This is a genomic window from Bacillus xiamenensis, from assembly GCF_000300535.1.
Lineage (GTDB): Bacteria > Bacillota > Bacilli > Bacillales > Bacillaceae > Bacillus > Bacillus xiamenensis.
This window is the reverse complement of the sequence record NZ_AMSH01000022.1, coordinates 1-49,286: the sequence shown is the minus strand read 5'-3', so window position 1 is coordinate 49,286 and position 49,286 is coordinate 1. Positions and strand designations below refer to the sequence as shown.

Annotated in this window: 40 protein-coding genes and 2 pseudogenes; 40 read left to right on the top strand and 2 right to left on the bottom strand. The window is 40.8% G+C overall.

The genetic code is table 11. The annotated features are described in order from the left end of the window. Window positions 1–201: 201 nt before the first annotated feature. The 35 genes from dpaA to mutL all read left to right on the top strand — a co-directional run bounded on the left by dpaA (window position 202) and on the right by mutL (window position 46,425). Window positions 202–1,104, top strand: a complete 903-nt coding sequence (gene dpaA / locus BA1_RS09165; RefSeq protein WP_008358070.1) for a dipicolinic acid synthetase subunit A — start codon at window positions 202–204, stop codon at window positions 1,102–1,104. After that, window positions 1,101–1,694 (top strand): dipicolinate synthase subunit B, encoded by a 594-nt coding sequence (dpaB, locus tag BA1_RS09160; RefSeq protein WP_008358068.1) that lies wholly within the window; start codon window positions 1,101–1,103, stop codon window positions 1,692–1,694. Before dpaA ends, dpaB begins: the two co-directional genes overlap by 4 nt. Window positions 1,695–1,833: 139 nt before the next feature. Continuing rightward, on the top strand, window positions 1,834–2,853 hold the full coding sequence (gene asd / locus BA1_RS09155; protein ID WP_008358065.1) for an aspartate-semialdehyde dehydrogenase: 1,020 nt from the start codon (window positions 1,834–1,836) through the stop codon (window positions 2,851–2,853). Between the two features lie 92 nt (window positions 2,854–2,945). Continuing rightward, entirely contained in the window at window positions 2,946–4,160 is a 1,215-nt protein-coding gene (dapG, locus tag BA1_RS09150) for an aspartate kinase (protein WP_008358064.1), read from the top strand. Between the two features lie 30 nt (window positions 4,161–4,190). After that, window positions 4,191–5,057 (top strand): 4-hydroxy-tetrahydrodipicolinate synthase, encoded by an 867-nt coding sequence (gene dapA / locus BA1_RS09145; protein ID WP_008358062.1) that lies wholly within the window; start codon window positions 4,191–4,193, stop codon window positions 5,055–5,057. A 171-nt stretch (window positions 5,058–5,228) separates the two neighbouring features. Then, window positions 5,229–6,896, top strand: coding sequence for a ribonuclease J2 (gene rnjB, locus BA1_RS09140; RefSeq protein WP_008358059.1), 1,668 nt, complete (start codon window positions 5,229–5,231; stop codon window positions 6,894–6,896). A 123-nt stretch (window positions 6,897–7,019) separates the two neighbouring features. Next, window positions 7,020–7,748 (top strand): ClpP family protease, encoded by a 729-nt coding sequence (locus BA1_RS09135; RefSeq protein WP_008358058.1) that lies wholly within the window; start codon window positions 7,020–7,022, stop codon window positions 7,746–7,748. Beyond that, entirely contained in the window at window positions 7,745–7,981 is a 237-nt protein-coding gene (locus BA1_RS09130; protein ID WP_008358055.1) for a YlzJ-like family protein, read from the top strand. The genes BA1_RS09135 and BA1_RS09130 overlap by 4 nt, the downstream gene beginning before the upstream one ends. Window positions 7,982–8,091: 110 nt before the next feature. Then, complete coding sequence (locus BA1_RS09125) at window positions 8,092–10,461, top strand: FtsK/SpoIIIE family DNA translocase (RefSeq protein ID WP_034738929.1); 2,370 nt, start codon at window positions 8,092–8,094, stop codon at window positions 10,459–10,461. Window positions 10,462–10,625: 164 nt separating this feature from the next. Continuing rightward, window positions 10,626–11,351 (top strand): GntR family transcriptional regulator, encoded by a 726-nt coding sequence (locus tag BA1_RS09120; RefSeq protein WP_008358051.1) that lies wholly within the window; start codon window positions 10,626–10,628, stop codon window positions 11,349–11,351. Window positions 11,352–11,454: 103 nt separating this feature from the next. Then, window positions 11,455–12,684, top strand: a complete 1,230-nt coding sequence (locus BA1_RS09115; RefSeq protein WP_232532160.1) for a bacillibactin exporter BcbE — start codon at window positions 11,455–11,457, stop codon at window positions 12,682–12,684. Window positions 12,685–13,000: 316 nt separating this feature from the next. Beyond that, window positions 13,001–16,117 (top strand): MMPL family transporter, encoded by a 3,117-nt coding sequence (locus BA1_RS09110; RefSeq protein ID WP_008358047.1) that lies wholly within the window; start codon window positions 13,001–13,003, stop codon window positions 16,115–16,117. Window positions 16,118–16,262: 145 nt separating this feature from the next. Then, complete coding sequence (yfmF, locus tag BA1_RS09105; protein WP_008358045.1) at window positions 16,263–17,543, top strand: EF-P 5-aminopentanol modification-associated protein YfmF; 1,281 nt, start codon at window positions 16,263–16,265, stop codon at window positions 17,541–17,543. Beyond that, window positions 17,540–18,832 carry an EF-P 5-aminopentanol modification-associated protein YfmH gene (yfmH, locus tag BA1_RS09100; protein WP_008358042.1) on the top strand — a complete coding sequence of 431 codons (1,293 nt, stop codon included), beginning with the start codon at window positions 17,540–17,542 and terminating at the stop codon, window positions 18,830–18,832. The genes yfmF and yfmH overlap by 4 nt, the downstream gene beginning before the upstream one ends. A 153-nt stretch (window positions 18,833–18,985) precedes the next feature. Continuing rightward, window positions 18,986–19,462: a MarR family winged helix-turn-helix transcriptional regulator gene (locus BA1_RS09095; protein ID WP_008358040.1), complete on the top strand. Its 477-nt coding sequence runs from the start codon at window positions 18,986–18,988 to the stop codon at window positions 19,460–19,462. Further along, window positions 19,440–22,559 (top strand): MMPL family transporter, encoded by a 3,120-nt coding sequence (locus tag BA1_RS09090; RefSeq protein WP_008358038.1) that lies wholly within the window; start codon window positions 19,440–19,442, stop codon window positions 22,557–22,559. Before BA1_RS09095 ends, BA1_RS09090 begins: the two co-directional genes overlap by 23 nt. Before the next feature lie 29 nt (window positions 22,560–22,588). Next, complete coding sequence (gene ymfI, locus BA1_RS09085) at window positions 22,589–23,317, top strand: elongation factor P 5-aminopentanone reductase (protein WP_008358036.1); 729 nt, start codon at window positions 22,589–22,591, stop codon at window positions 23,315–23,317. Window positions 23,318–23,390: 73 nt separating this feature from the next. Next, window positions 23,391–23,648: a DUF3243 domain-containing protein gene (locus tag BA1_RS09080; RefSeq protein WP_008358034.1), complete on the top strand. Its 258-nt coding sequence runs from the start codon at window positions 23,391–23,393 to the stop codon at window positions 23,646–23,648. Between the two features lie 130 nt (window positions 23,649–23,778). Continuing rightward, a complete protein-coding gene (locus tag BA1_RS09075; protein ID WP_003211480.1) occupies window positions 23,779–24,570 on the top strand; it encodes a DUF3388 domain-containing protein in 792 nt (263 codons plus the stop codon). A 23-nt stretch (window positions 24,571–24,593) separates the two neighbouring features. Further along, entirely contained in the window at window positions 24,594–25,508 is a 915-nt protein-coding gene (locus tag BA1_RS09070) for a helix-turn-helix domain-containing protein (protein WP_034738924.1), read from the top strand. Between the two features lie 72 nt (window positions 25,509–25,580). Continuing rightward, window positions 25,581–26,162, top strand: a complete 582-nt coding sequence (pgsA, locus tag BA1_RS09065; RefSeq protein ID WP_008358030.1) for a CDP-diacylglycerol--glycerol-3-phosphate 3-phosphatidyltransferase — start codon at window positions 25,581–25,583, stop codon at window positions 26,160–26,162. 16 nt (window positions 26,163–26,178) lie between these two features. Further along, entirely contained in the window at window positions 26,179–27,429 is a 1,251-nt protein-coding gene (locus BA1_RS09060; RefSeq protein WP_008358028.1) for a competence/damage-inducible protein A, read from the top strand. Window positions 27,430–27,607: 178 nt separating this feature from the next. Beyond that, window positions 27,608–28,651 (top strand): recombinase RecA, encoded by a 1,044-nt coding sequence (recA, locus tag BA1_RS09055; protein WP_008358025.1) that lies wholly within the window; start codon window positions 27,608–27,610, stop codon window positions 28,649–28,651. 300 nt (window positions 28,652–28,951) lie between these two features. Beyond that, complete coding sequence (gene rny / locus BA1_RS09050) at window positions 28,952–30,514, top strand: ribonuclease Y (protein WP_003211958.1); 1,563 nt, start codon at window positions 28,952–28,954, stop codon at window positions 30,512–30,514. Window positions 30,515–30,603: 89 nt separating this feature from the next. Further along, window positions 30,604–31,398 carry a TIGR00282 family metallophosphoesterase gene (locus BA1_RS09045; RefSeq protein ID WP_008358024.1) on the top strand — a complete coding sequence of 265 codons (795 nt, stop codon included), beginning with the start codon at window positions 30,604–30,606 and terminating at the stop codon, window positions 31,396–31,398. Between the two features lie 202 nt (window positions 31,399–31,600). After that, window positions 31,601–31,861, top strand: a complete 261-nt coding sequence (spoVS, locus tag BA1_RS09040; protein ID WP_003211281.1) for a stage V sporulation protein SpoVS — start codon at window positions 31,601–31,603, stop codon at window positions 31,859–31,861. A 204-nt stretch (window positions 31,862–32,065) separates the two neighbouring features. Next, window positions 32,066–35,110 carry an efflux RND transporter permease subunit gene (locus BA1_RS09035; protein WP_008358022.1) on the top strand — a complete coding sequence of 1,015 codons (3,045 nt, stop codon included), beginning with the start codon at window positions 32,066–32,068 and terminating at the stop codon, window positions 35,108–35,110. 176 nt (window positions 35,111–35,286) lie between these two features. Continuing rightward, window positions 35,287–36,351: an L-threonine 3-dehydrogenase gene (gene tdh, locus BA1_RS09030; RefSeq protein ID WP_008358020.1), complete on the top strand. Its 1,065-nt coding sequence runs from the start codon at window positions 35,287–35,289 to the stop codon at window positions 36,349–36,351. Continuing rightward, window positions 36,348–37,529, top strand: coding sequence for a glycine C-acetyltransferase (locus BA1_RS09025; protein ID WP_145939380.1), 1,182 nt, complete (start codon window positions 36,348–36,350; stop codon window positions 37,527–37,529). The genes tdh and BA1_RS09025 overlap by 4 nt, the downstream gene beginning before the upstream one ends. Window positions 37,530–37,632: 103 nt before the next feature. After that, window positions 37,633–38,748 (top strand): MrcB family domain-containing protein, encoded by a 1,116-nt coding sequence (locus BA1_RS09020; RefSeq protein ID WP_008358016.1) that lies wholly within the window; start codon window positions 37,633–37,635, stop codon window positions 38,746–38,748. Window positions 38,749–38,838: 90 nt separating this feature from the next. After that, entirely contained in the window at window positions 38,839–40,365 is a 1,527-nt protein-coding gene (gene miaB / locus BA1_RS09015; protein WP_008358015.1) for a tRNA (N6-isopentenyl adenosine(37)-C2)-methylthiotransferase MiaB, read from the top strand. Between the two features lies 1 nt (window position 40,366). Then, window positions 40,367–40,801 carry a regulatory iron-sulfur-containing complex subunit RicA gene (ricA, locus tag BA1_RS09010; protein ID WP_008358013.1) on the top strand — a complete coding sequence of 145 codons (435 nt, stop codon included), beginning with the start codon at window positions 40,367–40,369 and terminating at the stop codon, window positions 40,799–40,801. A 451-nt stretch (window positions 40,802–41,252) separates the two neighbouring features. Beyond that, window positions 41,253–41,798, top strand: a complete 546-nt coding sequence (gene cotE, locus BA1_RS09005) for an outer spore coat protein CotE (protein ID WP_007499466.1) — start codon at window positions 41,253–41,255, stop codon at window positions 41,796–41,798. A gap of 125 nt (window positions 41,799–41,923) precedes the next feature. Then, the gene (gene mutS, locus BA1_RS09000; protein WP_008358011.1) at window positions 41,924–44,500 is read left to right on the top strand and encodes a DNA mismatch repair protein MutS; all 2,577 of its coding nucleotides are present in this window, start codon (window positions 41,924–41,926) and stop codon (window positions 44,498–44,500) included. A 23-nt stretch (window positions 44,501–44,523) separates the two neighbouring features. Then, complete coding sequence (mutL, locus tag BA1_RS08995) at window positions 44,524–46,425, top strand: DNA mismatch repair endonuclease MutL (RefSeq protein ID WP_008358010.1); 1,902 nt, start codon at window positions 44,524–44,526, stop codon at window positions 46,423–46,425. On the opposite strand, the gene BA1_RS08990 is transcribed toward mutL, so the two are convergent. Next, entirely contained in the window at window positions 46,380–46,733 is a 354-nt protein-coding gene (locus BA1_RS08990) for a tyrosine-type recombinase/integrase (protein WP_008358008.1), read from the bottom strand. The two genes, mutL and BA1_RS08990, sit on opposite strands and share 46 nt — an antisense overlap. A gap of 106 nt (window positions 46,734–46,839) precedes the next feature. Here BA1_RS08990 and BA1_RS18680 point away from each other — a divergent pair. Then, window positions 46,840–47,095, top strand: a pseudogene (locus tag BA1_RS18680) (peptidoglycan-binding domain-containing protein); the annotation flags it as partial. 99 nt (window positions 47,096–47,194) lie between these two features. On the opposite strand, the gene BA1_RS08985 reads toward BA1_RS18680, so the two are convergent. Continuing rightward, window positions 47,195–47,557: a DUF1433 domain-containing protein gene (locus BA1_RS08985; RefSeq protein ID WP_008358007.1), complete on the bottom strand. Its 363-nt coding sequence runs from the start codon at window positions 47,555–47,557 to the stop codon at window positions 47,195–47,197. 50 nt (window positions 47,558–47,607) lie between these two features. Between BA1_RS08985 and BA1_RS08980 the strand changes: the two genes are divergently transcribed. From BA1_RS08980 to BA1_RS08970, 4 genes and pseudogenes are all read left to right on the top strand, one after another. After that, a complete protein-coding gene (locus BA1_RS08980; RefSeq protein WP_008358005.1) occupies window positions 47,608–47,835 on the top strand; it encodes a death domain-containing protein in 228 nt (75 codons plus the stop codon). A 140-nt stretch (window positions 47,836–47,975) separates the two neighbouring features. Beyond that, complete coding sequence (locus tag BA1_RS08975) at window positions 47,976–48,479, top strand: response regulator aspartate phosphatase (RefSeq protein WP_008358003.1); 504 nt, start codon at window positions 47,976–47,978, stop codon at window positions 48,477–48,479. Further along, window positions 48,440–48,604, top strand: a pseudogene (locus BA1_RS19775) (aspartate phosphatase); the annotation flags it as partial. The gene BA1_RS08975 and the pseudogene BA1_RS19775, both read left to right, overlap by 40 nt. A gap of 27 nt (window positions 48,605–48,631) precedes the next feature. Beyond that, the gene (locus BA1_RS08970; protein ID WP_474372818.1) at window positions 48,632–49,270 is read left to right on the top strand and encodes a tetratricopeptide repeat protein; all 639 of its coding nucleotides are present in this window, start codon (window positions 48,632–48,634) and stop codon (window positions 49,268–49,270) included. Window positions 49,271–49,286 lie beyond the last annotated feature (16 nt).

Here is a 49,286-nt window from a genome sequence, read left to right as displayed (position 1 = left end):
TCAATATTAGAAATATACAAATTGCTAAAATCAAGATCATTTTAGCCCTTTGTCAATAATCTGGAGCACCCATCATAAAAGGGTGCTCTTTTTCTTTTCTCATCCCGATTTGTTCACAGGCTGAATCCTCTCCTCATATGCTAAAAGGGAGATTCGGAAAATATTACAGACTTTTTTAAATAAAGAAGGTGAACGGTCAGTATGTTGAGCGGTTTAACGGTTGCGGTAATCGGGGGAGATGCAAGGCAGCTTGAAATCATTCGCAAGCTGTCACAGCAGCATGCCAAAGTATTTTTGGTCGGATTTGATCAGTTGGATCATGGGTTTATCGGAGCTGAAAAGTTGAAAATGTCAGAACTTCCTTTTGAACAGGTAGACAGTATGATCTTGCCAGTATCAGGTGCTACGGATGAAGGGGTCGTTGCCACCGTTTTCTCAAATGAGAAGGTCGTGCTAGAACCAGCATATTTAGAAAGAACCCCTGCACATTGTATCTTGTACTCAGGTATTTCTAATACGTACTTAGACAATCTGGCAAAGCAGGTGAACCGGAAGCTTGTGAAGCTGTTTGAGCGAGATGATATTGCCATTTATAACTCTATTCCAACAGTTGAAGGGATTATCATGATGGCCATTCAGCAAACGGACTATACGATTCATGGATCACATGTTGCTGTTCTCGGGCTTGGAAGAACAGGGCTCACAATTGCACGCACATTTCGGGCGCTGGGTGCGGATGTGAAAGTAGGTGCTGCCGATACAGCCCATTTAGCGCGAGCCTTTGAGATGGGACTTGACCCGTTTTCAATGGACCGTTTAAAAGATGAAGTAACAGATGTTGATATCATCATCAATACGATTCCAAGCCTTGTATTAGATTCATCTGTCATCGTCAGCATGACACCAAAGACACTCATTTTGGATATCGCCTCCCGCCCAGGCGGAACAGACTTTGATTTTGCACAAAAGCACGGAGTGAAGGCACTTCTTGCACCGGGACTTCCAGGAATTGTTGCACCAAAGACAGCCGGGCAGATCATTGCAAAGGTGCTTTCCGGACTCCTATGTGAACTTGCGGAAGAAAAGAGGGGGATGACATCATGACAACATTAAAGGGGAAAAGAATCGGCTTTGGCTTAACAGGTTCCCACTGTACGTATGAAGCCGTTTTTCCGCAAATCGAAGCACTTGTTAAAGAAGGGGCAGAGGTGCGTCCTGTCGTGTCGTATACGGTGCAAAACACGAATACGAGATTCGGAGAAGGAGCCGACTGGATTGATCGTATTGAGAAAGTGACGGGATTTCAAGCGATTGACTCAATCGTAAAGGCAGAGCCGCTCGGACCAAAGCTCCCACTCGATTGTATGGTCATTGCGCCTTTAACGGGCAATTCAATGGCGAAGTTTGCAAATGCGATGACAGACAGTCCAGTTTTAATGGCTGCAAAGGCCACCATTCGGAATCATCGTCCCGTCGTTTTAGGTATCTCAACAAACGATGCACTAGGCTTAAATGGTACAAATCTCATGAGGCTAATGTCGACAAAGAACATTTTCTTTATTCCGTTTGGCCAAGATGATCCATTCAAAAAGCCAACATCCATGGTGGCACATATGGATCTTCTGACGAAAACAGTAGAAGAGGCGCTCGAGCATAGACAAATTCAGCCGATTTTAATTGGATCAAACGAATAATAGATTCACTAGAAAATCATGAAAGATTCAAAAAAGGTACTTCAAGCCTTGCTTTTCTATGGTAAAATAAAATGTAAAAAGTCATAGGATGGCCATCCGAATGAAAAGAATCATGGATGGGTCGGAAGGAGTTTTACTGATGGGAAGAGGATTGCATGTAGCTGTAGTTGGAGCGACTGGAGCTGTCGGTCAACAAATGTTAAAAACACTAGCTGACAGGGATTTTGAAATGGATACACTCACTCTACTATCCTCAAAACGTTCTGCTGGAACAAAAGTGACATTCAGAGGTCAAGAGTATACCGTTCAAGAAGCAACACCTGAAAGCTTTGAAGGGGTCAACATTGCACTATTCAGTGCTGGCGGAAATGTTTCCAAGGCGCTAGCTCCTGAAGCGGTCAAACGAGGTGCGATTGTTGTTGATAATACAAGTGCTTTTCGTATGGACGAAAATACCCCTCTTGTCGTACCAGAGGTAAACGAAAAAGATTTGCATGACCATCAAGGGATCATTGCAAATCCTAACTGTTCAACGATTCAAATGGTGGCGGCACTAGAACCACTTCGTCAGGCATATGGCTTGAAAAAAGTCATTGTATCCACCTACCAAGCAGTATCAGGTGCAGGACATGAAGCCATTGACGAACTATACAGCCAGTCGCAAGCCATTTTAAATAAAGAAGATGTGACACCAGAAGTCATGCCTTATCAAATTGCCTTTAATGCGATCCCGCAAATTGATAAATTCCAAGACAATGGCTATACATTTGAAGAAATGAAAATGATCAACGAAACGAAAAAAATCATGCACTTGCCTGAGCTGGAAGTAGCGGCAACATGTGTGAGACTTCCAATTGAAACGGGTCATTCAGAATCTGTTTACGTTGAACTTGAATCAAATGACGCGACAGTTGATGACATCAAGTCCATCCTAAAAGATGCACCAGGGATTACGTTACAAGATGATCCGTCTCAGCAAATTTATCCAATGCCTGCAAATGCTGTTGGAAAAAATGACGTATTTGTCGGCCGCATTCGGAAAGATTTGGATCGTCCAAATGGGTTCCATTTGTGGATTGTATCTGATAACCTGCTGAAAGGCGCTGCATGGAACTCAGTTCAAATTGCAGAAAGCTTAAAAGCATTAAAATTAGTTTAACATTCAATGGATGATGAGGACGAACAGAAGAGAGTTAGGCATCTTTCGCCTGCTCTCTTCTGTTACGTCAGAATGAACTTGGAGTGAAAACAGTGAAAATAATTGTCCAAAAATTTGGCGGTACATCTGTCAAAGATGATCAAGGGAGAAAAAGGGCACTTGCACATATCTTATCTGCAAAAGAGAAAGGCTATAAATCGGTCGTTGTCGTTTCTGCAATGGGACGAAAAGGCGATCCTTATGCGACAGATACGCTGCTTGGACTGCTATATGGCAGCGCCCAGCACATGACCAATCGAGAAAAAGATTTACTCGTGTCTTGCGGAGAAAATATTTCTGCTGTCGTTTTTTCAAGTATGCTGAATGAAAACGGACTGAAGGCTGTTGCCATGACAGGATCTCAGGCAGGTTTTGTGACGGATCAAGAGCATACGAATGCGAAAATTATTGACATGAAGTGTGAACGTCTTGAGGCGGCACTTTCTGAACATGATGTGGTCGTCGTCGCTGGGTTCCAAGGAGCTGCGAAAAATGGAGACGTGACAACAATCGGACGAGGCGGAAGTGATACATCAGCTGCTGCATTAGGTGCTGCATTGCAGGCAGATTTCATCGATATTTTTACAGATGTAGAAGGTGTTATGACAGCAGATCCCCGCATCGTCGAAAATGCAAAACCACTAAGAGTCGTGACGTATACGGAAATTTGTAACCTTGCCTACCAAGGTGCAAAAGTCATTCACCCAAGAGCTGTTGAAATTGCCATGCAGGCAAAAGTACCAATGAGGGTCAGATCAACATACTCTGATGATGAGGGCACACTTGTAACGTCACACTACTCAGATCAAATGAGTCATGATGTATACGACCGCCTGATTACGGGGATTGCTCATGTCAACGATGTCACACAAATCAAAGTCCCGGCAAAAGAGGGGCAATATAGCGTACAAACAGAAGTCTTTAAAGCAATGGCAAACGCACAAATCAGTGTCGATTTCTTCAACATTACACCGAGTGAAATTGTGTATACAGTGACAGGTGCAATGACTGAAAAAGCAACGTCGATTCTAAAAGACCTTGGCTATACACCGGTTGTGACAACAAATTGTGCGAAGGTATCAGCTGTTGGTGCAGGCATTATGGGCGTACCAGGTGTCACATCTAAAATTGTATCGGCATTATCCGAGCAAAATATTCCGATTTTACAATCGGCTGACAGTCATACGACCATTTGGGTGCTCGTGCACGAAGAAAACATGAGAGCGGCTGTCAATGCCCTGCACGAAGTGTTTGAACTTTCAAGATAAATGTGATTGAATCATGATGAGGTGAAAAAAATGAATTTCGGAAATATCGCAACAGCTATGATTACACCTTTTGATAAAAAGGGCAACATCGATTTCCAAAAGCTATCAATTCTCATTGATTACTTGTTAAAAAACGGCAGTGACTCTTTGGTCGTTGCAGGTACAACAGGCGAATCGCCAACTTTATCGACGGAAGAAAAAGTCGCTCTTTTTCAGCAATCGGTGAAACTAGCAAATGGTCGTTGTAAAATCATTGCAGGAACGGGCAGTAATAACACAAATGCGTCTATCAAACTAACAAAAAAAGCAGAAGAAGCGGGCGTTGATGCAGTGATGCTTGTCGTACCTTACTACAACAAGCCATCACAGGAAGGCATGTATGCACACTTTAAAGCAATTGCCGAGTCTACATCTCTTCCTGTCATGCTTTACAATGTACCAGGAAGAACGGCTGCTTCATTAGCACCAGAAACAACGATTAAGCTTGCACAAATACCAAATATCGTTGCCATCAAAGAAGCAAGCGGCGATCTAGATGCCATGACAAAAATCATTGCAGAGACGCCAGAAGATTTTGATGTATATTCTGGTGACGACAGCCTAACACTTCCTGCTGTTGCGGTTGGTGCAAAAGGAGTCGTCTCTGTGGCCTCTCATATCGTAGGCCTTGATATGCAGCAGATGCTAAAAAGCTACGCTTCTGGTCAAACAGCCAACGCAGCATTGATCCATCAAAAGCTGCTGCCGATCATGAACCAGATGTTCTCAGCACCAAATCCGACGCCTGTCAAAACAGCCCTTCAGTTGAAAGGATTAGATGTCGGATCAGTTCGTCTCCCGCTTTTACCTTTGTCAGAAGAAGAGAGACTGAATTTAAGCAGCGTATTAAACAGCTGATCAAAACAAAAAATTTCGTAAGCGGTCATTCTCAGATGTCCCTGAGTATGACCGTTTTTTATACATAAACACTTTCTTAAAATGTGACTTCATCTTGTTTTCTAAAATTAGATTCAGTTATAATAGCATTAAGCGATGATGGACGGGCTTGAGACTAGGAGGATTAGAATTTTGAAAAAGAAAAATACAGAGAACGTAAGAATTATTGCACTGGGAGGCGTTGGAGAAATCGGGAAAAACTTATATGTCATTGAGATTGATTCCGACATATTTGTTGTAGATGCAGGACTCATGCATCCAGAAAACGAAATGCTTGGCATTGACGTCGTCATTCCTGATATCTCTTATTTAACTGAACGTGCTGATCGGGTTAAAGCAATTTTTCTTACCCACGGACATGATGAGGCAATCGGAGGCGTATTCCATTGCTTAAGCAAATTGTCTGTACCAGTCTACGGAACGAAGCTAACCCTTGCGTTACTTCGAGAAAAGTTAAAACAATACGGTTTCAATCAAAAAGCTGATTTGCGTGAGGTTCATGCAAAATCGGTGATTACATTTGATACAACAAAGGTATCATTCTTTAGAACGAATCACAGTATCCCTGATTCAGTCGGGATCAGCTTCAAAACATCTCTTGGTTCCATCGTATGCACAGGTGATTTTAAATTTGATCAAACCCCAGCGCTTAACCAAGCCTGTGACATCGGAGAGATTGCGAAAATTGGAAACAACGGCGTTCTAGCACTGCTTTCAGACAGTGTAAATGCTGAAAAACCAGGCTATACACCTTCTGAGGCGCTCGTCCAAGACGAAATCTCAAATGCGATGTATAATGCTGAAAATCGTGTCATTGTAGCTGTATCTTCATCTAATATTAACCGTGTACAGCAAATCATTAATGCGACGATTCAAAATGGCCGTAAGCTTGCAGTAGCAGGAAAGAACATGATGACGACTCTTCAGCTTGCGATCAAACTTGGGTATGTGACAGCAGACGAAGAACTATTTATGCCAGTGCAAGAAGTGAAAAAAATGGCGAAAAAAGATGTGGTCATCCTGACAGCAGGAAGCCACGGTGAGCCTTTAGCTGCTTTAACAAAAATGGCGAAACAAAATCACAAACAGCTTCATATCGAAAAAGATGATACCGTTGTGATTGCGTCAACACCTCTTCCTGGACAGGAACTCACATATTCGAAAACTGTGGATTTCCTGACAAGAAGCGGAGCACAGGTAATTTTTGCTCAAAAGCGTGTGCATGTATCTGGACATGGCTGCCAAGAAGAGTTAAAGCTGATGCTGAATTTACTCAAACCGAAGTATTTAATTCCAGTAAATGGCGAATATCGTATGCAAAAAGCACATTCTCGTATTGCTGAAGAAGTGGGAATGAAACGCAGTGACATTTTCTTGATTGATAAAGGAGATGTTGTTGAATTCAGAGGACAGAATGTAAAGATCGGTGAAAAAGTTCACCAAGGTAATATTTTGATCGATGGTCTTGGCGTTGGTGATATCGGAAATATTGTATTACGCGATAGACGTCTATTGTCTCAAGATGGCATTTTAATTGTCGTCATTACGCTCGATAAACAAAAGAAACAATTAATTTCTGGACCTGAAATCATCACAAGAGGATTTGTTTATGTAAGAGAATCCGAAGAATTGATTGAGAAAGCAACAGACATGGTAAAAGGAATTGTCAAAGAGCAAACGGAAAATTCGGTTGTTGAATGGTCAACACTGAAACAATCGATGCGCGATGTATTAAATCAATTCCTATATGAAAAAACAAAACGTAAGCCGATGATCATTCCAATTATTATGGAAGTGTGATCATAAAGCCCAAGGAGCATAAGGGGACTGACCCCATAAGCTCTTTGGGCTTTTTTAATGCGGATGGAATATGACCTTCTTGTTCATAATAGGAGGAGAGTTTTTAGGAAAGGATGGAGACAAATGGACGAACAGAATGAACAGCAGCCTGAGCGAAAACCAGAAGAAAAAGACAGCATTATGAGCAAGATACAACAGCTTGGTGAAACAGCAGTACCACAATTGTCACAAGATACAAATATACATTGCCTCACCATTATTGGACAAATTGAAGGTCACATGCAGCTTCCGCCACAAAATAAAACAACCAAATACGAACATGTCATTCCTCAAATCGTAGCAGTAGAACAAAACCCAAAAATTGAAGGACTTCTGATCATTTTAAATACAGTGGGCGGCGATGTGGAAGCGGGACTAGCCATTGCGGAAATGCTGGCTTCTTTATCCAAGCCGACAGTATCCATTGTACTTGGCGGCGGCCATTCCATTGGCGTCCCGATCGCTGTATCGTGCGATTATTCATACATTGCAGAAACAGCCACGATGACCATTCATCCTGTGCGCTTAACCGGTCTTGTGATTGGTGTTCCGCAGACCTTTGAATACCTAGATAAAATGCAGGAAAGAGTCATTAACTTTGTCACAAGCCACTCAGATATTACAGAAGAGAAGTTTAAAGAGCTCATGTTCTCAAAAGGCAATCTCACAAGAGACATTGGGACAAATGTCGTTGGTCATGAGGCGGCAGAATACGGACTGATGAATGAAGTAGGCGGTGTAGGACAAGCAATTAAAAAGTTGAACGAACTCATTGGAGACAGGGTAGCTCAAAACGAGGGGCTGATCCAATGATTTTATATACCCCGATGCCTTATGAAGCCATTTACGCCGAGGAACAAGAGGGTCGCAAACTGCAGCAGGTACACATTCAAGGTGTGCCAGTGATGGTTGAAGTGAAAGAAGATGAAGCGGAAATCGTTCAAGTAATGAGTACCAACCCAATGGATTTTTTGAATCAAGAGCTTGCACCAGGCAAGCGATTGAAGTTGCAATTAGGGACGAATCAAACCGACTCATATGAATGATTCTATGCTATAATAAAGGGAAAACTTACAACAAGATGCAGCCAAAACCAGGCTGCTTTCTTTCTGATCTTTCGGTAGGTTATATTTTCTTTCGTAGTAAGGTGATGAGTATGGCGAAAAAGAGAAAACGTAAAACAAGAAAAAAACAAAATAAACAGCTAAAACTGAAATATGAACTCAATGGGTTAGTCTGTATTGCCATAGCGATCATTGCCATTTTACAGCTGGGTGTTGTGGGACAAACCTTTGTACATCTATTCCGGTTCTTTGCAGGTGAATGGTTTATTCTCTGCCTGATCGGATTATTTCTTTTTGGTGTGACGATCTTCTGGAAAAAACAAATTCCTGATTTGCTGACAAGAAGAAAAGCAGGTCTATATTGCATCATTGCTAGTATCTTGCTTTTATCACATGTAAAGCTTTTTCAGCATCTTTCAGCTGCAGGCGTAATAGGCTCTCAAAGTGTGATCAGAAATACGTTTGAGCTGTTTTTAATGGACATAAAAGGGGAGACAGGGACGCCCGATTTAGGCGGCGGAATGATCGGTGCCATATTATTTGCGGCCTCGTATTTCTTGTTTGCACAAGCAGGCTCTCAAATCATGGCCATTGTTCTGATGCTGATTGGCGTTGTGCTGATCACAAACCGGTCCCTCCAAGAAATGGTCAAAAAAGTAACGCTGCCTGTCTCACAATTTATGGTGAAGCAGTGGAAGGCATTTGTCCAAGATATGAAAGGGATCAGGCAGGCAAAAAAGAAAGCACCCTCTCAGAAAACAAGTGAAAAGAAAAAACGTTCCCGCGTCCAAGATGAGGACGAAGATGATCATATCTTGATCGAGGAGGAACCGCCCGTTTCTGACAATAGCCAGCCCATTATTTCAAGTTTTGCAGATAGGGATGATATTCTCAAACCGCCTGTTCAAAAGCAGCAGGTGATAAAAGAGGCAGATCCTCTTCAAGAGAATGGACAAAGCGCCTCATCTCAAGGTGCGGTGGATGAAGTAAAAGAAGCCCCGCCTATGACGTTCACTGAGCTTGAAAACAAAGATTACGAATTACCGTCGCTTGATATTTTAGCTGAACCGCAGCATTCAGGTCAGCAAACAGATAAGAAAAATATATACGAAAATGCCAGAAAGCTTGAAAAAACGTTTCAAAGCTTTGGTGTAAAAGCAAAAGTCACACAGGTTCATTTAGGACCGGCCGTGACAAAATATGAAGTATATCCAGATGTCGGTGTGAAGGTAAGTAAGATCGTCAACTTAAGTGATGATTTAGCTCTTGCTTTAGCAGCAAAAGACATTCGAATCGAGGCCCCAATTCCAGGTAAATCAGCCATCGGAATTGAGGTTCCGAACGCAGAAATCGCGATGGTCTCTTTAAAAGAGGTTTTAGAATCGAAGCAAAATGACCGTCCAAATGCCAAGCTGCTCATAGGACTGGGCCGAAATATTTCTGGTGAAGCTGTGCTTGCTGAATTGAATAAGATGCCGCATTTACTTGTTGCCGGCTCGACTGGAAGCGGAAAAAGTGTATGTATCAATGGCATTATCACAAGTATTCTCATGAGAGCAAAACCTCATGAAGTGAAGATGATGATGATTGATCCGAAGATGGTGGAATTAAATGTCTATAACGGCATTCCGCATTTACTCGCTCCGGTTGTAACGGACCCAAAAAAAGCCTCCCAGGCACTCAAAAAAGTAGTGAGTGAAATGGAGCGACGCTATGAATTATTTTCTCATACGGGAACAAGAAATATAGAAGGATACAATGATTACATTAAACGAATGAATCAAACAGAAGAGGCCAAGCAGCCAGAGCTTCCTTATATTGTCGTCATTGTAGACGAGCTTGCAGATTTAATGATGGTCGCGTCCTCTGATGTGGAAGATTCCATTACAAGGCTTTCTCAAATGGCACGTGCCGCGGGGATTCATTTAATTATCGCGACACAAAGACCTTCTGTTGATGTCATTACAGGTGTCATTAAAGCAAACATCCCTTCCCGCATTGCATTTAGCGTATCCTCACAAACAGATTCAAGAACCATCCTCGATATGGGAGGCGCAGAAAAACTGCTGGGCAGAGGGGATATGCTGTTTTTACCAGTCGGTGCTAACAAACCAGTTCGTGTGCAAGGCGCCTTTTTATCAGATGAAGAAGTAGAACATGTCGTTGATCATGTTATCACACAGCAAAAAGCGCAATACCAAGAAGAAATGATTCCAACTGAAGAAACGCAGGATCAGCTTGCCGCTGTGGACGATGATTTATATGATGAAGCAGTTGAACTGATCATTGGCATGCAGACGGCTTCTGTCTCTATGCTGCAAAGGAGATTCCGCATCGGTTATACACGTGCGGCACGCCTGATTGACGCAATGGAAGAACGCGGTGTTGTCGGGCCGTATGAGGGAAGTAAACCGAGAGAAGTCCTGCTTTCAAAAGAACAATATGACGAGCTCTCTTCATAAATCGAAGAGAGCTTTCCTAAAATAAAGTTAACCATATATTGATTATGTTAACTGGATGTCAGACTATTTATTTATTTGCAAAAACATGATATAGTTATGTTCATCTTATCTCGGAATAGAGATTTCTCATCTTATCATTTGCATTGATTAGACGGAGGGAAAACATGTCGACCAAAACAGACAATCGCCATTTATATTTGAAAGTGATTGACCGTATCAAAGAAGATATCCAAACAGGCGTATATGCCGAAAAAGAAAAGCTGCCTTCTGAGTTTGAGCTCTCAAAGCTGTTAGGCGTGAGCAGAGCGACACTGCGTGAAGCCCTTCGTATATTAGAAGAAGAGAAATACTTAATTAGAAGGCATGGTGTGGGGACTTTCGTCAACTCAAGACCGCTCTTTTCTACAGGCATTGAACAGCTGACAAGTGTCACGAAAATGATTGAGCAGGTCAATATGACGCCAGGCACCATCTTTTTATCCTCTCAAGAAGGGGAGCCAACAGAGAATGATATCATCCGTTTTCAATGTGAGGAATCCGATAAGGTTTTTTCAATGGAACGCGTTCGAACGGCAGATGGACAGCCAGTCGTTTATTGTTTAGATAAAATTCCGGTCAAACACCTTCCCGCTTCTTTTACACATGAAGAAGAGTCGCTTTTTGAGCTGTTTGGACGAGAACCGCATAGCGGAATTAAATATGCAGTTGCTGACATCGAACCGATTGGTTATCATGATCAGGTCTCACCGATACTTGAATGTGACCCGGAAACAGCGTTATTATTATTGAAACAAATGCACTATGATCAGGATGATCAGCCGGTCTTATACTCGCTCAATTACTTTCGAGCGGATAAATTCAGCTTTCATGTCATACGTAAACGATTTTAACCAAGCAGTCGCTTTCATAGGCGGTTGCTTTTTGTTTGCCCATACATAAAACCCGCAAAACTTGCCACACTAATATGTAACAGTATATAGAATTGGGTGAATGATGTTGGGCGAGAAAACAGTCAGTAAAAAGAATATTATTGCATTATCATCAGTGCCTCTAATCATGACACTTGGGAACTCGATGTTAATACCCGTACTGCCAGAGATAGAAAAGAAACTCTCGATCACTTCCTTTCAAGTCTCACTCATTATTACGGTATACTCCGTTGTGGCGATTTTGTGTATTCCAATTGCCGGTTATTTATCTGATCGGATTGGGCGAAAAAAGGTGCTCCTGCCGTGCCTTTTAATTGCTGGACTTGGAGGAGCTGTGGCAGCGGCTGCCTCAACTATCATGAAAGAACCCTACATGTGGATTCTGTTTGGCAGGGTCCTTCAAGGTGTTGGCTCAGCCGGGGCGGCACCTGTCGTCATGCCGTTTATAGGCGATTTGTTTCATGATGATGAAGAGGTCAGTGCGGGACTTGGAGCGATTGAAACCTCTAATACAGCTGGAAAGGTACTAAGCCCTATTATCGGAGCACTGCTTGCCTCTTGGTTTTGGTTTGTGCCGTTTTGGTTCATTCCGTTCTTTTCGATCATCAGCTTTCTTATGGTGCTGTTCATGGTTGAGTCCGCGAAGAAAGAGGAAGACCCACCTACATTTAAAGAATTTTTAAAATCAACAAAATCGATTTTTAAGCATGAGGGACGCTGGCTTTATGCCATTTTTGCTATCGGCGGTTTTATTATGTTTCTTCTTTTTGGTGTGCTCTTTTATTTATCCGATAACTTAGAGGCCGCTTATCAAATTACGGGTGTCAAAAAAGGCTTGCTTCTGAGTATCCCGCTCCTTTTTTTATCCATCAGTTCTTACATTGCTGGGAAAACGATCGGCAAAGAAAAAGGAAAAATGAGAATCTTTCTAATCGTTGGCATGGCTCTTTTATCAATTTCCTATCTTTTTTTATGGTGGAATCACAGTTTTTACGTATTGTTTATCTGTTTAAGCATTGGGGGAGTGGGGATCGGTATTGTTCTTCCTGCACTTGATGCTCTCATTACAGAAGGAATTGAAAAAGAGCAGTGCGGAACCATTACCTCATTTTATAGCAGTATGCGGTTTATCGGTGTCGCTTTAGGTCCACCAATTTATGCCTTTCTCATGGATAAAGGAGACTCCATTGTGTTTATTTTATCGACCATTTGCAGTCTCATTTCATTATTTTTGGTCCTCTTTTTCATCCAGCCAGATGAAAAGGATGAAAGTGAACAATTGAAAACGGTTTAAGATAGAAAAAAAGACGGTATATTACCCTCTTTTTTCTTTTTTATAAATTGACATGTAAAATTTTGATAGTTAAACTAATGTATAGTAATATCTTTTAAATTATCCCAAATAGGAGGTGTTCAAAAACATTCATTTTCTGTCTTTGTTTAGGCAGAAATTGAGATCGTGGCTGATGATCAACATGTGTGTCTTCAACACGAAAGGACAATTGAATATGTCATCCTGCCATTGGCACGTTGAAGGAGACGCAGTCAGCACTTCAGCCCGCTCAAAAGCAGCAAATTGATTGAAGAACTAGAAGGAGCTTGAAGCAGCTATGTTGCAAATTATTAAAGCAAGATGGATTGTAGTAATGGTGTGGATGATCACAGCTGTAATTCTGTTTGTGACCGCACCAGATTTAGAGGAATTAACAAGAGAAAAAGGGCAGTTAAAGGTTCCGGAGGGGACACCAACAGCTGAGGCACTTCACTTATTGGATAAGCTTTCAGGTCAACATGGGAAAAAAGATACTGGTGTGATTGTATTCTCCGAACAACATTTGTTCCCTGCAAAAGAGCAGGAATTAAAAAAGGCTTTAGCTGCACTCATGACGCATGCCCCAGAACTCCACATTGACGGAATTACTTCGTATTTTCATGTAGATCCGGACATTCAAAAACAACTTTTATCAAAGGATAAAAGTACACTTCTTGTTCCATTCAAATTCGATCACTACGAAACAAAAGCTGTGAAGATTAAAGAGCAAATTGAGGAAGTTTTAAAGCCCTACAACGTCTCATATGAAATGACGGGTCAAAAATTTGTGGATTCAGATGTCATTAACAGCTCTCAACAAGGTCTGAAGAAAACTGAACTTATTACGATGATTTTTATTTTCTTTATTTTAATCATTGTATTCAGATCAATATTGGCACCTGTTGTTCCGCTCATTACGATCGGCATTTCCTATGCTGTCAGCCGTTGTATTGTCGCTTTTCTCGTAGAATATACACAATTTCCTCTATCTAATTTTACTCAGATTTTTATGGTAGCCATTATGTTCGGTATAGGAACGGATTATTGTATATTACTTTTAAGCCGTTTTAAAGAGGAGATCGGTCAGGGACGTGATGTCAAGGAGTCGATTATCATCACGTATCAATGTGCAGGGAAAACGGTCTTTTTCAGCGGTTTAGCCGTATTAGTCGGCTTCTCAAGTATTGGGTTTGCAAAATTCCAATTGTATCAATCAGCCGTCAGTGTTGCCGTAGGAGTTGGCATCCTATTAATTGCACTTATCACGATCGTTCCTTTTTTTATGTCCGTTTTCGGAAAGTCCCTTTTCTGGCCGTCTAAAAGAGAAAACATTCGTCATCCGCAAAGTAAGATATGGGAATTCGCAGGGCGTTTTTCATTTAAAAGACCGCTGATCAGCTTAGGTATTGTTGCACTCATCACTGTTCCTCCTATCCTGATGTATGATGGAACCCTTTCTTATAACAGCTTAAATGAAATTGGGACAAAGTATGAGTCAGTGTCTGCATTTAATACGATATCAGAGCAATTTGGCTTTGGTGAAGCGCTGCCGCTGAATGTGCTTGTCGAAAGCGACAGTGAGCTGGATAATCAAGAAAAGATTGTCGCGATTGAAAAGCTGACCCGTAAGTTAAATGACATTGAGGAAGTAAAAGCCGTTCGCAGTGTCACACGTCCAGTTGGAGATGGGTTGAGTCAGCTCTACGTGACTTCTCAAGCGAAAGAACTGGGCGGAGAGCTTGGTAAAGGTCATGAAGGCATCGGAAAAATTTCAGATGGATTGACCGAAACAAATCAAGCCCTTCTCAAACAAAAACCTAAAATTGAAAAATCCGCACAAGGCATTGACCAGTTGATTGATGGTACAAAAGCCATCAAAAGCGGTATCCGAGAAGTGAGAAAATCACTGATTGCTTTAGAAGATGGTGTCAAACGCAGTAAAGACGGAGTAGGAACCATTCGCACTAAAATCAAAGAAGCGAAAAAAGAATTAGAGCAAGAATATCGCAGCAGTGAAGCCATGATAAAAGAACTTGAACAAGTGGTAAGCACACTGGAACGTCACGCTGATTCGAATCAGCAGCTGATGACAACCATTAAGAAAGTAAAACAATCCTACGACAACCTATCATTTGAAGCACTAGAGAACGAGCTCCCAGAAATCAAAGACATGGATGAATATAAGGAAATCAAAAAAGTATTCAAAGACACAAAGGGAATGCTTGATCAAGCTGGAGAGCAAATGAGTGTTTACGAAGAAGAAGCATCTGCCTTTAAACAAAAGATCAAAAAAGCAGATCAAGTCATTCAAACCTTATCAAGCAGGCAAAAAGAAGTAAAACGTCAAGTAAAAGAGCTCATGACAGGTTTGGATCAAATTTATAATGGTCTGGATGAAACAAATGAAGGCCAAAAACAATTAATCAAAGAAATGCCTAAAATCGAAGATGGCGCAGATCAGCTGACAGATGGTCAAAAAGCCATGAAAAAAGGATTTACCCAGCTATCATCTAAACTGACCTTATTAACAAATGGATTAGATGAAAGTATTTCCGGGCTAGAGCAAGTCAAAAGTGGCTTTACAGAAGCGGACAGCTACTTAAAGCAGCTTCAGCAAGCGCCAGATGAAGAAATAACGGGCTGGTTTATACCAGAAGAAGTATTAAAACGCCATGAGTTTAAGAAAATATTTCATACGTACATGTCTCCAGATCGTAAATTAACAACTTTTGAAGTGATTTTAAATGTCAATCCATACAGCAATGAAGCGATGAAAGGTGTAGCAAAAATTGAGGACACCCTTGATCAATATTTACCTGTAAGTGGATTGAAAAATGCCAGCTACGGTGTATCTGGTATTTCAAGTTTAAATGTGGACTTAAAAGAAACATCTGACGGTGACTTTATTCGAACGGTTATTTTCATGTTAATTGGTATCTTCTTTATATTAATTTTATTATTACGGTCAATCGTCATGCCGATATACTTAACGCTTTCACTTATTTTAACGTATTTTACATCTATCGGTTTAACAGAATGGATTTTCAAAACATTCTTTGGCTACGATGGCGTCAGCTGGGCTGTCCCATTTTTCAGCTTTGTCATTCTTGTCACACTCGGCATTGATTATTCGATCTTCCTTATGGATCGTTTTAATGAATGGAAGGGTGAGCATGTTCAAGCATCCATGATGTCAGCAATGAGAAACATGGGATCTGTCATTATTTCAGCAGTTACCATTTTAGCGGGCACTTTTGCTGCGATGCTGCCATCAGGTGTATTATCTTTAGTTGAAATTGCAACCGTCGTACTCATTGGACTATTATTATATGCTTTTGTTGTTCTGCCGCTCTTTATTCCGGTCATGGTTCGTATTTTTGGTCAATGGAATTGGTGGCCGTTTAGAATGAAATAACAACTAGCGTCTCTGCTATAAGCAGAGGCGTTTTTATTTCCTATCCTTTCCTCTGATTGATATAATGACTATTAAATGGCTGTTTCACGTATATATCAGCCATGTTCTAATACATAATAAATAGGATGAACAAAGGAGGTTTCTCATGACGTACTTACAAGAGAAGACATTTGCTACACCTGGTCTTCATACTCATATTGTCAAAACAGAAAAATTTAAAACAGTGACAATCCTTTTTAAAATGCTTGCGCCTCTATCCAAAGATGACGTGACCATGCGGTCTCTTTTCCCGCATGTGCTGTTAAGAGGAACAGAAAAAATGCCGAAAACAGGAGAGTTGCGAGCTTATTTCGATGAGCTCTATGGGGCAACGGTTTCGGCAGACATGGCGAAAAAAGGTGAAAATCATATCATTACATTCCGTCTAGAGATGGCGAATGAAAAATATTTAAAGGATCAGACCCCGTTATTAGAAAAAGGAATGGCCTTACTGTCTGAGCTGTTATTCCACCCGCACGTTGAAAATGGGGTGTTCAGCCCATTATATGTTGAGCAAGAAAAACGCACATTAAAACAGCGAATTCAAGCAGTCTATGATGATAAAATGCGTTATTCGAACTTAAGACTTGTGCAGGAAATGTGTAAAGGCGAACCCTATGCACTGCACGTCAATGGTGAAATGGAAGACGTCGAGGGGATTACGGCAGAAGCTCTTTTTAAAGCTTATGAGCATGCGCTTCAATCAAACCAGCTTGATTTATATGTTGTAGGAGATGTTGACGAACAAGACATCCACCGAATGGTTTTGCAGTACTTCAAAACAAATGAAAGAGAGCCGGTCAAACAAAACGCCGAATCAATTAGAACTCAAACAGAACCAAAAGAAGTCATTGATGAAGAGGATGTAAAACAAGGAAAGCTGAACATTGGCTTTCGCACGCATACAACAATTGCGGATGAAGATTATCCGGCGCTACATTTATTTAATGGCATATTCGGCGGCTTCTCGCATTCAAAGCTATTTATCAACGTTCGCGAAAAGGCAAGTCTTGCCTACTACGCTGTCTCTAGACTTGAGAGCTTTAAAGGTTTGATGATGGTCATGTCCGGTATTGAAGTCGGCAACTATCAGCAAGCAGTAGACATCATAAAAGAACAATTTGATGCAATGCAAAAAGGTGATTTTTCTGATGAAGCCATTGATCAAACAAAGGCTGTCGTCAAAAATCAGCTGCTGGAAACGATTGATACGTCTTACGGGACAGCAGAATACTTATATCAGCATGCAGTCGTGCCAACAGGCGAGACCCTTGATTCCTTTTTAGAGGCGTTAGACCGAGTGACAAAAGAGGACATCATCAAAGTGGGTCAGAAAATCGAATGGGATACGACCTATTTTCTTAAAGGAACGGAGGGTGCTTCATGACGGTGAAAACCATTCAATTCGATCAACTGCAAGAGACGGTATATCATGAAAAAATGGACAGCGGTCTTGATGTTTATGTGCTGCCAAAGCAAGGATTTAATAAAACATATGCGACCTTCACAACGAAATATGGCTCTGTCGATAACGAATTTGTACCGCTTGGCAAAGAAGACATGATCCGTGTGCCTGACGGAATTGCCCATTTCTTGGAGCATAAGCTGTTTGAAAAAGAAGATGGAGATGTGTTTCATACCTTTAGTAAACAAGGAGCAGCTGCAAACGCATTTACGACGTTTACAAGAACGGCATACTTATTCTCAAGTACCGCAAATGTCGAACAAAACCTTGAGACGCTCATTGATTTTGTGCAGGAGCCTTATTTCACTGAAAAGACGGTTGAAAAAGAAAAAGGCATTATCGGTCAAGAAATCAATATGTATGATGACAATCCGGACTGGCGTTTATTCTTTGGTTTGATCGAAAACCTATATCAAGAACACCCAGTGAGAATTGATATTGCAGGAACAGTCGAGAGCATTGCGCCTATTACAAAAGACCATTTGTATGAATGCTACGAAACGTTCTATCATCCAAGTAATATGCTCCTTTTTGTTGTCGGTCCCGTTGACCCGAAACAAATTTTAGATCAGGTAAGAGCGAATCAGGCAAAGAAGCCATTTACAGACCAGCCTGAGATCAAGCGGAAAGACATCAATGAGCCTGAACAAGTGTATCGAAAAGAATATGAATTAAAAATGAACGTACAAGGCTCTAAATGTATGTTTGGTTTGAAAACAAAAAATCCTCATAAAAAAGGCAAACAACTTCTGAAACATGAACTTGGAATGAATCTCATTTTAGAGACGCTGTTTGGTAAAAGCTCCTTACAATATGAGAGAATGTATGAAAAAGGCTTAATTGATGAGACCTTCAGTTACGACTACACAGAAGAAGGCGGCTTTGGCTTTACATCAATTGGCGGAGATACAAACGATCCTGATCAGCTGGCAAAAGAATTAAAAGAAACCCTTCTGCAAGCAAACAGCCTGATCACAGAAGAAAAAATTGAGCTCGCTCGCAAGAAAAAAATCGGCAGCTTCCTAAAAGCCATGAACTCTCCAGAATACATCGCCAATCAATTCACGAGATATGCGTTTTTAGAGATGAGCTTATTCGATGTCGTGCCAGTGCTCGAGCAAATTCAATTAGCAGATATTCAGCAGATCTTACAAGAAGAGATTGATGAAGAACGGATGTCTGTGTTTAAAGTCGTTCCAAAAACAAAATAAATGAGAAAAAGACAAACTCGAATCAAAAGAGTTTGTCTTTTTTATGTCCAATGGAAAAAAATAAATTGGATTGAAAGAATTTAGATTGACAATCGTTTTGTTCGTTAGTTAAACTCTTTAATAGTTAAACAATTAAACTAAAGGGAGCAGCGTATGGTACAAGATAAAATTGCCCAAATTATCCAGAGATATGCAGACGTCTATCTCATGATGGAAAAAAAAGTATCGAGTATGATTACGGAAAAGCTTGATAAAGAACTGACCCTTGATCAGTATTACTCGCTTCGTTACATTAATTTACATCCAGGATGTACTTCAACAGATCTTGCCATTGAATGCAATGTCAATAAAAGTGCTGTGACATCCATGACCAATCGCCTTTTTAATAAAGATTATATTTATCGTGAGCATGATCAAGCTGATCGAAGAAATGTTCACCTTTATGTGACTCCAGAAGGCAAAGATGTCGTCAGTCGAATGGAAAAGCAGCTACAGGATTTAGTTCGGTCATATTTAGAAAAGTTTGAAGAAAAAGAAATCGCATCATTCATTCAAACATATGAAAAGATTTATCAAATTATCATCGAAGAGGAGGCACAAAGTACTAATGAGAGCAATCATAAAGGGTAGATGGCTAATCACCATTCTTTGGATCGTGCTAACGGCAGTCTTATTAATGACAGCTCCTAATATGGCACAATTAACAAAAGAAAAAGGGCAAATTTCTGTTCCAGATGGCTATCCTTCCTCATACGCCAATCAGCTATTAAAGAAAATGTCTGAAAATGGGGATACGGAAAAATCGATTGTCATTGTTTTTCAAGGAAAAGATATCGTAAAAGAAAGAGAAGTGTCCTTGAAGAAAGCTATGGAGATTTTAGAAAAAGATCAAGATCTCCACGTTGAAGACATCACTTCGTATTTTGACGCGAGTAAAGATATCAAAAAACAAATGCTCTCTAAAGATCAAACGACGCTGCTTGTTCCAGTGACATACGACTCGAACAAAATCAAAGCATCTGTTTTTAAAGAAAAAGTCAATGAAAAGCTAAAGAGTCTGAACCTGACATTTGAAATGACAGGGCAGCCGCTGATTGATGATGATGTGATCACAAGTTCACAAGAGGGCCTGAAGAAAACGGAATTCATTACCATAGGGTTTATCCTCATCGTTCTTGTGCTTGTCTTTAGATCAGTAGTGGCACCGCTTGTTCCATTAGTAGCAGTGGCACTTTCCTACTTGGTCAGTCAATCCATTGTCGCTTATCTAGTAAAGTATGTAGACTTTCCGCTCTCGACCTTTACTCAAATTTTTATGGTTGCGATCATGTTTGGGATTGGAACCGACTACTGTATTCTACTGCTAAGCCGGTTCAAAGAAGAACTATCGCATGGAAAAGATAAAATTGAAGCAATTATTACAACATATAAAACGGCAGGTAAAACGGTTTTATTTAGCGGAATTGCTGTCCTTATTGGCTTTACATGTATCGGTCTAGCTCAATTCCAGCTGTATAAATCAGCTGTAGCAGTTGCGGTAGGTGTCGCTGTGCTCATTCTAGCACTCCTGACTGTCGTTCCATTCTTTATGGCTGTTTTAGGAAAAGTGTTATTCTGGCCGATTAAAGGGGATATTGCTCATCCTCAATCGAAAATGTGGGAAACAGCAGGGCGCTTTTCATTTAAAAAACCACTTTTCAGCTTATTGATCGTTGGTATTATTACTCTTCCGCCGATTCTCATGTATAAAGGGACACTGTCCTATAACAATTTGGACGAAATCGGTGATAAATATGAATCCGTTCATGCGTTCAATACCATTTCTGACAAATTCGGACCAGGTGAAGCACTCCCAGCTACCGTTGTGGTGAAATCATCTGATCTATTAGACAATAACAAAGGGCTGATTGCTGTTGAAAAGCTAAGCCGCGCGATTGAACAAACAGATGGCGTGAGTAAAGTAAGAAGCGCAACACGTCCTGTTGGTAAAGGCCTGAATGATCTTTACGTGAAAACACAAGCCAAAGAGCTGAATACCGGACTTGATAAAAGTAATAATGGCTTGAAATCGATCCAAGATGCTCTTACAAAAATGAGTAAATCCATCGAGGATCAAACACCACAAATAAAATCATCAGGAAAAGAGATTAATAAGCTGATTTCTGGAACTGAATCCGTACAATCAGGTATTCAAAACGTTGAAAAATCGTTGAGAAAACTGCAAAGCGGGATCGATCAAAACAAAAAAGGCGTTTCCAAAATCAAAGAAGAAATAAAGGGTGCAAAAAAGGAATTAACGGATCAGGTCGCACAAGTGAACGAGCAAGTTGCGCTGTATAAAAGCATCTCCAAAGAATTAAAGGCAGCATTGGCGCAAGTCGATACGTCTTCTTCTGCCGCAGCGGATGTAAAGGCTATGATCAGTCAAGCGAATAAACAATTCAGTACACTTGAAAATCAAATTCCGCAAGTAAAAGAAAATGAATCGTATCAAGCCATTAAAGCTTCTTATAACGAACTTTCTGCTACTTTGCAAGAAGGGGCCAAACAGGCTGATAGCTATGCAAAGCAAGCAAAAGAAGCGAAAAAACAGCTTGAAGCAGCAGACGCCTTTATCGCAAAAGCAACAGAACAGCAAAAAGTGGTTACAAATAAAATTGATCAGCTGATTGCTGGCTTAGACGCCATTGAAAAAGGTCTGGAACAAACGTCTAAAGGGCAAGAACGACTGGCTGATGGAATGCCTAAACTTGCAAATGGCGCGGGCGAGATTATTAACGGTCAAAAACTAATGAAAGAAAAGATTGGCAGCTTTGGGGATGATCTGACCAAACTGACTGATGGTCTAAATAAGAGCGTAGATGGACTTGGAAAAATCTCCAGCGGTCTTATGGGGGCAGGTGACTACTTAGACGAACTGAAAAATGCACCAGATCAAGATATGGCCGGCTGGTTTATTCCAAAAGATGTGCTAAATAACAAAGCATTTAAGCAAGTATTTGACTCCTACATGTCGGATGACCGCAAGATGACAAAGATTGATGTCATTTTAGAAAACAATCCATATGGCAACGACGCCATGAAAACGATCAAACAAGTAGAAGCTTCGGTAAAACGTGCACTTCCTGAAACAAATCTAAAGAATGTTTCGTTTGGTGTATCTGGTGTTTCCAGTATGAACGCAGATTTAAAACAGCTGTCAGACCAAGATTTTAATAAGACGGTTCTTTACATGATGATCGGTATTTTCCTCATACTAGTGATTCTGTTCCGTTCTCTCGTTATGCCGCTTTACTTAGTTGGATCGCTTGTTTTGACGTACTTTACAGCCATAGGTGTAACGGAATTTATTTTCACCCATTTCTTCGGTTACCCGGGCATTAACTGGGCTGTTCCATTCTTTGGCTTCGTCATCCTTATGGCACTTGGAGTCGATTATTCGATTTTCTTAATGGAGCGCTTCAATGAATACAAAACGAAAGATCTTCAGTTTGCCATGACGGAATCAATGAAAAATATGGGATCTGTTATTATGTCTGCTGCCGTCATTTTGGCAGGAACATTTGCAGCGATGCTGCCTTCGGGTGTGCTGTCACTCTTACAGATTGCAACGCTTGTTCTGACAGGACTTTTACTGTATGCACTCGTTGTGCTACCATTGTTCGTACCTGTGATGGTGAAGATGTTTGGATCAGCAAACTGGTTCCCATTTAAACGAAAAGAATAGGTATTCCATAAAGAAAGTAGGAACAATGTATGAGTCGTTGGGCGCTGATTACGGGTGCCAGTGGCGGGATTGGGCAGGCGGCGGCCAAAAAGCTTGCCCAAGAAGGCTGCCATCTGATACTCCATTATCACCAAAATGAACAAGCAGCAGTTCATCTTTCCGCTCATTTGGAAGAAGCATATAAAATAGAGACGCACGTCGTTCAAGCGGATTTAGCCAAAACAGGCGGAGCAGCTGAGATTGTCAGCCGTCTGCCGGTATGTCCAGATATTCTTATTTTAAATAGCGGGAAAAGTCATGTCGGATTGGTGACAGATACAGAAAAAGAAGTTCTAGCCAGCATGGTGCAGCTTCATGTTACAAGTCCTTATGAGCTAACCCAATCTTTATTGCCTTCAATGATTCAAAAAAAGGCAGGTCACATTATTGCGGTTAGCTCAATATGGGGAGAAACAGGTGCATCGTGTGAAGTGCTGTACAGCATGGTCAAAGGTGCGCAAAATGCCTTTATAAAAGGACTCGCAAAAGAGCTTGCCCCAAGTGGAATTAGAGCAAATGCGGTCTCACCAGGGGCTGTTCAGACTGATATGATGCAAAGCTTCACGCAAGAGGACCTTTCAATGCTGAAAGAAGAGATTCCACTCGGCCGTCTTGCAGCACCTGAAGAGATAGCAGAGGTCATTTGGTTTCTCGCCTCAAAACAGTCAAGTTATATCACGGGTCAAATATTATCAGTGAATGGCGGCTGGTACTGTTAAAAAACGTGTATAATTCGTCTCTCCATGACAAAAGCTATGGCTGTAATTCATCTTTTCGAATGGAGGAATCGACATGTCTGTACTTGAGAGCTGGGACCATTGGAAAAACTTTTTAGGTGACCGTTTAAATCATGCACAGGATAAAGGTTTATCAGATGATACAATCAATCACCTTGCGTATGAAATTGGCGGATATCTGGCTAATGAAGTCGAGGCAAAGAACGAGCAGGAAAGAGTACTTGCTGACCTTTGGAGCGTTGCATCAGAAGATGAGCAGCGTGCCATTGCAAACATGATGGTCAAGCTGGTTGAAAATAATAGCTCACACTAAACAAAAAGGGGGGCGTTTGTGCCTCTCTTTTTATTTTAACCGATTCACAACATTGTGCTTTCTAAAAATGTGAAAATGCTTTATGATAAAGGAAGGTAAAAATTTGCCACAATGAAGGGGGTAATATCATTTGGCAAAGCTCGAATGGTATTTTGAATATGAGATACAGGTCAACCGTCCCGGACTTTTAGGAGACATTTCTTCTTTAATGGGGATGCTTTCAATTAATATTGTGACAATTAATGGTGTTGATGTATCAAGACGCGGAATGCTTCTGCGCTGTGACCACACAGATCAAATTAAGCGCCTTGAATCAATTTTAAATACAATGGAAACGATAAAAGTAACAAAATTAAGACAGCCAAAACTTCGTGACCGCTTAGCCGTTCGTCATGGAAGATACATACAGCGGGATGCTGATGACAAAAAGACGTTCCGTTTTGAAAGGGACGAGCTTGGTCTGCTTGTTGATTTTATGGCTGAGCTATTTAAAAAAGAAGGACATAAATTGATTGGCATTCGCGGAATGCCGCGGGTTGGAAAAACAGAATCAATTGTTGCTTCAAGTGTATGTGCAAGCAAGAGATGGCTGTTTGTGTCGTCTACTCTCTTGAAACAGACGATCCGAAGTCAGCTGATTGCAGATGAATACAGCCCAGATAACGTCTTTATCATTGATGGGATTGTGTCGACAAGACGAGGTTCTGAGAAGCACTTGCAGCTTCTAAGAGAAATTATGAGACTGCCTGCAACAAAAGTGGTGGAGCATCCAGATATCTTTATTCAAAATTCAGAATATACAATGGATGATTTCGACTATATCATTGAACTGCGTAATAGTGCAGACGAAGAAATTACATATGAGCACGCTGAAGAACCACAAGTGTTTGATCATTCTGGTTTTTCTGGCTTCGATTTTTAATATGGTAATGGTAGGTGTTTGTTTTGACTGAATTGGGAAAACGGCTCGTTGAGGCCAGAGAGGAAAAAGGGATGTCGCTGGAGGATCTGATGGCGGCAACCAAAATCCAAAAGCGCTACTTGCTAGCAATCGAACAAGGAAACTATGATATTATTCCAGGTAAATTTTACGTCAGAGCGTTTATTAAACAATATGCCGAAGCCGTTGGACTTAACCCTGAACAATTGTTCGAAGAATTTCGTAAAGATGTACCAAGCATGTATAACGATGAAGTGTCTGATACATTATCCAATATTAAGCCGCAAAGAGAGCTGCCAAAGCCTGCCTCAAAGGTGCTGGAGCTACTCCCGACGATTTTAATCATTGGAGGCATCCTTGTCGTCATCGCCATTATCTATGTGATCGTGCAAGCGGTCAACCATGACAGTGGTCAGAAAAATAATCAGACGGCTCCGCAGCAATCTGAATCTAAATATGAAGTGTCTAAAGATTCATCACTTGCAAAGGACCAAAAGAAAAAAGAAAAATCTTCGTCAGAGGATCAAGAAAGCACATCCACAAAAGACGATTCTTCTAAAGATGAGTCATCAAAAGACGATGAAGCTGTTTCTTTGAAAGCGACGAATACAGAAGGATCAACGACAACGTATGAAGTATCAGGTGCAGAGGACATGGAATTAACCATTTCTGCCACTCAGGCTTCGTGGTTTCGTGTGAGAGACGAATCTGGCAACGTGCTCAAGATGGGTGAACTAAAAGACGGTGATTCGTTTAAAACAGATATAACTAAGCTCTCTCAGGTGGATATCCGCCTAGGGAACGCGACTGGGATTGACATAAAGGTCAATGACGAGAAGCTGAAGTACGAATTAGACCCTAAGAACACCATGACACAGAACATTGTGATTGTGAATAAAGGAAAGGAAAAGTCATCTTAAGCAAGTAGATGACTTTTCTTTTGTTCCTACTATTAAATACATAAAAAATGCTTTATTGGAGGATTGGAATTCATGTTTAACTTACCGAATAAAATTACGCTTTCTAGGATCGCCTTGATCCCTGTGTTTATGATCATTATGCTCGCTCCTTTAGACTGGGGTGTTGCACGCTTTGGTGACGTCAGCATTGAAGTGACTCACCTTGTCGGAGCGATCTTGTTTATAGTGGCTTCTACAACCGATTGGATTGATGGTTACTATGCCCGTAAACTCAATCTAGTAACAAACTTTGGTAAATTTTTAGATCCGCTTGCAGATAAATTGCTTGTTTCAGCGGCTTTAATTATACTTGTTCAGTACAACCTTACTCCGGCTTGGATGGCGATTGTAATCATTAGCCGTGAATTTGCCGTAACGGGTCTAAGGCTCGTTTTAGCTGGAGGCGGTGAAGTGGTAGCGGCCAATATGCTTGGAAAAGTGAAGACGTGGGCGCAAATCATTGCGATTTCAGCACTTCTATTGCATAACCTGCCGTTTGAACTTGTATCATTCCCGTTTGGTGATCTTGCGATGTGGGTAGCGGTGTTCTTCACTGTTGTCTCAGGCTGGGATTACTTTGCGAAAAACTGGGAAGCTTTAAAGAATTCTAATTAAAAAGGACGTGTACGCTTTGAAGTCAGAGAGAAAAGCAGAAATTATTGCAGTCGGTTCTGAACTTTTGCTAGGGCAAATTACGAATACGAATGCACAATTTATCAGCAAACAGCTAGCTGAAATGGGTGTGAATGTTTATTACCACACAGCCGTTGGTGACAATCCAGAGCGTTTAAAACAGGCCATTCAAGTGGCGCAGGAAAGATCTAATTTTATTATCTTCTCAGGTGGTCTTGGACCAACTAAAGATGATTTAACAAAAGAAACCATTGCAAATACGCTCGGCAAAGAGCTTGTACTAAATGAAGAAGCATTTGAATCAATCCAAGATTACTTCAGAAAAACCGGACGTGATATGTCTCCGAACAACCGGAAGCAGGCACTCGTTTTAGAGGGTTCTGATGTTCTTGCCAATCGCTTCGGAATGGCACCAGGTATGTTTATTCAAGAAGGAGATACGTTTTATATCCTGCTTCCTGGACCGCCAAGTGAACTACATCCGATGTTTGAAAACGAAGCAAAGCCGCTTATTTCTGAGAAACTCGGCTTGAAGGAAAAAATTGTGTCTGTCGTCCTGCGTTTCTTCGGCATCGGTGAATCTCAGCTTGAAACAGACCTTGAAGATTTAATTGATGCTCAGACCAACCCAACGATTGCACCGCTGGCAGGTGACGGGGAAGTGACCTTGAGGCTTACAGCCAAGCATGAGGATGAACAAGAAACGGAGCGTCTGTTAAAAGAAACAGAAGCACAAATTTTAGAGCGGGTTGGCGAGTACTTCTACGGATATGGTGATACATCCCTTGTCCGTGAAGCGTCCAAAGCATTGCACGAACAAGGGAAAACAGTGGCAGCGGCTGAAAGCCTGACTGGCGGCATGTTTTCTGAATGGCTGACCGATCTTGAAGGCGCATCGTCGATTTTGCGCGGCAGTGTCGTTTGTTACACAAATCAAGTCAAGCAGCAGGTGCTCGGCTGCCGGGAGGAAACGTTATCTTCTCATGGTGCTGTCAGCAAAGAGTGTGCTTTAGAGCTCGCTGAAGGGGTTAGAAAGCTGACCGGAAGTGATATTGGTATTAGCTTTACGGGTGTAGCAGGCCCTGATACCCAAGAAGGACAGCCTGTTGGAAAAGTGTTCATTGGGCTATCCACAAAAGATCAGACAGATGTGTTTGAATGGATGTTTACAGGCAGTCGATCAGGTATTCGCAAGCGTGCTGTGAAATATGGTCTGCATCACCTCCTCAAATTATTAAAAGAGAGTTAATTTTGTTTTTTACTAGGTTTACTCCTTTATAAAAGAGCATTTTTTCTAATAGAAACAGCACTTTTCTTAAATCATCTGCCAATAAAAAAATCGAATATGTGTTCGATTTTTTCTTGGCAAATGACGTAAAACAAGGTATAGTATAGATAGTGGAATTGATAAAGGAGGAAACAATAGAATGAGTGATCGTCAAGCAGCCTTAGATATGGCTCTTAAACAAATAGAAAAACAGTTTGGTAAAGGCTCTATTATGAAACTAGGAGAGCAAACAGATACACATATTTCAACAGTACCAAGTGGTTCGTTAGCACTTGATACTGCGCTTGGAATAGGTGGGTATCCTCGCGGCCGTATTATTGAAGTATATGGTCCAGAGAGTTCTGGTAAAACGACAGTAGCACTTCATGCAATTGCTGAGGTTCAGCAGCAGGGAGGACAAGCTGCGTTTATCGATGCAGAGCATGCGCTAGATCCAGTTTATGCTAAAAAACTAGGTGTCAACATTGATGAGCTGTTGCTTTCTCAGCCGGATACAGGAGAACAAGCACTGGAAATTGCAGAAGCACTTGTCCGCAGTGGTGCAGTTGATATTGTTGTCATTGACTCAGTAGCTGCTCTTGTACCAAAAGCAGAGATCGAAGGAGATATGGGAGATTCACACGTCGGTCTTCAAGCGCGTTTAATGTCTCAAGCCCTTCGTAAACTGTCAGGTGCCATCAACAAATCGAAAACCATTGCGATCTTTATTAACCAAATTCGTGAAAAAGTAGGGGTTATGTTCGGTAATCCTGAAACAACACCTGGTGGACGTGCACTGAAGTTCTATTCGTCTGTTCGTTTAGAAGTACGCCGTGCTGAACAGCTGAAACAAGGCAACGACATTATGGGGAATAAAACGAGAATTAAAGTCGTAAAAAACAAAGTGGCACCGCCATTCCGTGTTGCGGAAGTAGATATTATGTACGGTGAAGGAATCTCAAAAGAGGGAGAAATCATCGACCTTGGAAGCGAACTAGATATCGTACAAAAGAGTGGTGCATGGTATTCTTATCAAGAGGAACGTCTTGGACAAGGCCGCGAAAATGCGAAACAGTTCCTAAAAGAAAACAAAGATATCCTTCTCATGATTCAAGAGCAAATTAGGGAGCACTATGGCTTGGATACAAACGGTGTGAAACCAACCGAAGAAGAAGGACAAGAGGAACTGGAATTTAATGACTAAAAAGACGCTGAAAAGCGTCTTTTTTTTACAATTACATGACAGCTAGCGGGTCGAAAGTTCTGTTTTTGCTTGAAATAACGACTTACGCCTCAGTCTGACTAGCTTGACAAGTATTTCCGACACAATTACAATGGGAATGTATCACTTGTTTTTCTTAACATGATTGATAACTAATTTAAACTTGACAAGGGCAGTGAGGATCTCATTCCCTGTGAAGGCCCTGTATGTTGAGACACAAAACAATGTACATGCCGACACTTTATTTGTAAAACCAAGTTCATAGCAAGAGGAGGTGAAAATATGTCGCCTACGATGTTTACGATCATCTCCATTTTGCTGAGCCTAATCTGTTTAGTTGTTGGCTACTTTGTTCGTAAAACCATTGCAGAAGCAAAAATATCCGGCGCAAGAAACATGGCCGAACAAATTGTTGAGGATGCAAAGCGTGATGCGGAAGCATTGAAGAAAGAAGCGCTCTTGGAAGCGAAAGATGAAATTCATTCGTTTCGTGTAGAGGCGGAGCAAGAAGTTCGTGAAAGACGTAATGAGCTTCAAAGACAAGAAAACCGTTTACTTCAAAAAGAGGAAAATCTGGATCGTAAGGACGAATCTTTAGATAAACGGGAGTCCCTGTTGGAGAAGAGAGATCATTCTCTGAATGAACGACAACAACATATTGAAGAGATGGAAAGCAAAGTGGATGATATGATTCGTTTGCAGAAAGCCGAGTTGGAGCGTATTTCTAGTCTAACTCGAGATGAAGCGAAACAAATCATTCTGGATCAAGTTGAAAATGAGCTTTCCCACGACATTGCAGTCATGACGAAAGAATCTGAAAACCGGGCGAAAGAAGAGGCTGATAAAAAAGCGAAAAATATTCTTTCACTTGCGTTACAGCGTTGTGCAGCTGATCATGTAGCTGAAACAACGGTATCTGTAGTCAATCTTCCAAATGATGAAATGAAAGGTCGTATTATCGGACGTGAAGGACGAAATATCCGTACGTTAGAAACGTTAACAGGTATTGACCTAATCATTGATGATACACCTGAAGCTGTCATCTTATCGGGCTTTGATCCGATTCGACGTGAAACAGCGAGGATAGCTCTGGACAAGCTAGTCCAGGATGGACGTATTCATCCTGCACGAATTGAAGAAATGGTGGAAAAATCACGCCGTGAAGTCGATGATTATATCCGCGAGATGGGTGAGCAAACGACATTTGAAGTTGGCGTTCACGGTCTGCATCCGGATCTCATCAAAATTCTCGGTCGCTTAAAATTCCGTACAAGTTATGGACAAAATGTCCTGAAGCATTCTATTGAGGTTGCACATCTTGCAGGTCTCATGGCTTCAGAGCTTGGAGAAGATGCAAAGCTTGCAAAACGAGCAGGTCTTCTGCATGACATTGGAAAAGCCATTGATCATGAAGTAGAAGGAAGCCACGTAGAAATTGGCGTTGAGCTTGCGACGAAATATAAAGAGCATCCTGTTGTCATCAACAGTATTGCATCTCACCACGGTGACCAAGAACCGACATCGATTATCGCTGTTCTTGTTGCGGCAGCTGATGCATTATCTGCAGCACGCCCTGGTGCAAGAAGTGAGACGCTTGAAAATTACATTCGGAGACTTGAGAAATTAGAAGATATCTCTGAATCTTATGAAGGTGTTGAAAAATCGTTTGCGATACAGGCTGGACGTGAAGTACGTATTATGGTGAAGCCAGATTCAATTAATGATCTTGAAGCTCACCGTCTAGCAAGGGATATTCGTAAGCGGATTGAGGACGAGCTCGATTACCCTGGTCACATTAAAGTGACGGTCATTCGAGAAACTCGCGCAGTAGAGTATGCAAAATAGAGCGGTGCGCTTAGCGCCGCTTTATTTTTTTGTGTAAATATGCAACACTGATAAGAAGATCATTTTATAAGAGAAAGGGTTCAAAGCGCATGAAAATATTATTTGTTGGAGATATCGTCGGTTCACCTGGCAGAGATACACTAAAAGAATACTTACCAAAGCTAAAGAAAAAATATCAGCCGCACTTTACCATTGTGAATGGAGAAAATGCTGCTCACGGAAAAGGTCTCACTGAGAAAATCTATCACGAGCTGCTTCAATCAGGAGCTGATGTGCTCACGATGGGGAACCATACATGGGACAAAAGAGACATTTTTGATTTCATCGATGACGCAGCCAATATTGTTCGTCCAGCTAATTTCCCGGAAGGTACGCCTGGGAAAGGTCTCACTTTTATTAAAAAACAAGGAAAAGAGCTGGCTGTCATCAACCTGCAAGGCCGCACATTTTTACCGCCAATTGACTGCCCGTTTCAAAAAGTAGATGAGCTCATTGCGGAAGCATCAAAACGGACACCATTTATTTTTATTGATTTCCATGGTGAAGCCACAAGTGAAAAGCAAGCGATGGGCTGGTATACAGACGGCCGTGCATCATGTGTCGTTGGAACGCATACACATGTTCAAACAGCCGATAACCGCGTATTGCCAAAAGGAACTGCGTATATTTCAGATGTTGGAATGACAGGTCCTTATGATGGCATTTTAGGGGTTGACCGAGAAACAATCATTAAACGATTCAAAACAAGTCTTCCAGTTCGTTTCGAAATTGCAGAAGGTCGCACGACATTAAGTGCAGTGATCGTAGAAATTGACGAACAGTCGAAAAAAGCTGTCAAAATTGATCGAATTTTGATAAATGATGACCATATTTTCTTTGAATAAATATTCACATATTTATTTCAGCAAAATATTAATCAGAAAGAAGGAATATGCGCCCTCTATCGTGAATATAGTAAAAATGGTAGGTAGCCTGCTATTTTTGAAAAACATTTTGGGGATGGATTTTCAAAAAAATAGCCACATCTAACAAAGATTGTTCTAATGAACACTCACTTATCCATTGTAAATTTAAGGGGGAGCAAAAATGGAAATTTTAAAAGTTTCAGCAAAGTCAAATCCAAATTCAGTAGCGGGAGCATTAGCCGGCGTTTTACGTGAACGCGGTGCAGCGGAAATACAAGCAATCGGCGCTGGAGCACTGAATCAGGCGGTCAAGGCTGTCGCCATTGCAAGGGGATTTGTTGCGCCTAGCGGAGTGGATTTGATATGTATTCCGGCCTTTACTGACATTCTTATCGATGGAGAAGAAAGAACAGCAATCAAACTGATTGTTGAACCACGATAATTCTAATTTTATTATTTTCAACCTGCTTACATCATGTAAGCAGGTTGTTTTTGTTTACCGCTATACATTTCTTATATAACATATTTCTTTCACAAATTAGATAAAAAAACTACATATTAGAGCTTGCATTTTTTCACCATGATGATAACTTAAGATTAAGTTGAAAATACTTCATCAAAAATAAATATTTAAGTAGGTGAAAAAATGGTTGAAGCTTTTTTAAAAAGAGGAAAGCTTGTTTTTATTTTATTTTTTATCGTACTCATTGCCGGAGGCTATTTGTTTACACAGCTTCCTAAACGAGAACTGCCAGAATTTCAAGCGAATATCGTGACCATTTCGACCGTTTTTCCTGGTGCTGATGCAAAGCAGGTGGAAAGTGATGTCACCAATAAGCTCGAATCGGCCCTTTCTGATATCAATGGTGTAGAGAAAACAAGCTCTGTTTCCGCCATTGGTTTTTCCAATATTGTGCTTGAAATTGATGATCAAGCCGATTTCCAAAAGGTAGCAAGTCAAATTAAAAATGAAACCACAAATGCCGCTTCTTCCTTTCCAGATGGTGTCATGGAGCCGGATGTAAAGGACGAGTTCGGCAATGTACCGGTTGGCTCCTACATGATTGTGTCGAATACATCATCTGATTTAGCAAAAAGTCAGGAATCGCTGCGTGCGTTAAAAGAAAAAGTAGAGGACATCAAAGGTGTTGATGGTGTCGTCATCAAAGGGTTCAATGACAAACAAGCGATATTGAACTTAGATTCAAACAAGCTGGAGGATGAAGGTTTAAACGTGACCGATGTCACAAATGCCATCAATCAAGAATTTGATACATCCCCGCTGGGTGACGTTCGTTCAGCTGGAGAGAAGGTCAAGCTGTCCATTGATGCTTATGACCAATTAAATCAAATCAAAAAGATTGAGCTTTTCTCAAAAACAAAACGTGAGCCTGTCACAATCGGTCAGCTGGGCAGCTTAAAAGAAGTAGAAAAAGAGAAAAGTGATATCGTCACATATAACGGAAAACCGGCCTATTCTTTTACAGTCAATATTAAACCTGGGCTTGATATTCCTAAAATGTATGACAAGGTCAGTGATGTTATTGAAAAAGAGAAAGAGCTGCCAAATGGTGTGGAGTGGATCAACTACTATTCACAAAAAAGCGAAGTAGATGCCATTTTTAACGATTTAATCAAAGAAGCGATCGTTGCCGTCATCGCCGTCATTGTCGTCACCACACTTGGCTTAACCATTGGTGGTGCGTTTATCGTTTCACTTGCGATCCCGCTATCTATTACGATCGGAACGATTCCGCTCCCGTTTTTACAAGTGGACCTTAACCAAATTTCGATTATTGGCTTTATCATTGCATTAGGGATACTTGTGGATGACGCCATTGTGGTCAACGATAATATTTTAAGGCAGATGAAAAAGCACGAAAGCCCTCTCAAAGGAACCATTGCAGGGGTAAAAGAAGTCGCTGGATCTATTGTCACCTCAACGCTTGCAGTTGTATTTGCCTTCTTGCCGCTTGTTTTCCTATCTGGTGCGAACGGGGCATTTATTCTGGCATTACCGTCTGTTCTTGTCACAACTGTACTGGCGTCGATGGTCATTTCTTTGACACTTGTGCCAGTCTATCAATATACCGCAAACCGAAAAAGAAAGAACAAGAAGATGCAAAAAGAACCTGGATTCTTAGGCAAACCATTTAAAAGATTAGCCGATTTTTATGCAGACGGTGTGCTGACAAACATCGTGAGACGTCCACTTTTGATTGGACTTAGCGGTTTGCTTGTTTCGACACTGGCCTTTTTACTCATTTTCGTCACACCATTTGAATTTTTCCCTGCGGCGAATAAGAAGGAGGTTGTCGTCACTGTCACACTCCCAAGTGAAACAACCTTGGATAAAACAAATGAAACACTAGAGAAAATAGAACATGAGATCAAACAGCAAAAAGGAATTGAAGAGACGGCTATTTTTGCAGGCGGCGGTGTGCCGAACTTGTTTAATGAAAGCATCTCAAACGCAAGTGATCACACGGGTCAGGTTGTTGTAAGGGTCGACAATGATCAGATGACAAGTAAAGAATTGATAGATCGTATGACAGAGCCTTTGCGAGAGAAATTTAAAGATGCGGATATCTTTATGAAAACCATTGTTCAAGGACCGCCAACTGGAGCACCTGTGACCGTGACCATTGCAGGAGAACAATTTTCAAAGCTGGTTGATGTGAAAGAGACGCTCACAAAAGAAATGAAAGAAAGCGGAGCGAGTTTGATCACAGACGATGTCAATCAGCCGGTGAAAACCATCTCATTTGAATTAAATCGTGACCGAATGGCACAGGATGGGCTCACCGCGCAGTTTGTCAGCAGACAGCTTGGGCTTGTGACAGAAGGAATTCCATTAGGCTCCTTTAAACAAGGAACAGATGACATCGATTTAGTGGTGAAACAGGATATGGGCACACATCAAAATGGATTGAAGTTAAAAGACATTAAGGTGCCTGTGAGTACAACTGACAGTGGTATGCCTTCGCTAGAGCCGCTTAGCCGGTACGTAAAAGAAAAACAAACAGAGCAGTACGAAAGCATTCCGCATGAAAACGGGATTCCGACCATCACATTAAAGGCATATCCTGGAACGTCAGGTACGTTTAAAGACGATATGACAGAAGTCGTCAATCACGTTGGAAAAAGTGATGCAGCGAAGGACTTGACCATTTCTCAAGGTGGAGAAAATGAAGATCAAACCCAATTCTTTATTGAAATTAGTCTCTTATTTGGGGTCGTCTTGCTGCTCATTTATGTTACCATCGCCTTCCAGTTCAATTCACTCATGCTTCCGCTTTTAGTTCTTGGAACTGTTTACTTAGCGATATCAGGAGCGATTATTGGACTATTTGTAACTCAAACTCCGTTTAGCTTTATGGCAACAATGGGTATTGTGTCATTAGCAGGTATCGTGGTCAGAAATGCGGTTGTCTTGTTTGAATTTATTGAACAGCGCCGCAAACAGGGGCTTGATCAACGAACAGCGGTCATTGAAGCGGGAAGAGCAAGGATTAGACCGATCTTGTTAACGGCATTCACAGCACTCGTTGCCCTTATGCCTGTTGCATTAAGCAATGATCCACTCTTTAAGCCGCTGGCGATCTGCATCGTATCAGGTGTCTTTTTCTCCACGATTCTGACACTGCTGATTGTGCCGGCCTTATATGTGGCTGTTTCAAAAAAACGCTGACAATCCTGAAGCAAATCTCCTTCTATTTGGAGATTTGCTTTTTTTATAGAAAAATATCCAAAAAAATATGTGGAGTGTTCATTTGTCCTTATGTAGTGGACAGTGGTATTTACGGCTAAAATAAGACGTGTTAAAATCTGATTGGGAGAAGTTTTTTGACAAAGGGGTTGTACGTCATGTGTGGAACGATGAAAGCGATTGTTAAAAAAGAAAGCGCTTACGGAGCGGTGATGATGGAGAGGCCGATTCCGGAAATTAATGATCATGAAGTGCTCATCCAGGTGAAAGCCACATCAATATGCGGGACCGATGTGCATATTTATAATTGGGATGATTGGGCAAAGGCGAGAGTCAAAGCACCGTACATTTTTGGTCATGAATTTACAGGGGAAGTTGTCAAAGTGGGAAGCCAGGTCTCACGTGCAAAAGTAGGGGAGTTTGTATCGGCTGAGACGCATATTGTATGTAATCAGTGCTATATGTGTTTAACAGGGCAGCAGCATTTGTGCAGCGAAACGAAAATTTTAGGGGTAGACATTGATGGCTGCTTTGCTGAATACGTCAAAGTACCTGAACAAAATGTATGGCATAACCCAGATCAAATGCCAGTAGAGCTTGCATCCATTCAAGAGCCGCTCGGAAATGCTGTTCATACAGTTCTCCATACACCTGTTTCAGGAAAGTCAGTGGCGATTTTTGGCTGCGGGCCAATCGGTTTAATGGCGATCGCAGTCGCGAAAGCCTCTGGGGCTGTGCAAGTGTTTGCTGTTGATAAAAACGAATACAGGCTGGACCTTGCCCGAAAAATGGGTGCAGATCATATCGTGGATATCGGAAAAGATGATCCTGTTGCAATGATTAAGCAGCTCACGCGGATGGAAGGGGCAGACGTGATGTGTGAGATGTCAGGACACCCTGTTGCGATTAATCAAGCACTCGAAGCTTGTGCAAATGGCGGGAAAGTCAATATACTAAGTTTGCCAGAGCGACCAGTGACCATTGACATTACAAATCAAATTGTTTTTAGGGGATTAACCGTTCAAGGGATAACGGGGAGAAAAATGTTTGAAACGTGGCGTCAAGTATCTGAACTTTTAAGAACAAATACCATTGATGTACAGCCAGTTGTCACGCATACGCTGCCATTTGAAGATTTCAAAAAGGGGTTTGAACTCATGAGAAGTGGTACGTGCGGGAAGATCGTACTGATGATGCCATCATATCAAAGGGGGACGAAATGATGAAAGAATTTACGTATTTACAAGATGAATTAGACGCAATGAAGCAGCAAGGTACTCATCAAACGTTGAAAGAAATTGATTCCAAACAATCATCCACGGTTACATTAAATGAACAATCCGTCATACAACTCTCTTCAAACAATTATTTAGGACTCACCTCACATCCAAGGCTGATGAAAGCGGCAAAAGAGGCGATTGATGAATTCGGTGCTGGTACAGGATCGGTAAGAACCATTGCTGGAACGATGACGATGCACGAACGGCTTGAAAAAAAGCTCGCTGCTTTTAAAAAGACAGAGGCAGCCTTAGTATTCCAATCAGGCTTTACGACCAATCAAGGGGTTTTATCGAGCATCCTCACAAAAGATGATATTGTCATTTCAGATGAGCTCAATCATGCCTCGATCATCGATGGGATTCGGTTAACAAAGGCAGATAAAAAAGTATACGGGCATTCTAATATGGAAGAGCTAGAGAAAATTTTAAAGAAATCCATGAATTACCGCATCCGTCTTATCGTGACAGATGGCGTGTTCTCAATGGATGGAGATATCGCGCCGCTGCCTGAAATCGTCAGGCTGGCAGAAGCATATGATGCCTTTGTAATGGTTGACGATGCTCATGCGTCTGGCGTGCTTGGTGAAAATGGGCGAGGAACCGTTAACCATTTTCAGCTTGACGGCAGAGTGCATATTCAAGTTGGCACACTGAGTAAGGCTGTCGGTGTGCTTGGCGGCTACGTCGCTGGTTCTGCGGTTTTAATCGACTATTTAAAGCATAAAGCAAGACCATTTTTATTCAGCACCTCACATCCGCCGGCTGTCACAAGAGCCTGTGAAGAAGCCATTGACGTGCTGTTAGACGAACCGGAGCGCATTGAAACACTTTGGGAGAACGCTAATTATTTTAAAGAAAAAGTCATCGGTCTTGGATTTGAGGTGGCGCCAACAGAAACGCCTATTATTCCAATGATGATTGGAGACGAGGCACTGACTTTCCGGTTTTCTAAGGCATTAATCGAGCGAGGCGTCTTTGCTCAGGGGATTGCTTTCCCAACCGTGGCGAAAGGAAAAGCGAGAATTAGAGCGATCATCACAGCAGAGCACACAAAAGAAGAACTTGACCGTGCACTAACCATCATCGAAGAAGAAGCGAAGAAATTGAATATACTTGATTGAGAGAGCGAGGGCTCTCTTTTTCTTTTGCACTAATCTTTCCATATTTCATCAAATCTACCGTTTGTTATGTATAATAGAATTAAAAAATATGTTGAGGTAAGTGATGAAAGAAATGTTATTTCATGCTGATGATTTTTATAAGCAATTTCTTGATTATAAAAACAATACAAACATAGACAAAAGTCACCCTTTTCACAAACTGTTTAACAAAGATTTACCAAATAAAATTCAACTTGAGCTGGAAAAACTTCATATGAGAAATATAAATAAATTGGATTTTAAAGCATCTACAGGAAATGGACGAGTTGCAGAATGTTTTTGGATTGCTCTTTTAGACAAGCGATTAACGACAAATTCGGAGTCGAAAAAAACATCCACACAAAAAGGAATATATATTGTCATTTTATTTGCTGAGAATGGCGAAGATTTTTATTTAACAATCGAAACTGGAACTGAAAATTTATCTTTATCTGAAATTAAAAAAGAAGCAGCCATTTGGAGAAACCGATTGAAGCCTGAATTAAAAGGTAATAAAAGGCTAGAGGACTTTCAAGTAGGTGACTTTTATTTAGGTAAAACAGTGAGACCTAGAAAATATGTAGCAAGTTCATTAATTTTTAAAAAATATAACATCTTTCACTTTAATCACCATCGCTTTATAGAAGATATCAATTCTTTAAACGAATTTTTTTATGATTTTATTTATGAAGTCTATTTAGATCAAGATATCTTTCTAAAAGACGAGCAGCGCAAAAAATTCAAAAGAAAAAGAATCATCCACAGAGACATTTATAAACAACTAAGAGAAGAAAGAGCAAAGCAAAATGAAGAGACAGGTAGGATAGCAGAGAAATTTGTTTATGAAAGGGAAGTACAGCAATTGTTAGCCGCTGGTCAAGAACAATTAGCAGAAGCTGTCAATTGGCTGGCTGAAACAGAAGATGGCCATGGATTTGATATCAAATCATATTACCCGGATGGAAAAGAAAAATTAATAGAAGTAAAAGGGTCTAAACTTACTCATCATGATTTTCAATTCTTCTTGTCCGAACAAGAACGAATGGTAGCAGAAGAGGAAAAAGAAGCGTATGTGATTACTTTAGTTGAAAGTGTCGGTACACAAAATATGAAGATTGTTAAAGAAATACAAAACCCTCTTGGAAAAGACAACCTACTGCTAAAACCTACTCAATATTCATGTAGAATTCGTGTGGATTGAAAAGTGATAGTACATTTGAATTTATTTTCAATTCATCACAAAATAGTCTATACTGTAGGGTGGAGCTTGGTTTGAAAGGAGTACGAATTCATGAATGAAGAGCAGAGAAAAGCGAGCGGACAAATCAGTTCATCGGACAAAAAATCCGAGAAGGACTACAGCAAATATTTTGAAGCTGTTTACATTCCGCCTTCCTTAAAAGATGCAAAAAAACGGGGTAAAGAAGAAGTCGAATACAATCAATTTCAAATTGACGAGCGGTTTCAAGGGTTAGGGAACGGTCGCAAGTTTTATATTCGCACATATGGCTGCCAAATGAATGAGCATGACACAGAAGTAATGGCTGGTATTTTTATGGCGCTTGGTTATGAACCAACAAATTCTACTGAAGATGCGAATGTCATCTTATTAAACACCTGCGCCATTCGTGAGAATGCGGAAAACAAAGTGTTTGGAGAGCTTGGTCATTTAAAAGCATTAAAGCGTGAAAAGCCAGATTTAATCTTAGGTGTCTGCGGATGTATGTCGCAAGAAGAATCTGTCGTCAACCGTATTTTAAAGAAACATCCATTTGTTGACTTGATTTTCGGAACGCACAACATTCACCGCCTGCCAGAGCTTTTATCCGAATGCTATTTATCAAAAGAAATGGTCATCGAGGTTTGGTCGAAGGAAGGCGATGTGATTGAAAACCTTCCAAGAGCCCGCCAAGGTAAAATCAAAGGCTGGGTAAACATTATGTACGGCTGTGATAAATTTTGTACCTATTGCATTGTTCCTTACACGCGCGGTAAAGAAAGAAGCCGCCGTCCAGACGAAATTATTCAAGAGGTAAGACGTTTAGCGGCAGAAGGATATAAGGAAATTACCCTTCTTGGTCAAAACGTGAATGCGTATGGAAAAGATTTTGAGGACATGGAATATGGTCTTGGTCATCTGATGGATGAGCTGCGTAAAATTGATATCCCGCGTATCCGTTTTACTACAAGTCATCCGCGCGACTTTGATGATCACTTAATTGAGGTGCTTGCCAAAGGCGGCAACCTTCTCGATCATATTCACTTGCCAGTTCAATCAGGAAGTTCTGCTGTCCTGAAGCTGATGGCGAGAAAATATGACCGTGAGCGTTACCTAGAACTTGTGCGTAAAATCAAAGAAGCAATGCCAAACGCTTCCTTGACAACGGACATTATTGTAGGGTTCCCAAATGAAACAGATGAGCAGTTTGAAGAAACTCTATCCCTCTATCGAGAGGTTGAGTTCGATGCGGCTTATACGTTCATTTACTCTCCAAGAGAAGGCACACCAGCAGCGAAAATGAAAGACAATGTGCCAATGCGTGTGAAAAAAGAACGTCTACAGCGCCTGAATGCACTCGTGAATGAAATTTCCGCGAAAAAAATGAAGGAATATGAAGGGCAGACTGTCGAAGTATTAGTAGAGGGTGAAAGTAAAAACAACCCTGAGATCCTAGCCGGATATACAAGTAAAAGCAAGCTTGTGAATTTTAAAGCACCAAAAGAAGCGATTGGCAACATCGTCAAAGTGAAAATCACACAAGCGAAAACTTGGTCTCTTGACGGAGAAATGGTTGGAGAAGCTATCGAGGTGAATTAAAATGACGCTTTATTCAAAGAAAGAGATTGTCGAGCGCGCAAGAGAGCTCGCGAAAATGATTTCTGAAACGGAAGAAGTTGATTTCTTCAAGAAAGCAGAAGCGCAAATCAATGAAAATACAAAAATTTCGACGATCATTAATCAAATTAAGGCGCTTCAAAAACAAGCTGTGAATTTAAAGCATTACGGCAAACACGAAGCCTTAAAGCAAGTTGAAGAAAAAATCGATGCCCTGCAAGAAGAACTGGATGACATTCCAGTGATCCAAGAATTCAAAGAATCACAAATGGAAGTCAACTCTCTGCTTCAGCTTGTAGCACACACGATTTCTAATCAAGTAACGGATGAAATCATCCTTTCAACCGGCGGTGACCTTTTATTAGGAGAAACCGGTTCAAAAGTGAAAAACTCATCCCCAAGTTGCTCCATTAAATGAGAAAACCCCGCAGATGCGGGGTTTTTATATTTTATATAATATATGTTATTTGTATTTTGCTACTGCACCAACAACAAAATGTTGATGCAGTAGCCCCTGTATACCATAAAAATGTCTTAAACTAAAAATGAATTGATTTTACAGATTAAAAGATTTAAATTGAAACTCAATGCTTAATCCAAAAATATTTATTATAATATGAAACTATTTCACAAAAATCCCTCCCTATATAAAGAAGGGCTACTAACTTTATTACATCAAATTACACCATTTCAGTCAACCCCAAACCTCTCACTCTCCAACTTTTCCAATTTTCAAGGCAAGTTTATGGGCGACCATGCATACACTGAAACAGAAATGAATTTAATTGAACATGAAGCTCAAAATCGTGACACACTAGACGAATGCCCAGCATAAGATAAAACGATCAAGAACAAGGAGGCATGCCGGAATGTCTGAATACAGAGAGATTATTACAAAAGCGGTGGTTGCAAAAGGGAGGAAATTTACCCAAAGCACACACACCATTTCTCCATCGCAAAAACCAACCAGCATCCTAGGCGGTTGGATCATTAATCATAAGTATGATGCTGAAAAGGTCGGTAAAACAGTTGAAATTGAAGGAACATTTGATATTAACGTGTGGTATTCTTACGCAGACAACACGAAAACCGAAGTGGTCACAGAACGTGTGAAATATGTAGATATCATCAAACTGAGATATAAAGATAAAAACTTTCTCGATGATGAGCACGAAGTGATTGCGAAAGTCTTACAGCAGCCCAATTGCTTAGAAGTCACCATCTCTCCAAATGGCAATAAAATTGTCGTTCAGGCAGAGCGTGAATTCATTGCAGAAGTAGTAGGAGAAACAAAAATTGTGGTAGAGGTCAATTCAAGCTGGAAAGAAAAAGATGATCATGAGTGGGAAGAAGAAGTGGATGAGGAGTTAGAAGACATTCATCCAGAATTCCTAGCAGGTGATCCTGAAGAGTAATTGATGACTAGGGCGCATATCTCCCTAGTTTTTTTCTGCGCTATATCAGGGGAAAAAAGGCGATTTTTTATGCTATAATGGAAGATGGCATAAATTCGAAAGTAATATAGTGAGGGATTAGAAATATGGCAAGTTATACGCCCATGATACAGCAATATTTAAAGATCAAGGCAGATTATCAAGATGCCTTTTTATTTTTCCGCTTAGGTGATTTTTATGAGATGTTTTTTGATGATGCAAAAGAGGCAGCACAAGAACTAGAAATCACATTAACAAGCAGAGATGGCGGGACGATTCCGATGTGCGGTGTTCCTTATCATTCTGCGTCTGCATACATAGAACAGTTAATTTCAAAAGGCTACAAGGTCGCGATTTGTGAGCAGGTAGAAGACCCGAAAACGGCGAAAGGTGTTGTCAAAAGAGAGGTCGTTCAACTGATTACACCGGGTACGGTTATGGATGGCAAAGGGCTGAGTGAAAACGAAAACAACTTCATAGCATCTGTTTCCAGCTTTCAACATGGGTATGGCCTTGCGCTGTCCGATTTATCAACAGGTGAAAACATGGCTGCTTTCATTGAACGGTTAGATGACGTCGTCTCTGAAATTTACTCTGTCGGTGCCAAAGAAATTGTGGTCTCAAAGCAGCTAGATGAAGAAACGGTGAAAATCCTGAGGGAACGCTGTCATGCAACCATTTCTTACGAAGATAGCAGCGAATTAATGGATGAAGCTGACGCCCTCGTTTCCCATCTTGATGAACATCTGCAGTCGACATTTTTCACCTTATATGCGTACTTAAGAAGAACGCAAAAAAGAAGTCTTGATCACCTTCAGCAAGTTCAACTGTACGAGCTGGAACAAACGATGAAAATTGATCTTTACTCAAAGCGAAACCTTGAATTAACAGAAACAATTCGCTCAAAAAGTAAGAAGGGCTCTTTATTGTGGCTGTTAGATGAAACAAAAACAGCGATGGGCGGAAGACTGCTGAAGCAATGGATCGACCGGCCGCTCATTCGCCTTTCGCAAATTAAAGAACGCCAGGAAATGGTGCAAATTCTCATGAATCATTTCTTTGAACGAGAGGATCTTCGTGAACGATTAAAGCAAGTATATGATCTCGAGCGTCTAGCAGGCCGTGTGGCATTTGGAAATGTGAATGCCCGCGATCTCATTCAACTAAAGGAATCCCTAAAGCAAGTACCGGCCATTAAAGAACTCGTCCATTCCCTGCCAGAGGAAATGGCAGCATCTCGAGCGAATGATATTGACCCTTGCGGCGACCTGCTTGATTTATTAGAAGATGCTCTTTATGAAAATCCGCCAATGACGTTAAAAGAAGGCAATTTGATTAAAGACGGCTACAATGCAAAATTAGATGAATATCGTGATGCCAGCCGAAACGGCAAGGACTGGATTGCGCGGCTTGAACAGCAAGAAAGAGAATACACTGGGATTCGTTCTTTAAAGGTCGGATTTAATAAAGTATTTGGCTATTACATCGAAGTAACCCGGGCGAATACGCATCTTTTGGAAGAAGGTCGTTATGAAAGAAAGCAAACCCTTGCGAATGCAGAGCGGTATATTACACCTGAATTAAAAGAAAAAGAAGCCCTTATTCTTGAGGCAGAATCAAATATTAGCGAATTGGAATATGAACTATTTTCTGCGCTTCGGGAACAAGTAAAAGCATATATTCCTAGATTACAGCTGCTTGCAAAACAAATGAGTGAACTGGATGCGCTGCAATGCTTTGCGACCGTAAGTGAAAAGCGTCGTTATGTCCGTCCGGAATTCTCAGAGGATGAGGTAGATGTCGTTGGTGGTCGTCACCCTGTCGTTGAAAAAGTGATGGATCATCAGGAGTATGTGCCGAATGACTGCCATATGGGAAAAGGAAGACAAACTTTGCTCATTACTGGACCGAATATGTCAGGGAAAAGCACCTATATGAGGCAAATGGCATTGATCTCAATTCTTGCGCAAATTGGCTGTTTTGTGCCGGCATCAAAGGCGACCCTTCCGATATTTGATCAAATCTTTACACGTATTGGTGCGGCAGATGACTTGATCTCTGGTCAAAGTACTTTTATGGTAGAAATGCTTGAAGCAAAAAATGCGATGGTGCATGCGACGAAAAACAGTTTGATTTTATTTGATGAAATTGGACGAGGGACAAGCACCTATGATGGAATGGCTCTTGCACAGGCCATCATTGAATTTGTTCATGATCACATTGGTGCTAAAACCCTTTTCTCCACACATTACCATGAACTGACCGTACTTGAATCTCAATTAAGCGAGCTGAAGAATGTCCATGTACGAGCTGAAGAGCATGAGGGGACCGTCGTTTTCTTACATCAAATCAAAGAAGGGGCAGCTGACAAAAGCTATGGTATTCATGTAGCGCAGCTTGCTGAACTGCCTGATGCCATCATTGATCGTGCCCAGACCATCTTAACGGAGCTTGAGAGTGGATCACATGAAGTGATTCCGCGCGTGTCTCCAGCCCCAAAAACAGAAAAGGCCGAGGAAAAACAGCAGCTTTCATTCTTTGAAGTGGAAGAAAAACCGCAAACAAAACCTGTTCTGAAAAACAAAGATCAAGCGGTGATCGAAGAATTGAAGTCATTTAACTTAATGGATATGACACCGCTGGAAGCCATGACAAAGCTATACGAATTGCAAAAGAAATTATAATGTAAGGTGAGGTGAGCAAGAAAATGGCAAAGATTATTCAGCTATCCGATGACCTATCCAATAAAATTGCTGCGGGCGAAGTGGTTGAGCGTCCGGCTTCTGTCGTGAAGGAGCTTGTTGAAAATGCGATCGATGCGAGTAGTACAGTTATTGAAATCGATGTAGAAGAAGCAGGTCTTTCTTCTATTCGAATTATTGATAATGGTGTTGGAATCGATGCTGAAGATTGTAAGCTCGCCTTCCAGCGACATGCGACGAGTAAAATCAAAGATGAAAATGATCTATTTCGAGTGAGAACCCTCGGCTTTAGAGGAGAGGCGCTGCCAAGTATTGCGTCTGTTTCTCATCTTGAAATGAAGACAAGTACCGGTGAAGGAGCAGGAACACACCTAGTGCTCCAAGGCGGTAAGATCATTTCAGAGAAAAAAACCTCTGGCCGGCGCGGCACCGAAATTGTCGTCACCAACTTATTTTATAATACGCCAGCCCGTCTAAAATATATGAAAACCGTTCATACAGAGCTTGGCAACATATCAGATGTCGTCAACCGAATTGCGCTTGCTCATCCAGAAGTATCAATTCGCTTGCGTCATCAAGGGAAAGTGTTGCTTCAAACAAATGGAAATGGGGATGTGCGGCATGTGCTTGCAGCCATTTATGGAACGGCTGTGGCGAAAAAAATGCTGCCACTTCACGTGCAATCACTTGATTTTGAAATAAAAGGATATATTTCTTTGCCAGAAGTGACGAGGGCATCACGTAATTATATGTCTTCTGTTGTGAATGGAAGATATGTGAAGCATTTCCCGCTTGTGAAAGCCATCCATGAAGGGTACCATACACTGCTTCCGATTGGCCGTCATCCGATTACATTTATTGACATGAAGATGGACCCGATTTTAGTGGATGTGAACGTACATCCATCAAAGCTTGAGGTAAGACTGAGTAAAGAGCAGGAACTTCATGAGCTGATCAAACAAGGAATTAAGGACGTGTTTCAAAAGCAGCAGCTTATTCCAAGTGCACACGTGCCAAAAAAAGCTCCAATGCCAGCTGTGAAAAATGAGCAGCAATCCTTAACGTTTGATTCCAGACAAACAAATATAAACCGAACGGAGACACCTGCACCTTATGAACCGGTCCCGCTCGAATCGGCTGTATACGAGACAAGTCAGAACGACACATACGGGATGCCTGAACCAGAAAGCCAGGCAGCATCTTTACCAGTCACGCACGAAGAAAAGCATGACGCTAGCGGGTATTTTGAGGAATCTGCGGCTTCGCATGAAGATGGGAAGCCTATGCTGAATAACAATACGGCTGAAAACGATTTTGAAAATGAACGTGTCCCTGTGATGTATCCGATTGGACAAATGCACGGAACGTATATTTTGGCTCAAAATGAACGCGGTCTTTATATCATTGATCAGCATGCAGCTCAAGAGCGAATCAAATACGAATATTATCGTGAGAAGGTAGGAGAGATTGAGCAGGAAGTACAAGAAATGCTTGTGCCATTAACCTTTCACTACTCTCAAAACGAGATGCTGATTATTGAAGAGCATAAAGATATTTTAGCAAAAGTGGGTGTCTTCTTAGAGCCCTTCGGATCAGGAAGCTACATCGTTCGATCGCATCCGCAGTGGTTTCCAAAAGGAGAAGAGGCTGAACTCATTGAAGAGATCATTCAGCAAGTACTTGATGAAAAGCGTGTGGATATAAAGAAACTAAGAGAAGAAGCGGCGATCATGATGAGCTGCAAAGGCTCAATCAAAGCAAATCGTCATTTACGTCATGATGAAATCAAAGCCTTATTAGATGAACTCCGGCAAACGAAGGACCCATTCACCTGTCCGCACGGCCGGCCGATCATCATCCATCATTCTACGTATGAAATGGAGAAAATGTTTAAACGGGTGATGTAGCAAGGTTTTAGACGGTGGGTGAATAGGTTTGCCCACCGATTAATTTTCAAGATACTTTTCAAAACGCTTTCTGTTTCGTGTTTTTTTGTAACGTGAAGATAAACATCCGCTGTCATGTTGATGGTAGCATGCCCGAGGCGGTCACTCACTGTTTTAATATCGACTCCACTTTCAAGAAGCATGATTGCATGAGTATGTCTTAGCCCATGAGGAGTAATGTGATGTAAATTTGTTTTTGACAGGATCGAGTCAATAGCTTTATTAATACCAAACGTTCCTATATCTTTTCCATTGGTTGAGGCTATCAATAAATTAGGTTATTGATATGCAACCCCATATTTAATTTTGTTTTTCTTTTGCCATATACGATACTTTTTTAGTTCAGTTATTAATGTGTCATCAATTGCGATTGTACGGTCGTACAACCTGCCTACTGGCATTTTAAAAGTAACAAATCCTATTAAAGGGATCAGCAGTAAAAGCTGTACAAGAAGCGCTAGCGGCGGTTTACTACTACCCAGACAAAGGAGCAAAAAACAACGGCGTTGATGGCTATTACGGACCAAAAACAGCGGATGCGGTCAAACGATTCCAATTGATGCATGGTCTTGCAGCTGATGGCATCTATGGTCCAAAGACAAAAGCAGCGTTAGAAAAGCTATTAAAATAAAAATCTATAGACTTACATCTATAGAAAATGAAAGTACATGAAACAAACCCCTGTCCTTAACGGATAGGGGTTTGATTAATTTTATGATTTATCCTCTTTTTAATACTCGCATACTTTATCTTCGCACTCAGGCTTTTCTTTAGCATCAACAATAAATGAACCTACTTCATCATTTGCCTTATCATATATTCCCCAAATTTTTTTGTCCTTGTTTCCATTTAAATAACCATTGATTGAAATGCCACCCATTGGGTTTACCTCATAATCATTAGTATAATCAATTCGTTCAATATCATGATAGTTTGTTTTAATAAAGTCAGTCATTCTTTTCTTAGCCAAGGAATACAATTCTTCTTTTTTAGCTTCTTGGGCTTCTGTTTTTTTGTCGTGTCGTTCCTTCATAAATATCCCTCCAAGTGTTATAATAACCAGAGTTATAAGGATAATTATGTATTTTTTCATAAAACCATCCTTTCTGTCTTACATTTTACATGAGAGAAGGGGCATTGTACATGAATACAAAGACTGACATACCTAATTTAACAGATGAAGACTATTTTTCTCTTAGTCAAAATACTTATAGTGAAAAGAAAATGAAAAAAGCCTATGTTGCATTAATCTCTTCATTTGAAGGGAAATCTAAGGACGCATTGGTGCAAAGGCTCAATGAAAATGCGACTATGCTGACAAATGCAACAGAGAACAGAAGTGCCTTTCTAAGAAGTATAAAGACAAAATAGTTAACATAACCTCTTCGCAACGATGCGATGGAGGTCTTTTTTTGTTCTTTTTGCGGTATCTTTTCGGTGTGGAACATTTAAATAGATGATAATATATGTAATTATAGGGAAAATAAAGGAAGGGATAGGGGGAGGTTTGTTTGGGAGAAAAAGTAGCAAGCCCATTTGTTGCTAAAATGATCGGTGATTGGTACGGATATATCAAGAAACAGGACATACTAAAGGCTGAAAATAAGAGAAAAGAGATCGTAAAAGCTTTTGAAAATATGGAAGAAGATCAAAATGTCTTATTATACTTTAACTTGATTGATTCCAGATACAAAATGATGGCGCAGGAGTTTGAGGGATCAAAAGATTTATTGAAGCAAATAGACATTGAAGAGAAGCAGAAAACGGATGACATGATTCAGTATTACTATTTCTTCTTCAATGGCATGTATGAGTTCTATAAAAATCGATTTTCAGACGCTATCAACTATTATCATATCGCAGAGACCCGCCTTCGAAACGTACCTGACGAATTAATAATAATAATTATTTCTTCTTCAATTGGATTTATTAGTTCTATAAAAATCTATTTTCAGACGCTATCAACTATTATCATATCGCAGAGACCCGCCTTCGAAACGTACCTGACGAATTAGAACGTGCTGAATTTAACTATCAGCTTGCGATTGCGTACTACAAAATCGCACAAAATCATTTCTCCATTAACCATGCCAAAAAAGCTTTAGAAAGCTTTAAATCAGCAGATTTGAAAGAGATAAAAAATACTTAATAAAAATATCATCTTGCTATTGCGTACTACAAAATCTCACACAATCATTTCTCCATTAACCATGCCAAAAAAGCTTTAGAAAGCTTTAAATCAGCAGATTTACAAGAGAGTCGGGTCGCTACTACTCTAATGGTGATCGCCTCAAATAAGATGGATTTAACCCAATTTAAACAAGCTGAATCAACCCTTAAGGATGCTATCAATTTAGCAGCAGCTTCCAACCTTGATTTGCCACAAGCACTAGGATATCTCAACCTAGGTATATGCTATGAGCGTCAAGGAAAGCTTCAGCAAGCTTTAAACTCTTTCCAGAATGTCTTGTCTATTGAACTAAAAAAGCCACACAAAACACTGTATATGAGAACAAAGTACATGTTAGCACGTGTACTATTCCAGCTAGATAAAACAGCTCAAGGGCTGGATGCATACAATGAGTCACTCATGTTAGCGAATGAACTATCTGACATTGCGTATATTGCTAAATTAAACATCATACATTCACTATATGTAACAGATGATGAAACTCATCTTGATGCAGCTCTAAATGTACTGAAAAATCAAAAACTTTGGAAAGATGCCGCTGAATTGTCAATTATGGCAGCAAGATTTTATAAAAAGCAGGATAATCACAAGCTGGCATCAAAATCACTTTATTAAGGTTTGGATTAACAAG

Bases quoted from the DNA above. Each gene is read 5' to 3' on its own strand.
- dpaA (WP_008358070.1), top strand. From the start codon at position 202: ATGTTGAGCGGTTTAACGGTTGCGGTAATCGGGGGAGATGCAAGGCAG.
- dpaB (WP_008358068.1), top strand. From the start codon at position 1,101: ATGACAACATTAAAGGGGAAAAGAATCGGCTTTGGCTTAACAGGTTCC.
- asd (WP_008358065.1), top strand. From the start codon at position 1,834: ATGGGAAGAGGATTGCATGTAGCTGTAGTTGGAGCGACTGGAGCTGTC.
- dapA (WP_008358062.1), top strand. From the start codon at position 4,191: ATGAATTTCGGAAATATCGCAACAGCTATGATTACACCTTTTGATAAA.
- BA1_RS09135 (WP_008358058.1), top strand. From the start codon at position 7,020: ATGGACGAACAGAATGAACAGCAGCCTGAGCGAAAACCAGAAGAAAAA.
- BA1_RS09130 (WP_008358055.1), top strand. From the start codon at position 7,745: ATGATTTTATATACCCCGATGCCTTATGAAGCCATTTACGCCGAGGAA.
- BA1_RS09125 (WP_034738929.1), top strand. From the start codon at position 8,092: ATGGCGAAAAAGAGAAAACGTAAAACAAGAAAAAAACAAAATAAACAG.
- BA1_RS09120 (WP_008358051.1), top strand. From the start codon at position 10,626: ATGTCGACCAAAACAGACAATCGCCATTTATATTTGAAAGTGATTGAC.
- BA1_RS09115 (WP_232532160.1), top strand. From the start codon at position 11,455: ATGTTGGGCGAGAAAACAGTCAGTAAAAAGAATATTATTGCATTATCA.
- BA1_RS09110 (WP_008358047.1), top strand. From the start codon at position 13,001: ATGTTGCAAATTATTAAAGCAAGATGGATTGTAGTAATGGTGTGGATG.
- yfmF (WP_008358045.1), top strand. From the start codon at position 16,263: ATGACGTACTTACAAGAGAAGACATTTGCTACACCTGGTCTTCATACT.
- yfmH (WP_008358042.1), top strand. From the start codon at position 17,540: ATGACGGTGAAAACCATTCAATTCGATCAACTGCAAGAGACGGTATAT.
- BA1_RS09095 (WP_008358040.1), top strand. From the start codon at position 18,986: ATGGTACAAGATAAAATTGCCCAAATTATCCAGAGATATGCAGACGTC.
- BA1_RS09090 (WP_008358038.1), top strand. From the start codon at position 19,440: ATGAGAGCAATCATAAAGGGTAGATGGCTAATCACCATTCTTTGGATC.
- ymfI (WP_008358036.1), top strand. From the start codon at position 22,589: ATGAGTCGTTGGGCGCTGATTACGGGTGCCAGTGGCGGGATTGGGCAG.
- BA1_RS09080 (WP_008358034.1), top strand. From the start codon at position 23,391: ATGTCTGTACTTGAGAGCTGGGACCATTGGAAAAACTTTTTAGGTGAC.
- pgsA (WP_008358030.1), top strand. From the start codon at position 25,581: ATGTTTAACTTACCGAATAAAATTACGCTTTCTAGGATCGCCTTGATC.
- recA (WP_008358025.1), top strand. From the start codon at position 27,608: ATGAGTGATCGTCAAGCAGCCTTAGATATGGCTCTTAAACAAATAGAA.
- rny (WP_003211958.1), top strand. From the start codon at position 28,952: ATGTCGCCTACGATGTTTACGATCATCTCCATTTTGCTGAGCCTAATC.
- BA1_RS09045 (WP_008358024.1), top strand. From the start codon at position 30,604: ATGAAAATATTATTTGTTGGAGATATCGTCGGTTCACCTGGCAGAGAT.
- spoVS (WP_003211281.1), top strand. From the start codon at position 31,601: ATGGAAATTTTAAAAGTTTCAGCAAAGTCAAATCCAAATTCAGTAGCG.
- BA1_RS09035 (WP_008358022.1), top strand. From the start codon at position 32,066: ATGGTTGAAGCTTTTTTAAAAAGAGGAAAGCTTGTTTTTATTTTATTT.
- tdh (WP_008358020.1), top strand. From the start codon at position 35,287: ATGTGTGGAACGATGAAAGCGATTGTTAAAAAAGAAAGCGCTTACGGA.
- BA1_RS09025 (WP_145939380.1), top strand. From the start codon at position 36,348: ATGATGAAAGAATTTACGTATTTACAAGATGAATTAGACGCAATGAAG.
- BA1_RS09020 (WP_008358016.1), top strand. From the start codon at position 37,633: ATGAAAGAAATGTTATTTCATGCTGATGATTTTTATAAGCAATTTCTT.
- miaB (WP_008358015.1), top strand. From the start codon at position 38,839: ATGAATGAAGAGCAGAGAAAAGCGAGCGGACAAATCAGTTCATCGGAC.
- ricA (WP_008358013.1), top strand. From the start codon at position 40,367: ATGACGCTTTATTCAAAGAAAGAGATTGTCGAGCGCGCAAGAGAGCTC.
- cotE (WP_007499466.1), top strand. From the start codon at position 41,253: ATGTCTGAATACAGAGAGATTATTACAAAAGCGGTGGTTGCAAAAGGG.
- mutS (WP_008358011.1), top strand. From the start codon at position 41,924: ATGGCAAGTTATACGCCCATGATACAGCAATATTTAAAGATCAAGGCA.
- mutL (WP_008358010.1), top strand. From the start codon at position 44,524: ATGGCAAAGATTATTCAGCTATCCGATGACCTATCCAATAAAATTGCT.
- BA1_RS08985 (WP_008358007.1), bottom strand. From the start codon at position 47,557: ATGAAAAAATACATAATTATCCTTATAACTCTGGTTATTATAACACTT.
- BA1_RS08980 (WP_008358005.1), top strand. From the start codon at position 47,608: ATGAATACAAAGACTGACATACCTAATTTAACAGATGAAGACTATTTT.